A 55,063-nucleotide genomic window follows, 5' to 3' on the forward strand; every position below is an offset into this window, starting at 1 on the left:
GAAGGGCAAACATCAACAACGAAATCCATATCGTGTTCAGACATAAAAAAATCCGGAATCAGAGGGCTGAATCCGGATTGTCTCTTACTGAGTGGATCGTTCAAGTGTTCTTAAACGATCGGCATTACTGCATAGCAGGGGCTTTGTATCGTGTTACCGCGCAAAGGCGGCGTAGAACGCCGCTAACCGGCAGTATCGACAGGCATTATCGCCTGCAGGTTGTAGAGCGCGATCAGCGTTTTCAGGCGCTCGGTGGCACCGAAAATTTTTAGCGTTACGCCGCGTTGGCGCTGCTCTTCCTGCAGATGCAGCAACAGCGCCAGCCCGGAGGAATCCACGCGCTGCAGTTGCGCCACGTCGATCGCGGTTTTATCCGCCATCAGCGCGTCGCGCTGCCGCCACAGCGGCTGCAGCGTTTCCCGGTCCAGTTCACCGCGCAGGATCAACGTCTGCTGCTCTGATTCGAAGCTGAGCGCTGCCGACATCAGTTTTTCTTGTCCAGGGTGATCGGCTGCGCGGCGGCGGCCTGCAGCTGTTTGGTCAGGCCGTCGATGCCCTGGGTACGCAACGTAGACGCCCACTCGTTCTGCTTGGTGGTGATCATACTGACGCCTTCGGCAATCATGTCATACGCCTGCCAGTAGCCGGTTTTGCTGTTCTTGCGCCATTGGAAGTCCAGACGCACCGGCGGGCGGCCGCCGTTGTCGATGATGGTGACGCGAATGGCCACGATGTCGGCGTTGCCCAGCGGCTGTTCAGGCGCGATCTGGTAAGTCTGGCCGTGATACATCGCCAGCGCCTGGCCGTAAGCCTGCTCCAGATAGGCCTGGAAGGCGGTGAAGTAAGCTTCGCGCTGCGCAGGCGTCGCGTCTTTATAGTAACGCCCCAGCACCAGGGCGCCGGCATATTTCACCTGTACGAACGGCATCAGTTCCTGATGCACGATGGCACGCAGGTAGTTCGGATCCTGCTTGATCTTCGGCTGCTCGTCCTTCAAACGGCTGAAGGTCTTCTGCGCCGCTTCTTGCATCATGCTGTAAGGATTGGTTTGGTCGGCGGCGCTCGCCAGCGGCGCAACCACCAGCAGGGCCACCATCAGTAAACGTTTAAACATGCAGGTTTCCTCTCTTAATGATTTGGAGCAGCGGGTTGCGGTGCGGTGCCGGCAGCCGGCGCAGCGGCCGCATCTCCCGGTTTGTCGCTGTCCTGACCGCCGCTTTTATACAGGAACTGACCGATCAGATCTTCCAGAACCATGGCTGATTTGGTGTCCTGGATGGTGCCACCGTCTTTCAGAATGGCAGTCCCCATATCAGGATCTTCGAAGCCCACGTTAAGCGCCAGGTATTGCTCGCCCAGCAGGCCGGAGGTGCGGATCGCCAGCGAGCTGGTATCCGGGATTTGGTCGTACTTTTTCTGAATATCCAGCGCCACGCGCGGCGTATAGGTTTTCGGGTCAAGTTCGATGTCCGCCACGCGGCCGATGACTACGCCGCCGATCTTCACCGGCGAACGCGGCTTCAGGCCGCCGATGTTGTCGAACGTCGCGTAAATGCGGTAGGTCGGCTCGCTGCCGACAGATTTAAGGTTCGCCACCTGCAGGCAGATAAACACGATGGCGCACAACGCGATCAGCATAAATGCCCCAACCCAGATTTCACTCTTCTTCGTTTGCATCGAATCAATTCCCAAACATCAGTGCTGTCAGCACGAAATCCAATCCCAACACCGCCAGTGACGAATGCACCACGGTACGCGTCGTCGCCCGGCTAATCCCTTCAGAGGTAGGCACCGCGTCGTAACCGTTGAAAATGGCAATCCAGGTGACGGTAATAGCGAATACCACGCTTTTGATCAGGCAGTTGAGCAGATCTTTTTTCCACTCCACGGCGCCCTGCATCGCCGACCAGAAGAAGCCGCTGTCGATGCCCTTCCAGTCCACGCCAACCACCGAGCCGCCCCAAATGCCGATCGCCACGAAAATGATGGTCAACAGCGGCATGCTGATCAGCCCCGCCCAGAAACGCGGCGCCACGATGCGCCGCAGCGGATCGACCGCCATCATTTCCAGGCTGGAGATCTGTTCCGTCGCCTTCATCAGGCCGATTTCCGCCGTGAGCGCGGAACCGGCGCGGCCGGCGAACAGCAGCGCGGTCACCACCGGCCCCAGTTCGCGCAGCAGCGACAGCGCCACCATCATGCCGAGGCTGGCCTCGGCGCTGTAGGTGGTGAGCACGATATAGCCCTGCAGGCCCAGCACCATGCCGATGAACAGCCCGGAAACCATAATGATCAGCAGCGACTGCACGCCGACGCTGTAGAGCTGTTTCATCAACAGCGGCCACTGCTTGCCGGGTTCCGGCCGGCCAATCAACGCGTTGAACAGCATCAACCCGGCGCGGCCGAAGCTGGCGCTGGTGTTGATGCCACTGCGCCCCAAGGACGCTAACGCTCTTAATAACATGAGCTTATTTACTCCCTAAGCCTAGCAGTTCGGTCTGATAATCCCCGGCCGGATAGCGGAACGGCACCGGTCCATCCGCTATACCATCCAGGAACTGGCGCACGCGCGCATCAGGATTGTTCTGCAATTGCTGCGTGCTGCCTTCGGCGATCACCCGGTGATCGGCTACGATGTAGGCGTAGTCGGCGATGCTCAGCACCTCCGGCACGTCGTGCGACACCACGATGCAGGTAATGCCCAGCGCATGGTTAAGCTCATCGATCAGCTTGACCAGCACCCCCATGGTGATCGGATCCTGACCGACGAAGGGTTCGTCGAACATGATAAGTTCGGGATCCAGTGCGATCGCGCGCGCCAACGCCGCCCGGCGCGCCATGCCGCCGGAAAGCTCATTGGGCATCAGCTGAGCCGCGCCGCGCAGCCCTACCGCTTCCAGCTTCATCAGCACCGTGCTGCGCAGCAGCGGCTCCGGCAGCTTGCTGTGTTCGCGCAGCGGATAGGCCACGTTTTCGAATACGGTCAAATCGGTGAACAGCGCGCCCGACTGAAACAGCATGCTCATCTTTTTGCGCGCGTCGTATAACTGACGGCGGGACAACGCGGGAATGTTGTCGCCGTCGAACCAAATTTCCCCGCTGTCCGGCGTCAGCTGGCCGCCGATCAGGCGCAGCAGCGTGGTTTTGCCGATGCCCGATGGCCCCATGATCGCCGTGACCTTACCGCGAGGCACCGTCAGGTTGATGTCTTCAAATATCCGCCGATCGCCGCGCGAGAAGCTCATGTCGCGCACTTCGACCAAATTATCTGCCTTATGGAGCATGTTAATGGACCCTTTACGACTCATCTTTTGCTGAATCTACCCGTGATGTTAAAGCAATGGGCGCAATCCGTCTCATCTTTACAAAAACTTACTGCCATTTCGCGACCAATGGTGCCATTGGTTTTACTTTTCCGCGCCACCCGGTCAAAATTGGCGCCATAACGAAAAAAAACGAAACTGTTCAACTATTAGCCGGGAAAACCGTTGCCGTGGCTCTAACGTACGCAACGGAGGGCAAGCAATACCGCCGCTATTGACGGCTTTAACCAACGAACCGGGATAATACCCGACAAAGGACCCTGCATGTTTCTCGCGATAGCATTATTAATCGTTGGTTTATTTCTACTGGTGTATGGTGCAGACCGCTTAGTTTATGGTGCTGCCGTGATTTCCCGCTCGCTCGGCGTACCGCCGTTGATCATCGGCATGACCATCGTCGGTATCGGCACGTCATTGCCGGAGCTGATCGTGTCGACCACCGCCGCGCTGAACGGGCAGATAGATATGGCCGTTGGGAACGTATTAGGTTCCAACATTACCAACATTTTATTGATCCTGGGCGTGGCGGCGCTGATTCACCCGCTGGCCGCCCGCTCCGAAATACTGCGGCGCGAACTGCCGCTGATGTTAGCGGTCACAGTATTGTGCGGCTTCGTGCTGATGGACGGCACCCTGAGCAGGCTGGACGGCGTGCTGTTGCTGGCCGCCGCCGCCGGCTTCATCCTGCTGATGCTGAAAATCGCCCGGTTGGCGCAGCGCGAGGGCAGCGACAGCCTGACCATGGAACAGCTAGCCGAGCTGCCGCAGGACAGCAGCAGCACCGTGGCGGTGCTGTGGCTGGTGCTGGCGTTTATCATACTGCCGCTCTCCTCCAGAATGGTGGTCGATAACGCGACGGTGATCGCGCACTATTTCGGCCTGAGCGAACTGGTGGTCGGCTTGACCATTATCGCCATCGGTACCAGCCTGCCCGAACTGGCTACCTCCATCGCCGGGGCATTAAAGGGCGAAGATGATATGGCGATTGGCAATATCATCGGCTCCAATATTTTCAACACGGTGATCGTGCTGGGCGTGCCCGCCCTGCTGTCGCCGGGCAGCGTGGACGCCGCCGCCTTCCAGCGCGATTACTGGGTGATGCTGGCGGCCAGCGTGCTGCTGAGCGTGCTGTGCATCGGCCGCAAGCATCGCATCGGCCACCTGGCGGGCGCGCTGTTATTATGCGGCTTTATTGCGTATCTTGCGGTGCTGTTCTTTAACCCTTTCAGTACTTTCGGCTAAACCGACGGGAATGAGTATGTCGAACATTGAGTTGCAACCGGGCTTCGATTTTCAACAGGCCGGCAAAGAAGTGCTTCAGGTAGAGCGTGACGGGCTGGCTCAGCTCGACAGCTACATCAACGCAGACTTCACCCGCGCCTGCGAAACGATCGCTGCCTGCGGCGGCAAAGTAGTGGTGATGGGCATGGGCAAATCCGGCCACATCGGCTGCAAGATCGCCGCGACCTTCGCCAGCACCGGTACGCCTTCATTCTTCGTTCACCCGGCGGAGGCCAGCCATGGCGATTTGGGCATGGTCACCCCGCAGGACATCGTGCTCGCCATCTCCAACTCCGGCGAGTCCAGCGAGATCCTGGCGCTGATCCCGGTATTGAAACGCCAGCAGATCACCCTCATCTGTATGACTAACAATCCGGAAAGCTCGATGGGCAAGGCGGCGGATATCCACCTGTGTATCAAGGTGCCGCAGGAAGCCTGCCCGCTGGGGCTGGCGCCGACCACCAGCACCACCGCCACGCTGGTGATGGGCGATGCGCTGGCCGTCGCGCTGCTGAAGGCGCGCGGTTTCACGCCGGAAGATTTCGCGTTGTCGCATCCGGGCGGCGCACTTGGCCGCAAACTGCTGCTGCGGGTTAGCGATATCATGCACAGCGGCGACGAGATCCCCCGCGTCAGCGCCGACGCCTCGTTGCGCGACGCGCTGCTGGAAATCACCCGCAAAAACCTGGGCCTGACGGTGATTTGCGACGATCTGATGAAAATCGCCGGCATCTTCACCGACGGCGACCTGCGCCGGGTCTTCGACATGGGCATCAACCTGCACGAAGCGAAGATCGCCGACGTCATGACGCCGGGCGGCGTGCGGGTGCGCCCCAATATCCTGGCGGTCGATGCATTGAACCTGATGCAACAACGCCACATCACCGCGCTGCTGGTTGCCGATGGCGACCAGTTGCTGGGTGTGGTACATATGCATGACATGCTGCGCGCCGGCGTCGTTTAATTAAGGAATAGAACGGAATGGGTATGGTAGAAACCTGCTACGGGCCGGTAGAACAAGAGGTTATGGCGCGTGCCGGGAACATCCGCCTGTTGATTTGCGACGTTGACGGCGTGCTGTCGGACGGCCTGATCTTCATGGGCAACAACGGTGAAGAGTTGAAGGCGTTCAACGTGCGCGACGGTTACGGCATCCGCTGTTTGAAAACCTCGGACATCGAGGTGGCGATCATCACCGGCCGCTCCGCCAGGCTGCTGGAAGACCGCGCGCAGACACTCGGCATCACCCATCTGTATCAGGGGCAATCCGATAAGCTTTTGGCCTTCCGCGAACTGTTGGATAAACTGTCGCTAACGGCGGATCAGGTCGCCTATATCGGCGATGACCTGATCGACTGGCCGGTGATGGCGCAGGTCGGCCTGGCGGTCGCGGTGGCAGACGCACACCCGCTGCTGACGCCGCGCGCCCACTACGTCACCCGCATTGCCGGCGGCCGCGGTGCGGTGCGCGAACTGTGCGACATCATTCTTTTGGCTCAAAATAAGCTGGAGGACGCCAAAGGGCTGTCGATATGAGTAAAACCAAACTGTGGATCACCATCCTGTTGACGGTGATCGTTCTGGCGCTGATCGGCTGGAACATGACGGACTTCAGCGACGAAACGGCCCCTGGCCCGGTCAACGATCAGGATCCGACCTACCAGAGCCAGCACACGGTTACCGTGGTGTACAACCCGGCCGGCAAGCTGAATTACAAACTGGTGGCGGAAGAGGCGAAGTATTACACCGCCGGCGAGCTGAGCTGGTTCACCCAGCCGGTGATGACGCTGTTCGATGAGAATGCGGTGGCCACCTGGTCAGTTCGCGCCGATCGCGCCAAACTGACTAAGGACCGAATGCTGTATTTGTATGGTCACGTTGAGGTAAACAGCCTGACTACCACCTCGCAGCTGGAAAAGATTAAGACAGACAACGCTCAGGTAAACCTGGTCACCCAGGACGTCTCCTCCGATGACGAAGTCACGCTTTACGGGACCAATTTTACCTCTAACGGCATGAAAATGCGTGGGAACCTGCGGACCAAAACCGCTGAGCTGATTGATAAGGTTAAGACCAACTATGAAATCCAGAACCAAAAACCAACTCCGTAACCTGTTGCTCGGCAGCCTGGTTTTGGCCGCCAGCGCCCCTGCTCTGGCGCTGAAATCCGACTCCAGCCAGCCGGTGAGCATCGACTCGCTCAAGCAGTCGTTGGACATGCAAAGCAACGTCAGCACCTTCACCGACAACGTGGTGATCAAACAGGGCACCATCGATATCCGCGCCGACAAGGTGGTGGTCACCCGCCCGGGCGGAGATCAGAATAAGACCTATATTGAAGCGTTCGGCAACCCGGTAACCTTCTACCAGATGCAGGACAGCGGCAAGCCGGTCAAAGGCCACGCGCAGAAAGTGCGTTACGACGTGGCGACCCAGCTGGTGACCCTGACGGGCAACGCCTATCTGGAGCAGCTCGACAGCAACGTGAAAGGCGATCGCATCACCTATCTGGTGCAACAGCAGCAAATGCAGGCGTTCAGCGATAAAGGCAAACGCGTGACAACGGTTCTGGTACCGTCGCAGTTGCAAGACAAAAACGGGCAAAAAAAGAGTAACTAATCACTTATGGCAACACTCATCGCAGAAAACCTGGCGAAAGCCTACAAGGGCCGTAAAGTTGTCGAAGACGTCAGCCTGAAAGTGAAATCCGGCGAGATCGTCGGCCTGCTCGGGCCGAACGGCGCCGGTAAAACCACCACCTTCTACATGGTGGTCGGCATCGTGCCGCGCGACGCCGGGCGCATCGTGATCGACGAAGAAGACATCAGCCTGCTGCCGCTGCACGCCCGCGCGCGCCGCGGCATCGGTTACCTGCCGCAGGAAGCGTCGATTTTCCGCCGCCTGAGCGTGTACGACAACCTGATGGCAGTGCTGGAGATTCGCCCCGACCTCACCAGCGAACAGCGCGAGGATCGCGCCAAAGAGCTGATGGAAGAGTTCCATATCTCCCATCTGCGCGACAGCCTCGGCCAGGCGCTGTCCGGCGGTGAACGCCGCCGCGTCGAAATCGCCCGCGCGCTGGCGGCCAACCCGAAATTCATTCTGCTGGACGAACCCTTCGCCGGGGTGGATCCGATTTCCGTTATCGATATCAAGAAAATCATCGAGCACCTGCGTGACAGCGGCCTGGGCGTGCTGATCACCGACCACAACGTGCGCGAGACGCTGGACGTGTGTGAACGCGCCTATATCGTCAGCCAGGGCAAACTGATTGCCCACGGCACGCCGGATGCTATTCTGGCCGATGAGCAGGTAAAACGCGTTTATCTGGGCGAAGAGTTCCGCCTCTGAGCGCCGGCGCGCCCTGCAGGGCGACACCGTTAACGGAAGTAGACAGAAGACTATGAAGCAAGGTTTGCAACTCAGGCTCAGCCAACAGCTGGCCATGACTCCTCAGCTCCAGCAGGCGATCCGCCTGCTGCAGTTGTCCACGCTTGAGCTTCAGCAAGAGATCCAGCTGGCGCTGGAGAGCAATCCGCTGCTTGAACAGACCGATTTGCACGACGAAATCGACGCCAAAGAACCCCAGGAGACCGAGGGGCTCGATACCCGCGAGGCGCTGGAACAGAAAGACATGCCGGAAGAGCTGCCGCTGGACGCCACCTGGGATGAGATCTACACCGCCGGCACGCCGTCCGGCACCGGCACCGACTACAGCGACGACGAGCTGCCGGTCTATCAGGGCGAGACCACCCAGACGCTGCAGGATTACCTGATGTGGCAGGTGGATCTGACGCCGTTCTCCGATACCGACGCCGCCATCGCCACCTCCATCGTCGACGCGGTGGACGACACCGGTTATCTCACCGTGCCGCTGGAAGACATTCTGGAAAGCCTGGGCGACGAGAACGTGACCCTCGAGGAAGTCGAGGCGGTATTGAAGCGCGTGCAGCGTTTCGATCCGATCGGCGTCGCCGCGCGCGATCTGCGCGATTGCCTGCTGGTGCAGCTCTCCCAATACGCCAAAGACACCCCCTATCTGGCCGAAGCGCGGCTGATCATCAGCGAGCACCTGGATCTGTTGGCCAACCATGACTTTCGCAGCCTGATGCGATCAACCCGGCTAAAAGAAGATACACTGAAAGAAGCGATGCTGCTGATCCAGTCGCTCGATCCGCGCCCTGGGCAGTCGATCAATACCGGCGAATCGGAATACGTGATCCCGGACGTGCTGGTGCGCAAGACGCAGAACACGTGGACGGTCGAACTCAACGCCGACAGCGTGCCGCGTTTGAAGATCAATCAGCAGTATGCCGCGCTGGGCAACAGCGCCCGCAGCGAAGCCGACGGCCAGTTTATCCGCAGCAACCTGCAGGAAGCCAAGTGGCTGATTAAAAGCCTGGAAAGCCGCAACGAAACCCTGCTGAAGGTCTCCCGCTGCATCGTCAGCCAGCAGCAGGCGTTCTTCGAGCAAGGCGAAGAGTTTATGAAGCCCATGGTGCTGGCGGATATCGCTCAGGCCGTGGAGATGCATGAATCGACGATTTCGCGCGTCACCACGCAGAAGTTTCTGCACAGCCCGCGCGGCATTTTCGAATTGAAATATTTCTTCTCCAGCCACGTGAACACCGACAGCGGCGGCGAAGCCTCCTCGACGGCGATCCGCGCGTTGGTGAAGAAATTGATTGCGGCGGAAAACCCCGCCAAACCACTCAGCGACAGCAAGCTGGCCACCCTGCTCTCCGATCAGGGGATCATCGTGGCACGGCGCACCGTCGCCAAGTACCGAGAGTCTTTGTCCATCCCGCCGTCGAACCAGCGTAAACAGTTGGTTTGACCTCTATTGAGAAGGAAGACACTATGCAGCTCAACATTACCGGACACCACATCGAAATCACCGATCCGTTGCGCGAGTTCGTGAACAACAAGTTCGCCAAACTCGAACAGTATTTTGATCGCATCAATCAGGTGTATGTTGTATTAAGTGTGGAAAAAGTGCAGCAAATTGCGGAAGCAACGGTGCACGTGAATGGAGGCGAGTTGCACGCCACCTCGGAAGACGAGAATATGTATGCCGCAATTGATACGCTGATCGACAAATTGGCACGTCAATTGAACAAACATAAAGACAAATTGAAGCAACACTGACACCCTAACCCATTCCATGAGGTTGCCTCCGTCGCAGCCTCGCCCTTCGGCGCGTGCCCCCATGGGTGACGCGCCGAACGGTAATCAGGGTTAAAACCGACGAAAAACCGCCTTGCCGGGTGCGCCCGGCGGCGCGGTTTTAAGTGAAGATGAAATGAACAACGAATATATGCAATTAAGCTCGGTGTTAAACATCGAGTGCACCAAAAGCTCGGTACACTGCACCAGCAAGAAGCGGGCTTTGGAAATTATCAGCGAACTGGCCGCCAAACAGCTCAATCTGCCTTCGCAGGTGGTGTTTGACGCGGTTCTCACCCGGGAGCGCATGGGCAGCACCGGTATCGGCAACGGTATCGCCATTCCCCACGGCAAACTGGAAGAGGACACACTGCGGGCCGTTGGCGTGTTTATCCGTCTCGACCAACCCATCGCTTTCGACGCTATCGACAACCAGCCGGTCGATCTGCTGTTCGCGCTGCTGGTGCCTGCCGATCAGTGCAAAACCCATTTGCATACCCTGTCGCTGGTCGCCAAACGCCTGGCCGACAAAACCGTCTGCCGCCGCCTGCGCGCCGCGCAGAGCGATGAAGAACTTTACCAAATCATCACCGAGTGATGCCCGGCCGGCGTGACTTCCAGCCCAGATAACGTTACTGTTTCTCGATGATGGATCCGGCTGTGGCCGGAATAACACAGTTTCCAACGGTGGCGATGAACGCCGCCGCGATGCCAGGGGAGTTGCCACATGGTGCTGATGATTGTCAGCGGCCGTTCCGGTTCCGGAAAATCCGTCGCCTTGCGGGCGCTGGAAGACATGGGTTTTTACTGCGTTGACAACCTGCCGGTGGTTCTGCTGCCGCAGCTCGCCAATACGCTGGCGGAGCGCAATATCTCCGCGGCGGTCAGCATCGACGTGCGCAACATGCCGGAATCGCCGGAAGTGTTCGAATACGCGATGACTCAGCTGCCGGACAGCTTCTCGCCGCAGCTGCTGTTCCTCGACGCCGATCGCAACACGCTGATTCGCCGCTACAGCGACACCCGCCGCCTGCACCCGCTCTCCAGCAAAAACCTGTCGCTGGAAAGCGCCATCGACGAAGAGAGCGATCTGCTCGAACCGCTGCGTTCACGGGCTGACCTGATTATCGACACCTCGGAAATGTCGGTACACGAACTGGCCGAAATGCTACGCACCCGCCTGCTGGGCAAGCGCGAGCGCGAACTGACCATGGTGTTCGAATCCTTCGGCTTCAAACACGGCATCCCGATCGACGCCGACTACGTATTCGACGTGCGCTTCCTGCCGAACCCGCACTGGGATCCGAAGCTGCGGCCGATGACCGGTCTGGACAAGCCGGTAGCGTCGTTCCTCGATCGTCATACCGAAGTGCACAACTTCATCTACCAGACCCGCAGCTACCTGGAACAATGGCTGCCGATGCTGGAAACCAACAACCGCAGCTACCTGACGGTCGCCATCGGCTGTACCGGCGGTAAACACCGCTCGGTGTATGTGGCGGAGCAGCTGGCCGATTACTTCCGCTCGCGCGGCAAGAATGTGCAGTCGCGCCACCGCACGCTGGAAAAGCGTAAACAATGACGGTCAAACAGACGGTTGAAATCAAAAACAAGCTGGGCATGCACGCGCGCCCGGCGATGAAACTGTTCGAGCTGGTACAAAGCTTCGACGCCGAAGTGATGCTGCGCAACGAAAGCGGCACCGAGGCTGAAGCCAGCAGCGTTATCGCGCTGCTGATGCTGGACTCCGCCCAGGGCCGGCATATCGAAGTCGAGGCAACCGGCCCCGACGAAGTCAACGCGCTGGCGGCGGTGGTCGAGCTGTTCAACTCCGGGTTTGATGAAGATTAGCCGCTGAAGCCCTCTCGTGAATGCGTCGTACCGGCGCGTTCGTTCCCTTTGCTTCTTCTCCCTGACACAACCTCCCGCTTTTCACTTTGCGTACCCGCTTCCAAAATCAGCAGTAACTGCCTGTAAATGCGAGGTATGGATTTACCCGCACGGCGCTAACCGCAATAGTGTGCAACGACAAAAACGGGCTGCAACCGGGTATTTCCCTCTCACTGCGAGCGAGGATGATAAGTTTACAATTTGTGAACACCTAAGGCAGCCGCTATAATGTTCACCAGGCAGGAATCGAGGGAACGATGCATATCATTTCCAGGGAACCGTTCAATAACGCAACGAAGCAATACCCTAATGAAGCCGCTGCTCTCGAGGCCATTTATAAAACGTTGCGACGCGGCGAGTTCCGCACGCCGGACGAGTTAAAAGCGCTTTTTCCTTCGCTCGATCGTATGAAATACAAAGAGAAATGGTGGGTCATTGACGTAGGCGGCAACCACCTGCGAATTTTGTTCTTTGCCAGCTTTGAGACACAGAAAGTATTCATAAAGCACATTGTTAGCCACGCCGAGTACGACAAGCTGATGCAGCACTATCGAAGGAGTTCATCATGATTACAGATGCCATTAAGGCCGCCGATGCGCTGCTGCGCGCCGTGCCCTTGTTGCAGGGCAACGGCTCTCAGCAAGACTACCGGGAAGCGCTCGAATTGGTGGAATATCTGCTGGAAAACGATGAACACCATCCGCTGATTGACATGCTGGCAAAAAAGATCGCCGAATATGAAGATAACAGCGCCGAGTTTACCGCATTCAACCAGCGTATCGCCCAACTCCCGCAGGGGGTGGCCGCGCTTCGCGTATTGATGGAACAGCGCCAACTCAGCCAAAGTGATTTTGAACATGAGATCGGCAAAAAGTCGTTGGTCAACCAAATCCTGAGCGGCAAAAGATCGCTGACCATTCCGCACATTATGGCGCTGGCCAAACGCTTCAATCTGCCCCCGGCCCTCTTTCTGCCGGAAGCAGATTAGCCCCTTAACTCCGGCTCAGGCAGTCCAACGCCACCGCTTTAAAACTGTCGAAGCTGTCGCTGCCCAACAGGCGGCTCATTGAGCGTTCACGCACGAAGGTGACGAACAGCTCGTAGATCGCCATCGCCTCTTCATAGTCGCTCTTGCTGATCGCCAGCAGGAAAATCACGTGCGCGACCTCGCCTTCGCCCCAGGCGACGCCCTGCGGCGCCAGCAGCGTCACCACCACGGTCTTTTTGGCCAGCAGCCCCAGCGAGTGCGGCAGCGCGATGCCTTCGCCCAGCAGCGTGGAGACGATCGCCTCGCGTTCGACCAGCGACGGATAAAAGTCCGCGCCGACATACCCCTCTCGCTCCAGCTGGCCGCACACCCGGCTGAACAGCTCCGCCTGCGTCAGCGGCTCGTTGAGCACCATGAAATGTTCGGCATCGAAGAACTTCTCCAGCATGTACGGTCGGGTGCGATCCACCAGCACCAGCTTGCCCAGTTGCTCCAGCTGATAATCGGTCGGGAACGGCGACATCACCACCACCGGCTTGTTCTTTTCACCGATGCGGGCGTTGGAAATCACGAAGTCTTCGTCGATATGCGCAAGCATCTCGTAATCGCGCAGCGAGACGATGCGCGTCATCACCAGCTGTGGATACTTGCGCGCAATCTGCGCCTGGATCATGCGCACCGTCGAGTTGCCGGTATCGCACACCAGCATCACCTGCGGGTGGCGTTCATAACCGATGTTGTAATGCCGCTCCAGCCCTACGCCGATGTGCAGCACCAGATAGCCGATCTCGTTCTCACTCAGGGTATAGGGGGTGTACTTGCCCCAACTGGAGACTGCCGCCAGCGTCACGTCGTAAGCCATCGGATAGTGCTGCTTGATGTTGGCCAACAGCGGATTGGGGATATTGATCTGGTATTTCACCCGCGTAATCATGGTTTTGATATGGGTGAGCAGATCGGCCCGCAGCTGCTCGTCGCCCTGCAGGTTGTAGTTATAGTGCGCGTTGATGTAGGACAGGATGTAGTCCACCAGCGCTTCTTCGTCGTCGGCGTTGATTTCGGTCGGCTGTACCTCCTGCACGCGCCGTGCGGCGATGTTGACCCGCAGATAGGCCTCTTCGGCCATCGAGATCTCTTTGCCGGAGGCCGAGCGCAGCTCCGCCGCCAGGCGGGTCGACACCTGGCGCACCGCCTCGTCGCCGTCCTCCACCTCGAAGTCCGGCAGCGGATAGCCGTCGTTGATGCGCCGCAGCGCCACCGCGCAGTAGAAGATCAGGTACTGCTCGCCCTCGTCGGTCAGGCGAATGGCATAGTGCGACAACAGCGGGTGCAGCACCCCGGCGAACGCCGCCACCTGCGGCTGCAGCAGGATCTCGTTGTTGAGCAGCGGGTTCTCGGCATCGGCCAGTTGCAGCTGGAACAGCAGGTCGGTCAGGCAGGCGCGGATCGCCATCTCGGCGCCGAACAGCTTCATGCCGTAGCGCGGCTTGGTTTCGATCGTCAATTGATAGTGCGCCAGACGCTCTCTCACCTCAGCCATGTCGTTTTGCAACGTACCGCGGCTGACGAACCACTCGTCGGCCAAATCTTCCAGTTTGAGGGAGAAGGCTGAGGTCAAAAAACGCACCAGCAGATAATGCACCCGCTCCTGCGCGCTGCGCGGGGTGGCGTGCTTGCGCCGCTCCTGATGCTGCAGGGCGCTGAACAGCGCGGCGTTATCGACCTGCAGGCGATAACCGGCCCCGCGGTTATGCACGAAACGCGCGCCGTATTTGTCCAGAATCTCGTTCAGCGCGGTGATGTCCGCCCGCACCGTGCGGGTGGACACGGCGAAACGCTTCGCCAGCTCATCCTGCGGCAACGTTTCGGTTTGCAAAGCATCGAACAAGTAAGCCAAACGCGGGTAAGGAAATCGCACCATTCTGTGTCCGTCAATCAGGTAACCCGCCCGGTGAACCGGGCGGGCCACGGGTTACTTCGGCGGCGGCAGGAACGCCATTTGCGAGGGGCTGCCGATCGGCAGATAGCCGCCCACAAAGCTGAGTTTGCCGTCCGTCGCGTTTACGCTGAAGCGGGTGACGTTATCGCTGCGCTGGTTCAACGCATACAGATAGCGGCCATCCGGGCTCAGCGCCAGCGAACGCGGGTAATCGCCACGCGTCCAGGTTTCCGCCACCGGCCTCAACTCACCGCCGGCGCCCACGCTGAACTGGGCAATGCTGTTATGCAGCCGGTTGGCGACGTACAGCGTGTCGCCGTTCTTGCTGAGCGCCAGCCCCGAAGCGAAGCTGGTGCCCTGATAGTCGGCGGGCAGCGCGGAAACCGCATGCAGTTGTTTCAGAGTACCTTTTTGGCGATCAAAACGGTAGCTGGTCAACGTCGAGGCCTCTTCGTTCACCAGCAGCACGGTTTCGCCGTCCGGATGAAACACAAAGTGGCGCGGACCCGCGCCGGCGGACGAGGCGGCGATCCACGGCGGATCGTTCGGCGTCAGCCCGCCGCTCGCAGCGTCAAAGCGCCATTGGTAGATGCGATCCAACCCCAGATCGGTGGAGAACACGAACTTGCCGCTCGGATCGCTGGCGATCATATGGGCGTGCGGGCCGTTATGGTCGCTGACGGCGAAGCTGCCGTTCACCGCCGCCGCCGGTTTGGCCGCGCCCGCCGGGCCCTGCTGTTGCTGCACCGAGCTGGCGGCACCCAGGCTACCGTCCGCTTCAATGGGGAACACCGCCACGCTGCCGCTGACGTAGTTGGCCACCAGCAGATGCCGCCCGTCCGGCGTCGATGAGAGATACACCGGCCCCGCTCCCTGCGAATCCACCTGGTTGAGCTGCGTCAGGCCACCGTCGGCCGGATTGACCCGGTAAGCGGTGATGCCGCCGTGTTTGCCGCCGTTGAAATCGGCCACTTCGCTGGCGACGTACAGCGTCTTGCCATCAGCGGCCAACGTCAGCTGCGCCGGATTCGGCACTTTGCTGACCAGCGTAGCGTGGCTCAGCGCACCGCTGGCCGGATCGACCTGCACCCGGTAAACGCCTTCGCCATTGGGATTGTAGGTGCCGATATAGGCGAAATGAGATGACGTGGAATTCATTGCATCCTCAGCATGCAGCGCCGGGCCGGTCACGGCCAGCAGCGCCAGGAACAACGCGGTGCGTCGGGTTGGAGCCTGCCAGTTTCGCATAGTAATCCTCAGTATATATCCGTCATCTTTCAAGCCGCAGCGTTGTTGGCTGCCCGCACTCACCCCAGTCACTTACTTAAGTAAGCTCCTGGGGCTCCTGCGCTTGCCGCCGGGAAGCAACTCCAATTATTTAGGGCATACCTCATCCCATTGCGCGTTCAGCCCACCAGCTTTTTGGTCATCGCCAGCAGGGTTTTCACGTCCTGCGGACGCGTGTCGCCGCTGGCGGCGTCGATGATCGAGCTGTAGATATGCGGGATCACGCGTTTCACGCCGGCCGCCAGCGCGATCTCGACGATCGGCTCGTAGTTCTCCAGATCGATGCCGCCGGTCGGCTCCAGCATAAAGTCATGCTCGGCGCAGGCCTTGGCTACGTACTGGTACTCGTCCTTGCACTTCAGGCCACCCATCGGGAAATACTTGATCGAGCTGCCGCCCATGTCCTTCAGCAAAGCGATGGCGGTTTCCACCGGCACGATGCCGTCAGGCGCTGCGGCACTCAAGGGGCCGGTAGAGATCTTCACCCAGCCGACGCGGCCGGTCGGCGACACCAGGCCGTTGACCACGCTGTCGTTCTGGCCCAGCAGCGCGCGGCTGGCGCCGACGCCGGTAAACACCTGGTTAACGTGCTGCGGCTGCACCTGCTGAGCGATCAGGCTGACCATCGCCGACTGTTTCGGATCGCCGGCACCCAGGCCGACCGAGAGCGCGTTTTCAATCAGGCGCGCATAGCGCAGCATGTCGGTCACCGCGCTGTCGACGTCCGGGTAGTTCTTGGAGAGCACGCCCACCAGCACATGGCCTTCCGCCGCGGCGTAGATGTCCTGCGCGTTGGCTTTGGAGCCGGCCAGCACGTTCAGGCAGACGCGGTCGCGATAGTAGTTAGGCTGCAGCTTCATGCTTGTTTCTCCGTAAACAGGTTTTTGATACAGCTAAAGACGGTCATCAGCTGTTGCTCGTCGACGCTGCGCACGTCGACCTCAATCTTGCCCTCGTTGGCCTTGTAGCCGCGGAAGTAGATGGCAATATCGCCGGTTTTCAGCGCCTGGACGATGTCATAGGTCGACCGCCCCAGCACCGCCTCGTCGAAGGCGATCTCGGCGCGGGCGATATCGCGGCCGGCGCTGTCCCAGACGGTCTTGGCGCTGACGCCGGTCAGGGTATTGAGGCTGTCGAGGAACGGCGTCATCCGCGCCACCATCTGTTGTCCGGTAGTTTTCTCAAGCCGCAGATAGCTTTCAATCGCCTGCGTCAGGCCGAGGATGCCCTCTTTGCCGACCTTCATCGCCCGGCCAATGCCGCCGGATTGCAGCTTCACCCACTCGACGTACTGTTTTTTGCCGATCACGAGACCGCTGGTCGGCCCCTCGATGGCTTTGGCACCGCTGTAGATCACCAGATCGGCCCCCATCTGGTAGTAACACATCAGATCTTCTTCCGCCGCAGCGTCGACGATCAGCGGCAGGTTATGCTTGCGCGCCACTACCGCCGCCTGTTCGACGGACAAAATGCTTTTCTGCACGCAGTGGTGCGATTTGACGTACAGGATCGCCGCCGTCTGCGGCGTGATGCAGGCTTCAATCTGCTCCGGCGAACATTCGTTGGCGTAGCCCGCCTCCACCACCTTGCCGCCGCCCAGCGCCACCATGGTGTCCACCGGCGCGCCGAAGTTGACGTTGTGACCGCGCGGCAACACGATCTCGCGCGGCACGGCGATCGGCGCCGAGTGCAGGTTCACCAGCAGATTGGCGTTATCTTTGACGATCGCTGCCGCCACCGACTGGGCGATGCCCGCCGAGGCGCAGGAAACGATCACCGCGTCCTCCACGTTGAGCAGGTCGGCGATGTAGGCGCCGGTCTTGTTGACCAGATCCTTGATTTCGAAATAGTGATTCAGGCCGTAGTCAACGGCGTCGATCACGTCCTGGCGCGGCGTGGAAACGCCGAGAATGGTCATGCGGCCGGAGGTGTTGATCACCTGCTTCAAACCGTATTTTTCATAAATCGAAGACATGGGCTGCCTCCCCTTGTTCGGTTAATAGGATTTCCCCGGCCACCACCGCGGCCAGCGGCACCAACAGCTGTTCGCCCTCGGCGGTTTGCCCTTCGGCGTCGGCGAACACTTGCGGTTCGCGGCGCAGTTCAAACAGCGTGAAATCAGCGTCATAACCCGGCTCCAGCCGCCCTTTGCCGCTGAGCTGCAGCGCCGACGCGGCGTTCTCCGTCACGCAGGCGATCACCTGCGGCAGTGTCAGGCCGACGCTGAAGAATTTGGACATCACCGCCGCCAGGCTGTGCACCGGCCCGTTCATGCGGTTGCGGCAGTAAATATCGGAGCTGATGGTATGCGGCAAAATGCCCAGCGTGATCGCCTGGCGCGCCACCTCGAAGCTGAAGCTGGCGGTGCCGTGCCCCACGTCGAGCAACACGCCGCGCCGCAGCGCGCGCTGGATCGACTCGCGCAGCGTGCCCGCCGGCGTCAGAATGCGGTTCGGTTTACCGTTGTAGCAGTGGGTGATGATGTCGCCACGGGTCAGCAGATCGGCGATCTCGTCCAGATTCGGCGGATTGTTGCCGATATGCACCATCAGCGGCAGCTGGCGGTTTTCCCGCTGGATCTCTTTGGCCAACACCAGCGGCCGGGTGCCGTTCTTGCCCACCACGCTGCTGCTCATGCGCGCCTTGATGCCGATGATAAAGCCGGGATGGTTGGCGATGGCCTCGCCGGCCTCGCGCTTGTCGATGTCCGCCAACTCCGCCAGCTCGTTCTGCCGCAGCAGGCCGATGCGCGAAATGTTGAGGAAGGCGAAAACATGGGTTTTGGCGCTGCGCGTCAGCTGATAAAAGGCGTCGATATCGTCGGCGCCGGTGCTGCCGGCATCGACCACGCTGGTGACGCCGCCGGCGACGCCGACCCGATCCGGCTCGTCATGGTAAATCGGCGAGTCGGGATAACAGTGCACGTGCGCATCGATCCAACCGGCGCTCAGGCGGCAGTTGCCCGCCAGATCCAGTTGGCGAACGGCGCTGACGTCCGCCGCCAACCGCCCGACCGAGGCTATTTTGCCGTCTTTCACCGCCAGATCGATCAGCGTGTCGTCTGCCAGTCTGGCGCCTCTGATTACTAAGTCATACATACCGCATTGCTCCTGTTAGCCCGGGCGCCGCCGCATTGGGTGGCGCCTGGCGCAGGCCTCTCAAGAAATGGCTACCGGGAAGATCGCCCCCAGGATCATCGCGCCGAGGATCGCTCCGCCGGTGATCGGTTTACCCCAGATATAGAACAGCAGCGCGCCGAGCAGCGAACCGATGCCGATCGGGATCGAGGCGGTCATCGCCGACAGGATGATCAACGGCCCGAGGAAGCGGCCCGACGAGTTGCCCGCGCCCATCATCACATCCGCCCCGTAGGTGGAGTTGCTCTGATTGATGGTGAATTTGCGCGCCAGGATGATCACGTAACCGATCGCCAGGCCGATGACGAGGCCGGTGGCCAGCGAAGCGGCGAAGTTGGCGACCGGGAACACGATGCCGGCCCCCAAAAGCAGCGCCGGTACGCCCAGCCCGACGCCGGTCTGGATCGCGCCGCCGATATCCAGGATGCCCACCAGCGAGCCTTCGATGATGCGCGCGAACAGGAAGCTGGCGCCGAACGCCGCCACTGCGCCGTACACGCCGGTATCCATCCCCGCCCGCAGCATGGAGACGAACGCGACTTCGTTAAAGGCGCCGATGCCGTACAGGTAGTACATGTGCGTCCCGGCGAACACGCCGGAGGACAGCAGGCCAACAAAAATCGGGAATGACCAGTCGGCGTACCAGAAGCCTTTTTGGGTTTGCTCTTCCATCATCCCGCTCCTTATTTACCGCTCAGGGTATTGTGAATGGCGTCCAGCCAGCCCGGCACGCCGAGGCTGAAGGACTCGAGAACTTTCATGTCGAAGCCGCGGAAGAAGCCGCTCAGCACGAACAGCAGCACGATCACCGCCATCATGATCTTGGTGATCTTGTTCCAGCCGCTCTCTTCCACGCCTTTGCCGATCAGAATGCCCAGCACCAGGCCCGGCACGGCGTTACCCATGATCAGCTGCGCCAGGCCGCCGAAGATGGTGCCCCAGAAGCCGGAACGGCGCCCGGCGTCGATCGCCGCCAGCCAGAAGATCACCGGCATCACGGTGTTCACCAGCAGGTTGGCCGCCGGCACCAGCACCTTGATCGCGGTGACCTGCAGCGCGGCAGGCACGGCGGAGGCGGTGGTATTGAGGAACGCCACTACCAGCATGCCGATGATGCCGCAGGCGATGGCCATTTTTTTCGGATCGTGCAGCGTTTGCGCCAGATTGCGGTTCTTGACCATCAGGGCCGCCGCGCCCCAGTGCGGGATGATGCGGTGGTCGACGTCCTGCGTGAAGGATCCCGCCGCCACGGAAGACGCCCAGGCGTTGAAGAAGAAGCCCAGACCGAATGAGAAGTGAGAAGCCGGATCGCCCTCGCAGGAATTCAGCTCGCCCAGGGTGCGAAACGCCCCCATACCCTGTGTTGTCGGTGCGTGGAACATGCGCGCGGCGCCGGCCCCTACGCCGACCCCCACCAGCCCACCGATAATAATCGATTTAAATAAGATGATTAAAAACATCAGTATACCCTTTCATTTATGCTAACGTTTTTATTTCGTGACGAAGACAACCTTCTCGGTATTGATAATGGTTACGTTCACGGTTATTTCCAGAGAAACGGCATAGCGCTTTCTTTCACGCGGCAAAAAGAAGAAAAGAAATTTCTCTTTAGTTATTTTCTCTTCCGCTTTCACTACGCTGACGTCCTGCGGCTCGATACGCAGCAGAATATTATTGGTGGACTTTAATACCGCGCCCTGCACATTAGCCAAGGCGGAAGCAAAAGCTTTCGCTTTGCTGTCGCCTTTACCCTCCACCTTTACCGATGTGGTATATTGCTCTTTCATTATGGATTGCCATGTTTTTTGACGTAGGCTTCCACCAGTTTCTGGCCCAGCTCTTCTTTATCCATAAAGCCGAAACCCAGCACGTTGTAGCCTTCGTTAATTGCCGTCACGCCCTCTTCTACCGAACGCATGCCGTATTTTGCCTTGTAGCCGTGTTTGGTTTGCGCGGTAATCGCGCCGGCGCCGCCGCTGCCGCAAAAAGAGATGCCCAGCTGCGCGTTTTCCGCTTTCATGACGTCGCCCAGCTTCATATCCGCCGCAACGCCGGGGATGACCACCGCTTTTCCACCTGCGCTTTCAACACCTTGGCCAACTTTCTGCCCTTTGCCCAAACGATCGCCGATCACTACGGTAATTTGACCCATGGTATATTCTCCTGATTGAAATCGATGCGTTAACCGCTATGCGTTATTATCTTTCGCCACTTCGAAGTGCACTGACAGCAAATAGGCCTCTTCGATAGGCAATGTGCCAAACTGATTTACCACGCGCTCCGCCATTTGCATGGATTCGGCAGAGATTTCGTCGAACAACGATTTATCCACCTCGGGCAACGGCTCACCGGTTATTGAACGCAGCACCATGGCGCGAATATGCGATTCCAGCATCTGTTGCTGCACCGCATTGGTATAAATATTTTCAGCATTCAGCATCGCGGTAATATCCGCCAACACCCGAGCGGCGATCGCCCCGGCTGCGCTGACATCGGATTGTTCAATTTCTTTTATCGAAGCAGATCCATCATTCACTTTTCAGTACCCCTAGATCCCACATTAATCAGTAAGCCGTAAAGCGCATCACCTGAATAACCCGCTTTCTGTAATGTCTTTACCCTACCCTCGGTAGGATTTTCTGTGTAGACCGGTTTTTTCCAGTTCGAAGTGGAAATCGAGTGACGCCCGGGGATCCATTTCGCAAAACGACGCTGCGGTGAAAAAGTGGAAGAGATAACAAATACATAACCCGGCTAACGATTTCTTTTGCCGCGATTGACGATAAAAGCCTTCGTGATCGGGATCTCTTTCTTTTCTTGCCCCAACCGCCTACTATCAATGGGACAAATCGACATTACCCACACCCCCGCTCCTCTGGCGCGGGGGTGTTGCTTTGTGTTGTTTTTCCGAATTTATGGGCGCGCAGACTGGCGCCTTTTGATTTGACTGGAGAGTGGAATGACCAAACCCATCATTACTATTAATGAGCTGGATGCGGAACGCCTGGATGCGCTATTGGAACAACCGGCCTTTGCCAACACCGACGTCGCCGCCGCGCTGAACGACGAGTTGGATCGCGCGGAAATCCTGCCGCCGGAGAAAATGCCGGCCAACGTGGTGACCATGAACAGCCGCGTACGTTTTCGCGATCTGCACACCGATGAAGAGCACGTGCGCACGCTGGTTTACCCGGCATCGCTGAAAGACAGCCACGATCAGCTGTCGGTGATGGCGCCGCTGGGCGCAGCGCTGCTCGGCATGCACGTCGGCAAGCAGATCTCCTGGCAATTGCCGAACGGTGAAGAAGCGCGGATTGAAGTGCTGGAGTTGCTGTACCAGCCGGAAGCGGCGGGCGAATACCACCGTTAAGCGGTTCTCAGGGCGGCATCCGGCCGCCCTTTCTGTCTCAGAGGCAGATAGCAATCAGCACGCCGATCAGCAGCAGCACGTAGATTTTGGCATGCAGCGCATCGCTCACCTTAGGCAAGCAGCGCCTGGCAAACACGATCCCCGCAATCCCCGCCACCACCAGCAGCCCCAGAATGTTCAGATTGACGTAGCCCAGATACTGCGGCCCGCTCATCTCACGCCACCCCAACACGATATACATCAGCGCCCCGATCACCGCCACCGGGATCGACAGCGGGTTGGCGGCGCTGACGCAATACTTCATGTCGTAGCCATGGCGGCGCAGCAGCGGCACGGTCATCACGCTGCCCCCCACCCCCAGCAGCGTGGCGATACCGCCGATCAGCGGCCCGCCCCCCCACAGCGTGACGGGAGACAGTTCGGCGCGCGCCGGTTTGATCAAAAAACCCCGGCGGAACAGGCAGTCGGCGATGGTCACTGCCATATAGACCACGAACAGCCCGCGGATCACGCCGTCCGCCAGCAGCGAGGAGGCGAACGCGCCCAGCGCCGCGCCGATGCCGATGAAAAAGATCAGCGGCACGATGGTTTCACGCAGCAGGTTGCCGCTGCGCCAGTTGGTCAGCGTGGCGTAACTCGCGTTGAGGATCATCACCGCCGTCGAGGTCGCCACTGCGATATGCATCGCCTGGCCGGGCTGCTCGCCCGATGCGGAGATCAAGTGATAGACGAAAGGCACCACCACAAAGCCGCCGCCGAAGCCGAACAGAATGGTGGTGATGCCGGTCAGAAAACCGGCACCCAGAACGATTAACGTTTCAATCATGACCGTGCGCCCGCACGAAGTCGTCGAACCCGGCGCAGAACTGCCCCGCCAGCGGGTGGAAGCGATCGCCGACGAACAGCCCCAGATACTGCTCGCGCACGGCATCATGGTCCACCAGTTCAATCCCCTCCTGTTCCGCCCGCGCCAGCGTCTGTGCATCCGGGAACCCCCAATAGCGCGAGTCGCCCTGCTTTTCCGCCGTTATCGCTTCGCTGCTCTCCGCCTGCATCAGCTGACGCGCCAGGAAAATGCCGCTCTGCACGCCCAACAGCATCATGTTTTCCAGGAACGACAGATCGTGACGCAGCTCGGCGGGCAGACGAGCGATCACCGGGCCGGCGTCCCAGTGCTCATCCATTTCATGCAGCGTTACCGCACAGCCCCTGTCACCGTTCATCAGCGCGCGGAACAGCGTCATCACCCCGCGATAACGCGGCAAATCCCCCGGGTGCAGGTTCCACAGCAGCTTGCCGCGTCGGCTGAAGGCGCGCACATAGTCGGCGGAGAATTTCTGATAGCAGCGCAGGGAGATCACCGCGTCCATCTGCCCCAGGCTGCTGATAAACGCGGCATCATTGATGTCGAGGACGCGATGTGCTTTTACTCCGGCGGCGGCCAGGAACAGGGCCGGCGGCTGATAGGCGCCCTCGCAGGCGGCAGCGTTGCGGCCCACGAACGGGAACACGAAATCGTTCAGCACTTCGCGCTCATACAACCCCAGGCGGCGAACCGCCGGCTCCTGCGTGCGCCCGGCGCTTTTCGCCAGGGGGAAATATACCGTAAAGGCACACTCGTCCTTCAGGGCGGCGATCAAATCCTGGCACACCAGCCAGGAGAAAATGTCGTTGCCGACAAAAAGCGCGACGTTTTTCATACTTCAGCCTTCCTTGCGTTGAAAATAGGGTTGTTGAACACGATTTTGCTGATATCCCGCGTGATGGATTCCATCGCCGAGGTGTAAAAGAGATCGCCCTTGGCGGGCGCGCCGAGCGAGTAAAGGTGCTGCTCACGGCCGCGTCGGTCGGCGATTTTCAGCGTATGCGGGTTGCATTTCACGCCGCCGAACAGGTTCTCCTGCACCACCCCATCTTGCAGCAGCTGATGGCTCAGGCGGTTGGGCGGCAGTTGATAGGAAGGCGTGGTGCAGTTGAACAGATACTGCGCGTGCACCCGCGTCTCATGGCAACGAAGGGTAAACCCGTCCGTTCCCTTGCTGATATCCGCCAGGCCGCCACAGACGCGCAGGCGTTGGCTCTCCAGCGCCGCCACGATCTTGTGGGCGTTCTTGATCGGCATGGCGTGCCGATTGCGCATCCAGGAGGAGTTGTAAAAGCGCATGAAGACCTGCCGGTTGTTGGCATCCATTTTGACCCAGGCGGCGCACACCACCGGGTGGATCGCCGCCAGATAGTTGCAGATATGCTCCCGGGCAAAACGCGCGCGATCGAGGCTGTCCGCCAAATCGCGGTAGCAATCGCGCCTTTCCCCCAGCGCCGAGAGCACCGTCAATCGCTCCGGCCCCGGATAGTGCCGCGCCAGCGCGGCGTTGATCGCATGCACCAGATGATGGGCGTCAATAAAATCGCTGCCGGCGACAAAGCGCCGCACCCCCTCCACAAATGCCTCCGGCGGCGGGCGCATCAGCGCCGGCTGCACGCTGGGGAACAGGCCCGAGCGCGACAGGGCACAGATGTCGGTTGCCCCCAGGCGTTCCATCAGCTCGACGATGGCGTCGATCGCCGTCAGGCTGCAGCCGATCACGCCGATGGTCGAGTAAGGGTTGATTGGCGGCAGCTCCCGGTGGGCCTGATAAGCGATCACCCCGTCCACCGGGTAGAGGCATTCCGGCGGGTTGTGCCCCGAACACAGTACCAGCGCATTCATCTGCTCGGCGGCGCCGCAGGCGGTGGTCAGCCGATAGCCGGCCTCGTGCGGCGCGATGGCATTCACTTCCGCGGTCACGAAATTCAGCGTCACGTTACTGTCCGCCGCCATATAAATCGCCATGTCGCGAATAAAATCGAGATATTCCCGATACAGCCAGCGCGGCGGATAGCGATCCTGGCAAAACTGCGGGAAATGCATGGCGATCCAATCGACAAAGTGCGCATCGTCGAAAATATCCGCCGACATATTTTCCGGCGTCATATTTAATATATGGCTGTCAAAATCGCTGCTGTATGCCATACCGCCCTTGAAGCCCTGCTTGTCGAAAACCTTCAGGGAAAGCGGCCTTTTGCAATGATTAACCGACTTATTTTTTATAAAGTTATACGCAAAAGAGATCCCGGCGGCTCCGCCGCCAATCACACCGAACTTATACATGAAATATCACCTTATAGTCATTGAACTGCGCTAAGAACTATTGCTTCAGGTGTTGGAATAAAAGGGTGCTTTATTCCTTATTAACTTCTTGTATTGCGAGAACGAGAACGTTCGTCCCACCCCGGTGTGAAAACTTGCACGGGCTGCCTGGCCGATAAAATAGCGGCGCCCCGAACAAGCATTATTTTTCTGCCCCGATAGTAGGGCGACGGCCGTTGGCTTGCTTTATATGAAGGGCCAACTATCATTGCGTTTCGGCCATTCTGCCCGCCAAAGGGGACATATGCGCAACGTCCGTATTGATGACATCGATCATGTAGCGCGTGCGGTGATCGCCATCGGCACCGACTACCCGCCGGGGCATCTGCTGCCGATGCACAGCCACCGGCGCGCGCAGTTGCTGTACGGCGCCACCGGCGTCATGCACGTTTTTACGCAGCAAGGCAATTGGGTCGTTCCGCCGCAGCACGCGGTGTGGCTGCCGCCGCAGATGCCGCACGCGGTGAGGATGGTCGGCGTCACCACTCGCAGCCTGTACCTCGAACCCGGCGCGTTGCCCGCCGAACGGCCACAGCTGTGCCAGGTGGTCAGCGTCACCCCGCTGATGCGCCAGCTGTTGCTGGCGGCGGTGGATATGCCGCTGGAGTATGAGCGAGAGGGGCGAGACGGAGCGTTGGCGACGCTGCTGCTGCACGAGCTGGCCCGGCTGCAACCTTTACCGTTGCACATTCCGCTGCCCGCCGATCCTCGGCTGGGCGAACTGTGCCGCGCCTTTTTGCAACACCCCGACGCTCATGACTCCGCGCAGCAATGGGCCCCTCGTCTGTACATGAGCATTCGCACCTTCAGCCGCTTCTTTCGCGCGCAGACCGGCCTGCCGTTTTCACAATGGCGCCAACGCGCCTGCGTGGTGCTGGCGCTGGCGCTGCTGGCCGAAGGGCGCAGCGTGACCCAGGTAGCGATGGAGATGGGCTATGACAGCAGCGCGGCGTTTTCAACCATGTTTCGCCGCGTGCTGGGTCAGGCACCCTCCTCCTATCTGGCAGAAGACGGGCGCGACGGTTGACGGGTTAGCGGAATTTCTTGTGGTTGGCGTCGCGGGTCTGCTTGAAACCCTGCGCCAGCTGCTTCGCTTCGGCGACTTTGCCCTGGTTGGCCAGCGCCAGCGCCTGATCGATCTGGCCGATCAGGGTATCCAGCCCGTGGCGGAAATCTTTCATTTCCGGGCTGTCGGCGGCTTTATCCTCCAGCTTCGGCGGAGTACCCTGTTTGGCGTCCTGCGCGGCGGCGCGCATGTTTTGCAGGCTCTGTTTAAGGGTAGCGGCGGAATCGGTATTCAGCACCGTTTTGTAGTTTTCCGCCAGGGTGTCCATATCGTCGCCCAGATCGGCGGCGGCCGCCAGCGAACTGACCGCCAGCAGCGTCAACGCCGCCAGCGCTTTCAGGGTATTCTGCATGTTTGCTCACCTTCCCGTTATTGTTTTAATTAACCCACCGTTACCATAGGCAAGGCCGGGCAAAACCGAAACCGGAGATTTGTAAGCAAGGTTGAGACGGGATAATGCGCAGCCGGCGGGCGCCGGCCGCGCAGAGGATCATTGACCGGCGATCTTCATTTCCGGCAGCAGCACCGAACCGCACTGGATATTGCTGCGGGTTTCGATATCACTGCCGACGCTGACGATGTTGCGCAGCATGTCTTTCAGGTTGCCGGCGATGGTGATCTCGCTGACCGGGTATTGGATCTCGCCGTTTTCGACCCAGAAACCGGCGGCGCCGCGCGAGTAATCGCCGGTAACGCCGCTGACGCCCTGGCCCATCAGCTCGGTCACCACCAGGCCGGTGCCAAGCTGCTTCAGCATGCCGGCGAAGTCCGCGCCCTGCCCGGCAATGCGCCAGTTATGGATGCCGCCGGCATGGCCGGTGCTGTGCAGGCCCAGCTTGCGCGCCGAGTAGCTGGTCATCAGCCAGGTTTGCAGCACGCCGTCCTTGACGATATCGCGCCGCTGGGTGCGCACGCCCTCGCTGTCGAACGGCGTCGACGCCAGCCCTTTCAGCAGATGCGGATGCTCCTCGACGGTCAGCCACGCCGGCAGGATCTGTTTGCCCAGCGAGTCCAGCAGGAAGGTCGATTTGCGGTAGACGCTGCTGCCGCTGATGGCACCCACCAGATGGCCGAACAGCCCGGTGGCCACCTCAGAGGCGAACAGCACCGGCGCCTTCATGGTCGACAGTTTGCGCGGCGCGAGGCGCGCCAGCGTGCGGCGGGCACACTCCTGCCCCACCCACTCGGGGCTATGCAGATCGCTCATCGCACGGCCGATGGTGTAAGCGTAATCTCGTTCCATATCGCCGTCCTGCTCCGCAATGACGCAGCTGGACAGCGAATGGCGGCTGGAACAGTAGCTTTGCAGCATGCCGTGGCTGTTGCCGAACACCTTGATGCCGTAGTGGCTGTTGAAGCTGCCGCCTTCGGTATTGGTGATGCGCTTGTCCGCCGCCAGCGAAGCCTGCTCGGCGCGCGCTGCCAGCTCGATGCAGCGCTCGGCATCCAGCTCGATCGGGTGGAACAGATCGAGATCCGGCGCCTCGAACGCCAGCAGATCTTTCTCCGCCGGGCCGGCGCAAGGATCTTCAGAGGTGTAGCGCGCGATATCCAACGCCGCCTGCACGGTGCGGGCGATGGCGTCCGGGCTGAGATCGGTGGAAGAGGCGCTGCCTTTGCGCTGGCGGTGATAGACGGTGATGCCCAGCGCGCCATCGCTGTTGAACTCGACGTTTTCCACCTCGCCGAAGCGGGTGCTGACGCTGATGCCGGTCGATTTGGTGACCGCGACTTCCGCCGCGTCGGAACCGGCGCGGGCCAGCTCCAGCGCCTGAGAAACGGCCTGTTCCAGCGCCTTGCGCTGTTCTGCAACTTGAGTGACTACTTTCATCAATCTGCCATAATTAATCAGAAAATCGTTGAGAAAAGTGCCGGAGTGGCGTAGTTGTGCACGCGGGGCGGCGCGCAAAAATCCTGAGATCTCTGCCGTTGAGTCTAACAGGAACCGCGTTGAATTTCGCATAAAGCCGAACGGCAAAGCCGGGATAACATGCAAAACTCACGCATCACTCGACGATCAGTTTTACCGACTTGCCGATATTTGCCATCATGTTGACCAACGCATCCAGCGTAAATTTCTCGGTTTTCTGATTCACCACGTCGGACACGCGCGGCCGGGAAGTGTGCAGATAGCGCGCCGCCTCCTCCTGGCGATAACCCTCTTCTTCAATCCACGCGCTGATCTCACCCATCAGCTGTTTTTTCAGTGCGATAAGCTGCGCAATTTCCGCATTGGACTGTGCTTGCAATTGCCGAGCCTCGTCGGCGGAAAATCCCAGATCCGCAAACACATTGCCGCCTGCAGGCGTAACGTGGCTTGAACCGGTATCAATCGGCTTGGTCATGACCTTTACTCCGCTCATTAATGACCGCGTCATAACGCGCTTTGATTATCTGAATATCGTGGCGGCTGGTTTTCTCCGTCTTCTTCTGAAAGCTGTGCAAGACGTAGATCGCTTCGCTGAACTTTGCCACATAGACCACCCTAAATGCCCCGCCGATGGCATATAAACGGATTTCGATAACGCCGCTTCCGCAGCCGGCCATCGGTTTCCAATTACCAGGGTCCAAACCTCTTTGCACTTTACTCAGTTCAAATCCTGCCGCTTTTCGCGCATCGATTGGAAAGGCCAGCAAATCCGCTAACGATGAACCACGCCAATCAATGGCTTTCTCGATGCCATCATCCATGAACACCCCCTCCTTTTGTATAAAATTTTATACAAAAAAGGTGACAAAAACAACAGCACAAATTCGCAGGACGCGCTGCAAGGCGCGATAATGCCCCAACGTGGCAGCTATACTCAGTTTGCTCAGGGCACGCAATTGGCGGGTTGCCGGACAACCTGTTAGGATTAGCCTCTTTTTAACGGAGCCTACCATGAACAAACAGCCTGAAGACTGGCTCGACGATGTCCCGGAGAATGAAAACGAGGACGATGACGAGATTATCTGGGTCAGTAAAAGTGAGATTAAACGTGATGCCGAAGCGCTGAAAGACCTGGGGGCCGAAATGGTCGATCTGGGCAAAAACGCGCTGGACCGCATTCCGTTGGACGAAGATCTGCGTGCCGCCATCGAGCTGGCGCAGAAGATCAAGAAAGAGGGCCGTCGCCGTCAGCTGCAGCTGATCGGCAAGATGCTGCGCGCCCGCGATATCGAGCCGATCCAGACCGCGCTCGACAAGCTGAAAAACCGCCACAACCAGCAGGTTTCACTGTTCCACAAGCTGGAAGCGCTGCGCGACCGCCTGGTGGAAGAAGGCGATGACGTCATTCCGTCTATCCTGGATCTGTATCCGGCCGCCGATCGCCAACAGCTGCGTTCACTGGTGCGCAACGCGCAGAAAGAGAAGGCCGCCAACAAGCCGCCTAAGGCTTACCGCCAGATCTTCCAATACCTGCGCGAGCTGGCCGAAGCGGCCGACTAAGCGCCGCCGCCATCCCGGGATGAACCCGTTTCATCCCCGGTGATGGGCCGGTTCGCCGCTGCTTTCGCGAATATTGAAACGCAGGCTGCCTTCCAGCTCTTCTTCCGCCTCTTCAAACAGCAGAATGATCGCGCCGAAACGACGCTTGCTGCGGGCATTCAGGTGAGTGAACTCGATTTCCACCGGCAGGCCGATATCGCCGGTCACCACGTCCCACAGCGCATCGAGGTTGGCGCCAAACCCCTCGTCCAGCGCAAACTTGTGCGCGAAATCGCGGTAGAAGGCCGGCACATCCTGGATCTGTTCAAAATCAAACTCTACTTTTGCCATCAAACTCACTCCACACGAATGAAGTTTTTGTAATGGTCGCGCGTGACGAAGATCAGACCGTCGCTCGAATACAGCAGGCGATCGGCGCCGCGCCGGCCACACTGATAATTGATGTCCGCTTCGCGCCAGACCCGGCCGCCGGCGGTCGGCAGTTGCCCTTCACGGTTAGAGAATCGATCGCCGCCAATCGCCTTGCCCGGCAATACCGCACAGAGGTTGCCTGAACGCGGATCCCAGCCCTGCTCGCGTGCCTGCTTCTTGGTGACGTAATAGTCCGGCAGCCGCTGATGCTGCTGCAGGTAACTCACCACCGTTTGCTGCTGCGTGAGCCGATCGATGCTCTGCGGCTGCCCCGCCGGGGCCTGGACCACCGCCGGGTTGCCGCCGATCGCACGGTGCTCGTTGCTGCGCAGCGCGCTGAAGACGGCGATGACCACGGCGATAACAATCGCCAACAGAATCCGCTTGTTCATGACATTCCCTGAAATTATGCCGCCGGAGGCGCCGCAGCCCCCCCAGGCTAGTTAGGTATATAGTCGACCTGGATGAAACTAAGATGACCGGCGCGTCACATTTTCGCGGCGGCGAGGGTCTCATCCATTCATGACAATGATGCCACTTTCCAGCCGTTCTGGCACTCGGAGTCTCTCTGAAAACGGGCCGACTCTCACGAGACGGCCCGCCGTACCAGGCACTGGTTTCAGTATAGTCAGGGAAGGCGCCGCGCAACGCGGCGCAACAGGCGGGAACGCATCAATCGATCAAGGCGTGGCGATAGCGATGCAGCATGTCGGCCAGGCGTTTCACCGGCCCGGTGACGCTGAGCGGCGTCTGATTGTCCACCAATTTTTGCTGGTATTCGTTCATTTCACTCAGCAAGCGATCGTAGTAATAGGCGCGCTTGACGTCGTTCTTGGCCGAAACGACCCGATCGGCGGTGCTGCGGATCCGGCGGTGGAAGGCCGACAGTTCTTCGCTGACCGGAATTTCCGCCCGCTGCATGCGCTGGTGGGCGATGATCAGGTTCAGCGCCAGACGGTACTTGGCGATGTCGTTCGGGAACATCATCAGCAGTTGGTTAAGCTGCTGATACAGCGCCGGCAGGTGGTTCTGCCGACGGCGCGCCGCCTTGGTGGTCAGCGCCGACACCGCGCTGCTGACGAACTGGTTGAGCAAGGTGCGGCCGGTACGCTCGCGCGAATTGTCGCGGATCAGCAGCAGCACCATCAGCCCGACGCAGCTGCCGAGGAACTGGCCGAGCGCCCCGTCGAGAAACTGGGTGACGTTGAACTCCATCGGGTTGCTCAGCACCAGAATGTTGATGGTCCCCGCCAGCAGCCCCAGCGAGCCGAGCCGCCGCTTCTGCACCTCGATACCGATGAAAAACGCCAGCAGGCCGAGGCTGAGACACAGCAGCAAAATGCTCTGCTGCGTCGCCGGCAGGATCACCATGAAGAACAGGGAACCGACCGGGATCGCCGCCAGCATGCCCAGCACGAAATCCATCGCCACCATGCGCGGCGCCGGGGTGCGCATCGCCAGCGAAGTGATCACCGCGATGATCACCATAAAACCGCTGCCGGACGTCCAGCCGGTCCACAGCCACAGCAGGCTGCCGAAGGCCGTGGCCACAAAGGTGCGCAGGCCGTTGATCATCGCGTGATGCCCCTCCGCCGAGGTCGGCTTGACCACGGCTTCATTGCTCAACACGCCCTCTTCCACCGCGCTGATGCTGCCGTTGGTGTGTACGCCCTTCGACAGCAGCAGGTAGCGCGTCGCCGCGCCGACCCAGCCGGTGAGGGTTGGCAGCGTTTCATCGGAGCGATGCGTGGTCAGCACCTGGCGCAACAGCTTCATGCGCTTGTGGATCGCCTGTGGGGTTTCCGCCGGCACCATCAGCTGCTCCCGCAGGCTCGCTTGCAGCGCGTCCGGGTGATTCAGCAGGATCAGGTAGGTTTCGCAGGCCTGGGTAATCAGCGTCAGCGACAGGGTATGCAGCGCCTTCACCCGGCGGTTGATCTTCTGCCAGCGCGAGGACTCCATCATCAGGTTGTTGCGCATGCCGTCCAGCGCCGTGGTGCTCTTCACCAGATTGCTCCAGGCGCGGTCGATGTCTTCTTTGTCGGCATTGCTGATGCACATCTGCATCAGGCGGTATTGATCCACCAGCAGTTGATCCACCGCCCGATCGATGTCCTGCTTGATCGAACGCGGCGAGAACAGCAGATCCGCCAATACGGCGCTGACGATCCCAAGCACGATCTCGCTGCAACGCTCGATGGCGAACTGCGGCGCTTCCAGCAGATGGGCCTCGCTGGTGGCGACCGTCACGATGATGATCAGCGCGGTATAGCCGGCCAGCCCCCAGGCGTAGGAGTTCTCGACCTTGATCAGCGAAGAGATCCAGGTGCAGAAACCGGCCCAGATGCAGCACAGCAACAGCATCACCACCGGCGCGCGGGCGGTGGTGACGATAATGATCAGGCCGACGAAGCAGCCGATAAAGGTGCCGATGATACGCAGCCAGCCACGGTGGCGAATGGCGCCGGAGAAAGGTTCACCGCCGGCGGCAAAGGCCGGGCCGGCGGCGACGATGGCGGCGGTCATCGCCGACCAGCGCGGGGTTTCCAGGTTGAGATGGAAGCCGACGAACAGCGCAAACACAATCGCGAAGCTGAGCTTGAAGGCAAATCTCAGCCGGATAAAGGTTGGGCTGTTCATTAGCCGAACTCACGCAGCCGGTGCATCAGACGCACAAATGGCGAGCCGCTGTCGGCATTGCGATCGCTCTTGCCGACGATCACCACGGTGGCGGTGGTACCGGCCGGATACGGATGCTGTTGGTCCTTGGCGTCCAGCAGGATCTTCACCGGCACGCGCTGCGCCAGGCGCACCCACTCCAGGTTGCTGTCGATCGAGGCCAGCCCTTTGCTGTTGACCGTGCTGCTGCTGTTGTTCACCGCCGCCGCCACGCTGTCGACGGTGCCATGCATGATGCGGTTGCTGCCGAGCGGGGTGATCTCCGCGCGGTCGCCCTTATTCAGGCCGTTCAGCTTGGTCTCTTCCAGATACGCCAGGATGTAGAACGAGTCTTTTTTCACCAGCGCCACCGCCACCGATCCGCGGGTGATGTATTCACCGGCGTGGACGTTGAGATTGGTGACCCAGCCGTCGGCCGGCGCGCGCACCGTGGTGCGATCCAGATCCAGCTGCGCCAGCTCGCGCGCCGCCACGGCCTTCGCCAGCTGGTGTTGCACGGTCTGCAACGAGTTGTTCGACTGGTCGATTTCTTCCTGCGACATCGCCTGCACGCCCAACTTCACGCGGCGGCCGGCCTCGCGCCGTTTTTCCGCCGCCAGCGCCTGATAGTAGGCGACGTCGGCGCCGGCTTCCGCCAGCGCCTGCTCATAGCGTGGCCGATCGACCACGAACAGCACCTGCCCTTTCTTCACCAGCTGGTTGTCCACCACCGGCACCTCGGTCAGCAGGCCGCTGACGTCCGGGGCGATCGCCACCACGTCGGCGGTGAACTTGGCGTCACGCGTCCACGGCGACTCGGTGTAGAACACCCAGGCCTTGAATACCGCGGCGATGCCCAGCAGTACAAGAATCAAAGTGATCGCGATTCGGGTTATTTTTATCGAAAAATTTTTCACAGCGACCTCAAACAAAAAGACATGAAATCAGATAAAACAAGCAGCAATACAGCGCGGTGTTAAACAGCGCCGGATGCCAAACAAAATCGTAAATCCCCGTCGGCTGCAGCAGGCGGCGCAAGAGAAAAAACAGCGCCAGCGACACCAGCAGCTCGAAAAACACCGGCGGAAACGACAGTCCGAAGATGACCATAACCGGAAGCAAACTCATCACTTTTTCCTTATTGTTCACTACGCCGGGGAAAAACACATCTCGCCATTCACATTCTCTTTACATTTTAGCGTGCGCGCGCCACAAATCTTGACCGGACAGCTTGTCCAGGTCACGAACCCGAAAAAAGGTTAAACTTTGGGGCAGACATCCACGACAGGGATTGCGAGGGTGCCGGAGGAGCGGCAGGATTGCGTCGCCGCTCGCTCTCGCACGTTGGTAAGGTCTATTCACCCGACCACGTTATATTAGCCTGCTTACTATCAAGGCATCAACAATCTGTGATCTAAATCACTTTTAAGCCAGAGTGAATAATGGAAAGATTAAAACGGATGTCGGTATTCGCCAAAGTGGTTGAGTTCGGGTCGTTTACCGCGGCCGCGCGCCAACTCGACATGAGCGTTTCATCGATCAGCCAAACCGTCTCGAAACTGGAAAATGAGCTGCAGGTCAAGCTGTTGAACCGCAGCACGCGCAGCATCGGCCTGACCGAGGCCGGCAAAATCTACTATCAGGGCTGCCGGCGCATGCTGCAGGAAGTCAGCGAAGTGCATGAGCAACTGTACGCATTTAACAATACGCCCGCCGGCACGCTGCGTATCGGCAGCTCATCCACTATGGCGCAAAACGTGCTGGCGAACATGACCGCCGAGATGATGAAAGAGTACCCGGGCCTGACGGTCAACCTGGTGACCGGCATTCCGGCGCCGGATCTGATCACCGACGGATTGGATCTGGTGATCCGCACCGGCGCGCTGCAGGACTCCAGCCTGTTCTCCCGCCGCCTGGGGCAAATGCCGATGGTGGTGTGCGCCGCCAAAAGCTACCTCAGCCAGCACGGCACGCCGCAAAAGCCAAGCGACATGGTCAACTTCTCCTGGCTGGAATACAGCGTGCGGCCCGACAGCGAATTTGAACTGATATCGCCGGAAGGCATCACCACGCGCATTTCACCGCAGGGGCGCTTCGTCACCAACGACTCCTCCACCATGATCCGTTGGCTGAAAAACGGCGCCGGCATCGCCTACGCCCCGCTGATGTGGGTGATCGAAGAGATCAAGCGCGGCGAGATCGAGATCCTGTTCAAAAGCTACCATTCGGATCCGCGGCCGATCTACGCGCTCTATACCGAGAAGGACAAACTGCCGCTGAAGGTGCAGGTATGCATCAACTACTTAACCGACTATTTCGACCGCGTGGCGGCGGTCTATCAGGGTTATCGCTGAGCGGCGCTCAAATAACGGTGCGCCAGCGCGCCCAACAGCAGCAGCGCCAACATGCCGAGGCCCCACAGCAGCCAGACGGCATAGCCCGCCCAGTTCAGCAGCAGAGGAAAATAGCTCGCCAGCCCGCTGCCCAGCTGTTTCAGCCACGGCAGCCAGGCGTCCAGCACCGTCTGCGGCACCAGACTCAGCGCACCGTTCACCGGCAGCGATGCGCCGCCGGCCGCCTCCGCCAACGCCGGGAGCCAGGCCAGTACGCCGGCCACGCCCCAGGCCAGCAGCGTCCACAGCGCCATGGCGCCCAGCAGCAGCGCGGCTGTCCAACCGCCCCGGTTCACGGCACACCGCCGCCGCACTGCGGACAAAAGCGGCTGCCCGGCGGCAGCGGCGCGGCGCACTGGCCGCAGGTGGCGCTCACCACGGCAAACGGCTGGCCGCAGCGATGGCAATAACGCGCACCCGGTTTATTCACCGCCTGGCACTCCGGGCACTGCGACCCCGTCTCGCCATGCTGGTTATAGCGGTTGCCATGATGCCCGCCGCGGTAACCCGCACGCTGATGACCACCGTTAATACCACCTTGCCCCAACAACCTTTTCAGTAAGCTCATCCCGCCTCTCCTCTGTGCATTAGCGCTGAAGCTCACTGTAAACCCTGGAGTAAACTCTAGGGTAAAGCCCGGCGCGCAGGATTTACGTTTCATTACATCGTAAAAGTAGCAAGGCTTTGATGCCGCTAACAAAAGCAGCATCGGCATTATCCCACGCCGCCGCGCTGCGTTATGCTGCGAGAACCTCTCCCTGCATCAGGAATAACCATGAAAAAAATCATACTGGACTGTGACCCGGGGCATGACGACGCCATCGCCCTGCTGCTGGCCTGGGGCAATCCGCAGATCGACCTGCTGGCGGTCACCACCGTGGTGGGTAACCAGACGCTGGACAAAGTGACGCGCAACGCGCTGGCGGTGGCGCGCATCGCCAATATCACCGGCGTGCCCTTCGCCGCCGGCTGCCCGCGCCCGCTGGTGCGCAATATCGAAGTGGCGCCCGACATTCACGGCGATTCCGGTCTCGATGGCCCGGTGCTGCCGGAACCCCACCTGCAGCTGGACTCGCGCCACGCGGTGGATCTGATCATCGATACCGTGATGGCCCATCCGCCCGGCAGCGTGACGCTGGTGCCGACCGGCGGCCTGACCAATATCGCCATGGCGGTGCGTAAAGAGCCGCGTATTGCCGAGCGGGTCAAGGAAGTGGTGCTGATGGGCGGCGGCTATCATGTGGGCAACTGGAGCGCGGTGGCGGAGTTCAATATCAAAATCGATCCCGAGGCGGCGCACATCGTGTTTAACGAAAAATGGCCGCTGACCATGGTCGGCCTGGATCTCACCCACCAGGCGTTGGCCACGCCGGCAGTCTGCGAACGCATCGCCGCCCTCGGCACCCGGCCGGCCGCCTTCGTCGGCGAACTGCTGGCCTTCTTTGGCCATATGTACCGGCAGGCGCAGGGCTTCAGCGCCCCGCCAGTACACGATCCTTGCGCCGTCGCCTACGTGATCGATCCGAGCGTGATGACGGTGCGCAAAGCACCGGTGGATATCGAACTCACCGGCACCCTGACGCTGGGCATGACGGTGGCGGACTTCCGCGCGCCGCCGCCGCCGGACTGCCACACCCAGGTCGCGGTCAAACTGGATCAGGATAAATTCTGGGATCTGGTGGTGGATGCACTGGAACGGATTGGCGAAGTGGAGTGAGGCCTGTGAAGCGTGGATTAACGCGTTTTTGCAGGCGCGTTAGCCCGCCTTTCGTCACGGCAACAGGGATAGGCCGTTATTTCCACAGGAACAGAAAAATCTTAAAAATATTTAATTTAAAAAAATTAAAAAAAAACCATAAGAGCAAGAACAGTCTTAATAAAAATAAAAACGGGCGTGATAAATAAAGTGTGAAATAAAATAATGAACAGCGATAAATAAAACCACGCCCGCCGCACCGCCATTGGCAACAACGATTTAACAAGAAAATGCTTATCTCATTGGCTCCATCACCTGCTGGCCCAGACGCTCATTGCCGCTCACACGGCGTTTCATTACACACAAGATAATCACAATCAATTGATTTAAATGCAAAAATAAAACAATAGATTAAAAATTGACTGGAGCGAGATAAGTTTGAGAAAATGACAACTCTGTTTTTAAAACAAAGAAAACAATTTTTTCAGGCAACTGAATATGGCTTCCCCATTTTTATATAAGCCGTCCCGCGCTCACAGGGGGAAATTATTTATCACTTCGATATGAAGTCTTTTCAATTCCCATAAAGCATTTCAGGCATTGACGCTTCAGCGAATTTAAACATCAGGATAAGGATAGGGAATCCTCAAAACATGCATTCAATAATCGATATCGCGACATGGCGGGTTAACCATGACCGATAAAACCACCATTAACGCACCGATTCTCGCCGTGCTGCCCCTGCTGCTGATCTGGATGGCGGTGATCCTGCCGGTTTATCACCCCAACATGGGCGGCGGTGGCCTGGCGCTGCCGCAAAACATTCTGGCTTGGGGCGCCATGGCACTCACCACGCTGATAGTGACCGCCACCGTTTGCCTTGGCCGTGCCCGTCTTTCGCTTACACCTACCGCTCGCCTGTTGCTGCTCGGCATCGCCGTGTTGGCGCTGCCGCTGCTGTATACCCGCCCCGAGTGGCGCGAAGACGCCCTGTGGCGCTGCGCCGGTTTGCTCGGCGGCTGGCTGTTCTATGTCGCCTGCCTGCAGCTGCGTCTAACCGCCCGGCAGCGCGACCTGTTGCTGTACGGCCTGCTGTTCGCCGTCGGCGTGCAGGCGCTACTGGCGGCTCTGCAGCTGTTCGCCCCTACGCTGGCCTGGGTGATCCCCAACGGTGGCCGGGTCTACGGCGTCTTTCAGCAACCGAACGTACTGGGCAGTTTTATCGCCACCGGGCTGGCTTTGGCGCTCTGGCTGCTGCTTGCCCCCCTCTGCGCGCCGACGCGGCGGCAACTCCCGCTGCTCGCGCTGCTGGCCATTTTCTCCGCCCTGCTGGTGCTGATCCAATCACGCGCCGCCTGGCTGGGCGGCGCCTTGGCGGCGGCGCTGCTGCTGTGGCGTTTTGCCCGCCGGCACCCGGCCACAAGCCGCTGGGCCGTGGGGGCGCTGCTGCTGGGTGTGGCGATCGGTCTCACTGTGTTGTTCACCGGCTCCGGCCTCGATGGCCGCGCGGGCCTGATCGGTCGGGAGCTTTCCAACAGCGCGCGCCTGACCATGCTGCATGATGTCGGCGCCATGATCCTGGCCAAACCGCTGCTGGGCTGGGGCTACGGCGGCTTTGAATACAGTTTCGCCCACTTCCGTTTGCAGACAATGCCCTGGCGAGACGTGCTGGAAGTCGCCGGCCATCCGCACAATGAAATCCTGCTGTGGTGGGTCGAGGGCGGCCTGCCGGCGCTGGCGGGGATCGTTATCATCCTCGTCGCCGGCGCGCTGCTGCTGAAACGCGCCTGGCAACGGGATCGTGAACAGCCGGCCGGTGCGCGCGTCGGCCTGTTCCTGGTGCTGCTGCCAATGCTGGTGCACACCCAGTTGGAATACCCCTTCTATCTGTCTGCGCCGCATTGGCTGGCGTTTCTGCTGCTGCTGGCGCTGCTGGACGGCCAAACCGGCGAACCCCGCCCGCTGCCGTTCGCCAGGCTCCTGAGCCTGCCGGTGGCAATGGCCGCGATCGGCGTGTTGGTGATGGCAGTCTTCGCCTGGCAAGGGCGTATGGCGCTCACCCAATCGGAGCGCACCCTGCTGGCCACCATCGACAGCATCGAGCAAATGCCGCCGCCCGCCGCCTGGATCTACCGGGAGCGCAAAACCTTCGACGAGCAATCTCACGCGCTGCTGGTCTATAACCAAACGCGTGATGATGCCCTGTTGACCGGCTATCGGCAGTGGGCCAACGCCTATCTGCAGCGCCGCATCGACGCCAACGTCTATGCCACGCTGATCATGATCCTGCGTTATCAGGGCGCTCAGGCGGAAGCCGACGCTCGCCTGCGGGAGGCCACTTTCCTGTTCGCGCGGGATGCGCGGTTCAGGTAGGTAAACGCGGCAAAATCGCGCACGTTTTATCCAGCAGCGATTCTACCGAGGCGCGGTTGCCAACGTCCCAGCCGCGTTTCGAGGCCAGCAAGATAAACCCTTGCCGGCCGGCAAACGTGGTCGGGACGACGACCACGCCATATTCCGCCAGCTGCTGCGGCGACAAATGGAAATATTGCGCGACGTCCTTAATCGGGTAGATACCCATCGCGGTCGGTTGCATCACGCGGCGGGCATAGTAGGTGTGGCGCAACAGCTTATCCGGCAAAGGCCGCCATTGTTCCTGAATATAGGGGCGTTCCGCCTGCAATTGACGCCGCACATCTTCGCGCAGACAGGTCAGGTGAATATGCAATTGGTTCTGACTGCGGCCGTAAGCGGAGTTGATCGCCATGCCCAACATATCGTCCGGCACCGGCCCGCCATACTCGGCGGCCAGCCGGTAACGCATCAGCCATGCATAGCCAAAATAGTCCGTCCGTTCCCCCTCCAGCAGCTGCGGGCTTTCGATGCCGGCAAGCGGCGCCGTCGGCACCAGAATGAAGTGATAGGGATAACGCGGATTTTGCAGCACGCTAAAGCCCTGCGCTTTCCCCTGCGGCATATAAATCTGCTCACACGGGGCCGGATCGCGCTTTTGCTGATAGTTGGCCATGCAGAGCTTATCGACCACGCCCCACAGGGCATCGGAACGGGCGCAGCCCGTCAGGGACAGAACGCCCAGCAACAGCAGCCAACGCCGGGTAGACACACCAAAGCACGCCATCATCATCTTTCTCGGTATCATCGCCGCACAGCTCTTCTTGTGCGGGCGAGAAAAAACGCAAAATGGGGAATGATTAAGGGGCCAATGCATGGCCCCTTGAGGAAAGATTACGCCGTGCCGCCGACGGTCAGCGTATCCAGTTTCAACGTCGGTTGGCCGACGCCCACCGGCACGCTCTGCCCTTCCTTGCCGCACACGCCCACGCCTTTATCGAGCGCCAGATCGTTGCCGACCATCGAGATCTGCTGCATCGCCTCGATGCCGGAGCCGATCAGCGTCGCCCCCTTCACCGGCTTGGTGATGCGGCCCTTCTCGATCAGGTAGGCTTCGGTGGTGGAGAACACGAACTTGCCGGAGGTGATGTCCACCTGGCCGCCGCCAAAGTTCGGTGCGTACAGGCCATACTCGACGCTGGCGATGATCTCTTCCGGCGTCGATTGGCCCGCCAGCATGTAAGTGTTGGTCATGCGCGGCATCGGCAGGTGCGCGTAGGACTCGCGGCGGCCGTTGCCAGTTGGTGCGACGCCCATCAGCCGCGCGTTGAGCTTGTCCTGCATGTAGCCTTTCAACACGCCGTTTTCGATCAGCACGTTGTACTGGCCCGGTACGCCTTCGTCGTCGATCGCCAGCGAACCGCGCCGCCCTTGCAGGGTGCCGTCATCCACCACGGTGCACAGTTCCGAAGCCACCCGCTCGCCCATATGGCCGCTGAACACCGAGGTGCCGCGCCGGTTGAAGTCGCCTTCCAGACCGTGGCCCACCGCCTCGTGCAGCAGCACGCCCGGCCAGCCGGCCCCCAGCACCACCGGCATATTGCCGGCCGGCGCGGCCACTGCGCCAAGATTGACCAGCGCCATGCGTACCGCTTCTTTGGCGTAGGCATCGGCGCGCACGTCGCCGTCGACGGTTTCCAGGAAGTAGTCATAGCCGAAACGGCCGCCGCCGCCGCTGGAGCCGCGCTCACGCTTGCCGTCCTGCTCCACCAGCACGCTGACGGAGAGGCGCACCAGCGGGCGAACGTCCGCCGCCAGCGTGCCGTCGGTGGCGGCCACCAACACCTGCTCGTAAACGCCGGTGATGCTGGCGTTCACTTCCTGCACCCGCGCATCGGCGGCGCGCGCCACCTTGTCGACCCGGTGCAGCAGGGCGATTTTCTCTTCGCGCGGCAGGCTTTGCAGCGGATCGAGCAGCGGGTACAGCGCCCGATAGCCGATCTCGCCCAGGGTATGCGCTCGCCCGTCGCCCTGCTCGCGCACGATGCTGCGCGCTGCCTGGGCGCTCTGCTGCAGCGCATTCAGGGTGATCTGATCGGCATAGGCGAAGCCGGTTTTCTCACCGCTGACGGCGCGCACGCCGACGCCCTGGTCGATATTGTAAGAGCCATCCTTGATGATGCCGTCCTCGATCACCCAGGCTTCATGATAGCTGGACTGGAAATAGAGATCGGCGTAATCGATACGGCGTTCTGCCAGTTGACCCAGTACCTTGTACAGGTCTTGATGACTCAGCTTGTTGGTAGCGAGTAACTGCTCACTGACAAACGTCAGGCTCATAATGGTTTCACTCTTGATTGGAGGATAACTTGTCAGACGGCGCCGTCAGCGACGTCTGGAATCGGTTGTGCTGCAATACCGGCATCTGTTGCCGCAACGTTTGCAGGCTAGCGGTGTCCACGCGCACCTTCAGCGCCGCCACGGCGTCCGGGTTCTCGGCCAGCACCTTGCCCCAGCCGTCGACAGCCAGCGAGTGGCCCCAGGTGCGGCGGGTCGGCCCGTGGCGCCCCACCTGCGCCGGCGCCAGGATCATGCACTGGTTCTCGATCGCCCGGGCGCGCAGCAGAATTTCCCAATGCGCCTCGCCGGTGACCCGGGTAAAGGCCGCCGGCACCGAAATCAGTTCGGCGCCCTGTGCCCGCAGCGCCTGGAACAGCGCGGGGAAGCGCAGATCGTAGCATATGGTCATGCCCAAACGCCCGACCGGCGTATCCACCACCGTCAGGTGCTGCCCGTGCTGGTAGGTATCCGACTCGCGGTAGTGGCCGTGCGCGTCGTTGATGTCCACATCGAACATATGCAGCTTGTCGTAACGGGCGCGGAGCTCGCCCTGCTCGTCGAACAACAGGCTGCTGGTGGTGATAAGCTCCGGGTTTTCACGGCTGATCAGGGGCATCGAGCCCACCAGCAACCACACGCCATAGCGGCGCGCCAGTTCGCGCACTGCGTTTTGCAGCGGACCGTCGCCCTGTTTTTCCGCCTGTTGGCGGTAGGCCGCGGAGTTGGCGAACAGCAGCGCGTTCTCCGGCGTCATGACCAGTTTTACCCCGGCATTGAGCTGTTTGATCTGCTGTTCAATCTGGGCCAGGTTATCGCGCACCTGATCGCCACTGCACAACTGCAACAACGCAACGTTAGCATTCCTCATGACGCCTTATCCTCCTTTGGCTTACGCAGTACCTCGTTGATCTTCGGCTGATCGAGATCGCCGCCGATATGGTAGCGAATCAGCGAAATCTTGCTCCACAGCGGCCCCAACACCTGCGAGGCGGCAAATACCGCCGCGCCGACGATCGGGTTGACGACAAACGCCGTGGCCACGCCGACCGTCGCCGAAATCGCCGGCGCCACCACCGCCTCCATATCGATGCGGCGGCGCGCCAGATCGATCTGGCCGCTCATGGCGATGTCCGCCGCCAGGCCGTCGATCAATAGATTATCTGTATGCATTATGCCATCTTTCAGCCAGGCGGTACTGCGGATGGAATCAAAGTAGAAGCCTTTGCCGAAGGTATCGCTGAAATCGAACTGCAGCTTGCGCAGCAGGGCGTCGAAGCTGACCAGTCGCAGTAACTGACCGGCGCGGCCACCGCCCATGCTCTCGATTTCGCCCTTGCCCATCTTGACCTGCAGCGCGCCGCTCAGCGTATCGACCCGTGGCTGCCACGGCGTGCCATGCCAGTACAGATCGAAATCCACGTCGTAAGGCGCGCCTTTCAGCGGAATGGTGATGCCAAAGAAGGCCGCGGTCTCATCGATCTTGCCGCCGAGCAGTTTGCCTTTCAGCGAACTGCGTTCTTCCTGCGCGTTCTGTTTCCACAGACCGGTGGCGCTCATGCGCCCCTTGCCGGTGTCGACCAGGCCGTGATCCAGCGTCAGGGTATCCCCCCGATTGCTCAGATCCGCCTCGACTTTGCCGAAGTTCTGCCCCAGCACCCAGCACGATTTGCAGCGCAGCATCAGCGAAGGCCAGTCGCGGAAAGACACTTTCTCCGTTGGCGGCGGCGCCGTACCCGCCGCACTTTTCGTCTCAGGGAATTGCGGGTTGTAATACAGGTAATTGATGTCGGCACGCCACGGCCCGCGATCGGCCACCCGCAGGCTGCCGACCAGCTCGTCGCTTTTGGCGCTCACCACGGTGGCGCCAAGCTGTTGTTCGGCCGACAGCGTCAGCTTATGCCAGGCCTGGCCGCCCAACAGCAGCTGCGGCGTGGTCAGCGCCACGGTGGTGGGGAAGCTAAAGCCGCCCACCTGACCGCTGGCGCCGCCCTGTTTCAGCGCCGGTGCCAGCAGCGCCAGCCACTTCTCGCCGTCCAGCGCCGGCAGGGTCAGCGTCATCGACTTGCCGGCCGGCAAAGGCGGCGTACCGCCACCGTTGGTTTGCCAGGCGGCGCGCGCCAGGTTCACCCGTTGCTTGTCGAAGCGCCATTCGCTGTTGAAACGATTCTGTTTGCCCGCGCTGCCGGTCAGCATGAAGCCGTTGAGGCCGCCTTTGACCTTGACGTTCACCGGCAGCGCCTCGCCCGGCGCTTTGTCCAGCGGCGGAGGTAAGTGACTGCTTACTTTCCTCAGATCCGCGTCGATGCCGATATCGTAGCTGGCCGACCCCTGATGCGGCAGCGTGATCGCCACCTGGCTCTGCCAGGGCGCGCTGCCGCTGAGCGCGTCGGTGGCCTCTTTCGGCAGGCCGGGGAACTTGCCCGGCTGCCAGTCCCCCTTCAGGCCGACGTTGATCTTGTAGTCGCGCTCGCCTTCCTGAGTGGTGAAGTTGACCGCCACCGGTTGCCCAAACCAGTTGGCCGACAGCGGGTCGCTTTGCAGGTTGCCGTTGTCGAAGCGGAACTTGCCGCTGAGCTTTTGCAGTTCGCTATCCAGCGGCTTGATCAGCAACGAGTTATTGTTCAGCGCCACTTCACCGGTCGCTCTGACCTGCTCGCCGTCCAGGGGAATCTCGAGATGTAAGCGCCCACTGACATCACCGCCAATCTGCAGCTGATCCAGCGCTGCCCCCAGCGAATCGTGCAGCGGCGTTTGCATGAAGTAGTCGTGCACGTCGCTGCCCGCGCCCGCCACCTCGGCGTCGATCAGCAGCCGCTCTTTCAGGTAATCCGGGATCACCGCGCTGATATTTTTGCCCGCCACCTTGCCCAACCGGGTTTGTGGCGCATGCATCCACAGCCCCTCGTTGGCGAAGTCGAGGTCGATCGCCAAATCGGTCAGCGCCGGCCAGCCCGGTTGGAACTGGAAGGTGGCGTGGCGCAGCGGCACGAAGACTTCAAACTGCCCTTCGTTTTTACGGTACGGGAAGTGCTGCGGATCGCCGGAATAAATCAGCGTGGCGTTATCCACCTGGCCGCCCTGAATAGCGCCGCTCAGATAGTCCACCAGATGCTTGCCCATCAGCGGTTCCGGGAAATAGCGCCAGGCGTCGGCGCCGTCATACAGGCGGATGCCCGCCAGAATGTTCAGCCACGGCTCGCCCTTGGCCGGCTGCTGATAGCGGAAATCGCCGTTGACCCACAGCGACTTCGCCTTGACGTCCAACCCCTGGCTCGCCAGCTCCCAACCCCGATCGTTATAACGCCAGGTCAGCGCGCCGCGCGCGCTGCTGACTTCAAGCGGCGCACGGAACATGTCGCCGTAAGGCAAGGTGCTGCCTGCCAGCCCCAGCGTCAGGCGGCCGTTCTCCACACCGCCGCTCAACGCCCCGGAGAAGTGGTTGACGCCCGGCAGCAGTTCCCAACGCTGCCAGCTGACATCGCGCCACAGCGCCTGGAAACGGCTCTTTTCCGGCTGGTTCAACGGAATGTCGAGCGCCAAGGCCTCCATCGTCCCCTGCGGCTGCAGATCGTTCCAGCGATCGAGCACGTCCGGACTGAGGAACGAGAAGGTCGGCAGCAGCGCCGACAGGCGCTCCAGCTGAAGGTTAGTCGCGCGCACCCGCAGCTCTTCATTCTGCGCCGGCCCCATGAACTCGGTGTTTTCCGGCAGCCATAGCGCGGAAAGTGTGCCCTGCGGCCAGGCCTGGCCGTCGGTGCTCAACCGCAGCTGCGGCACGTCGAGCTGCCAACCGGTGCCCTGGCGGCGCAGCGACAGCGCCAGATGGTCTACGTCCAGCCGGTGCTGCGCGGCGCCGGTATCCCAGTTGGCCGTCCCCTGTTTAAGCAACGCCTGGCCGCCGGCGATCTCGCCGTTCTGCACCTGCAGCCAGGCCGCCAGGCTGAAGTCGGCGCTTTCCAGCCCGGTGTTGGCGCGCAGCCAGCGGGTAAACCAGGGTTTCATGTCGATGTTATCGGCCTGCAGGTAGACCGTGCCGGTGTCCAGCAGGCCCTGATTATCGCGCAGGTCCATGCGCAGCTGCACCACGCCGTGCTGGCCGTTCAGCGTCGACAGGCTGATCTGCCCCTCGGCGCGGTGGCGATCGCGGCCGTTGAGCCAGGTCAGCTGAGGAATGTCGAACTCGGCGCGCGCGCCGGCGGGCGTCAGGAATGAAATGCGGCTGTCGCGCAGATCGAAATGATCGAGCTGGCGCAGCATCAGATCGCTGATTTTGCCCGGCTCAAGGCCTTCGCCCTGCCGGTTGCCACTCAGCGTAGCGTTCAGATCGAGCCGGAATTGATAGAAGGTCAGATCGCGGAACTGCCAGCGCCAGTGCAGCAGCGACTGCCATACGTCCAGCGCCAGCGTCACGCGTTCGATATGCACATCGCTTTTGGGCAGCGTGGCGCTCAGGTTGCGTATTTCAAGCTGTGGGCCGAACGTTTCCCAACTGCCCTGCAGGAAATCCATCTGCACGGGCACGCCGGACAGCTTCTCCAGCTGCACCAGCAGCTGGGGACGGTAGTCGTTCAGCTTCGGCAGCATCAGGCGCAGCCCGCTGATCAGCAGCGCCACAATCACGATTAGGGTGGCGCCTGTTGCTAACAGAATCCCAGGCAGTCGCCTCACGCAGTTCTCCTTGCTCCGCTGCCTGGCAACGGGAATATCTATGCACTGACGGGCCCGGCGTGCCGGGCCCTTACGATGTCGGACGGGCTACATCATGACGACGTCGAACTGCTCCTGGCTGTACAACGGTTCGATCTGCACCTTCACCTGTTTGCCGACGAAGATCTCTACTTCGGCCAGCGCATGCGACTCTTCGCTCTTCAGCGCTTCGCCGACCGCCGCCGAAGCGTACACCAGGAAGCGATCGGAATCGTAAGCATGGTGCACGCGCACAATCTCGCGCAGGATCTCGTAGCACACGGTTTCCACCGTTTTCACGGTGCCGCGCCCATTGCAAGTAGGACAATCGTGACAGAGCACATGTTCAATGCTTTCACGCGTTCGTTTACGCGTCATTTCAACTAAGCCTAGCTGAGAGAAGCCGTTGATCGTGGTTTTTACCCGATCTTTACTCAACGCCTGCTCCAGCGAGTGCAGCACCCGGCGGCGATGCTCTTCGTTGTTCATATCGATAAAGTCGATGATGATGATGCCGCCCAGGTTGCGCAGCCGCAGCTGGCGCGCGATGGCCTGCGTCGCCTCGATGTTGGTATTGAAAATGGTTTCGTCGAGGTTGCGGTGGCCGACGAAGGCACCGGTGTTGATGTCAACCGTGGTCATCGCCTCGGTCTGATCGATGATCAGATAGCCGCCGGACTTCAGCTCCACCTTGCGCTCCAGCGCACGCTGGATCTCGTTTTCCACATCATACAGATCGAAAATCGGCTGGCTGCCGGTATAGAGCTCGAGCTTGTTGGTGATGTCCGGGATGTACTCGCCGGTAAACTCCACCAGCAGATCGTGCGTCAGCCGCGAATCGACGCGGATGCGATCCAGCGCCGCGCCGGCGAAATCGCGCAAGATGCGCTGCGCCAGCGCCAGCTCGCCGTACAGCTTGTATTTGGTCTGGTTGCGCTTTTTGCGCTCCATCACCTTGGTCCACAGGCGCTTGAGGAACGCGGCGTCCTGCGCCAGCTCTTCCTCGCCGATGCCTTCCGCCGCGGTGCGGATGATAAAACCGCCCAGTTCATCGCAGTGCGGCGCGACGATGGATTTCAGGCGTTCGCGCTCGGCTTCGCTTTCAATGCGCTGCGAAACGCCGACGTGCGCCGCGCCCGGCATGAAGACCAGATAGCGCGAAGGCAGCGTGATATCGGTGGTCAGGCGCGCGCCCTTGGTGCCGAGCGGATCTTTCACCACCTGCACCATCAGGTCTTGCCCCTGGCGCACCAGCTCGGCGATGTCGCGCACGTGGAAGTTTTTCCGCTCATCGCCGGCGACGCATTCGGTATGCGGCATGATGTCGGAGGCGTGCAGGAAGGCGGCCTTGTCCAGGCCGATGTCGACGAACGCCGCCTGCATCCCCGGCAGAACGCGGCTGACGCGCCCTTTATAGATATTGCCGACGATGCCGCGTTTGGCTTCGCGTTCGATATGGATCTCTTGCAGAATGCCGCCGTCGATATAGGCGACCCGCGTTTCAGACGGTGTGATATTAACCAGTAGCTCAGCTGTCATGCCTTCTCCTCAGAGCCGGTCGATAATGGCAGCGCCCATCAACCGGTTCTTACATCACGTAATGCGACAAAATTACTGAGCAGCTCATGTGTTTCGACCAGCGGCAGACCGACCACCGCGTGATAACTCCCGGTTATCGTTCTGACGAAACAACCACCCTTTCCTTGAATGCCATAGGCGCCCGCCTTGTCCATCGGTTCGCCCGTAGCAATATAGTCGCGGATATCCTGTTGTGACAGGCTGCGGAACGTTACCTCGGTCACCACCAGTTGGCAGCGCACGTCGTGGCGATCGGCGATTGCCACCGCCGTCATCACCTGATGCTGTTTGCCGGACAGGGCCGCCAGCATTTCCGCCGCATGGTCTTCGTCGCGCGGCTTCTCCAGCACCCGGCCGTTGAGCACCACGATGGTGTCGGCGCCCAGCACCGGCCGGTCTTCCTGCGCCAGCGCCACGCCCGCTTTGGCCTTGTCCTGCGCCAGGCGGCGCACATAGGCTTCTGCGGCTTCGCCTTCCCGGCGCTGCTCTTCGGTATGCGTCAGCAGAATGTCGAACGATACGCCCAGCAGGCTCAGCAGTTCACGTCGACGCGGGGAGCCGGAGGCCAGATAAAGCGAAGTCATTGATATATCCTTACTGTACGGCGAACTGACGGCGGATTTTGCGCATCAACAGGAATAACCACGGCCACAAAATGCCGTTTACCACACTACTCCAGAACACCTCCGGGCGGAAAGAGACGTTGATCACTAAAAACTCAGCCCAGAACACCACCACGTCCATCGACAGCGACAGCAGCACGACGATCAGCGCCTGTTGCCACAGCGCCATATTGCGGAACAGTTGGAATTTGAACGCCACCAGATAGGCGATGATACCCAGCGCCAGCGCGCGCACGCCCAGCGTGGAGCCGAGGATCAGATCCATGATCAGCCCCAGCACGAAGCCGGTGCCGACGTTGACCCGGTGCGGCAAGGCCATCACCCAGTAGATCAGGATCAGCACCAGCCAGGAAGGCCGGAACATGTAGATCTGCTCCGGCCACGGCATGATTTGCAGCACCAGCGCCACCAGAAACGACAGCCAGATTATCCAGCGCCCGTGGCTGCGGTAGCTGTTCATTGCACCACTCCCGCCGCGGCAGGCTGAGGTTGGGCTGATGCCGGAGCGGCGGGTTGCGGCGCCACGCCGGTAGCCGGGGCCGGCAGCTGCGGCCCAACAGAACCGGCAGGCGGCAGCACCTGCGGCATCATCTGCATCAGGCGTTCATTGGCCACGCGGTGCACTTCGTCCGGCGGCAGCGGCATGTCGCCGTTGCGATCGGCGCCCCACAGCAGCAGCAGGTAGCGCAAGCGCTGCAGACCAGCGGTCGGCCGCGCCTGAATCACGGTGTAAGCGCGCTGGTTGTCGACCTTGACCGAGGAGACCACCGCCACCGGATAGCCTTCCGGGAAGCGGCCGCCGAGGCCGGAGGTGACCAGCACGTCGCCCACGCGGATATCGGTGTTGTTCGGCAGGTGCTCCAGCTGCAGATCGTCGGCGCAGCCGCTGCCCGCGGCGATCACCCGAATATCGTTGCGCAGCACCTGGATCGGCAGCGCGTGCGAGGCATCGCAGATCAGCAGCACGCGGCTGGTGACTTTCGCCACCGCCACCACCTGGCCGACCACGCCCTTATCGCTGATCACCGGCTGGCCTTCATAGACGCCGTTATCCGACCCTTTGTCGATCACCACCTGATCGCTATACGGATCGGAACCGGTGGAAATCACCTGGGTGACCATCTTGTGTTCGTCCTGGCGCAGCGGCGAACCCAGCAGCTCGCGCAAGCGGGCGTTTTCCTGCTTGAATTGGCCAAGAAGAAGAATATCGCTGTTTTTCAGCAGCAGTTCCTGCCGCAGAGCTCGGTTTTCCAGCTCCAGCTGTTGGCGGGTGGCCAGCGTTTCTGACACGCTGTCCAAAACTTTACGCGGCCCGTTGGCCAGAAAATAGAAAGGGCTGACTGCGGTGTCCATGTAGTTGCGTATCTTCACGAACGTGCCGAGCCGGCTGTCGGCAACGATCAGGCCAATGGCCGCAATCACCGCCAAAAAAAGTCGCAGTTGCAGGGAAGGCCCCCTGCTAAAGATCGGCTTCATAAATTATGCGAGTTCCTCGACAACAGAAAGAGGAACCGTACCCGATTCTCGCTGTGCGCATTCATCCGATACGATTCCTCCCTCCAGGGGCTGACTATTCTTCGCTGAACAAATCGCCGCCGTGCATGTCGATCATTTCCAACGCCTTGCCGCCGCCGCGCGCTACGCAGGTCAGCGGATCTTCCGCCACCACGACCGGGATGCCGGTCTCTTCCATCAGCAGGCGATCGAGGTTGCGCAGCAGCGCACCGCCGCCGGTCAAGACCATGCCGCGTTCGGAAATGTCGGAGGCCAATTCTGGCGGGCACTGCTCCAGCGCCACCATCACCGCGCTGACGATGCCGGTCAGCGGCTCTTGCAGGGCTTCGAGGATTTCATTGGAGTTCAGGGTAAAGCCGCGCGGTACGCCTTCGGCCAGGTTACGGCCGCGGACTTCGATTTCGCGCACTTCGTCGCCCGGGTAGGCAGAACCGATTTCGTGCTTGATGCGCTCGGCGGTGGCTTCGCCGATCAGCGAGCCGTAGTTGCGGCGCACATAATTGATGATGGCTTCATCGAAGCGATCGCCACCGATGCGCACGGAAGAGGAGTACACCACGCCGTTCAGCGAGATCACCGCCACTTCGGTGGTACCGCCACCGATATCCACCACCATGGAACCGGTCGCTTCGGAGACCGGCAGACCTGCGCCGATCGCCGCCGCCATCGGCTCTTCAATCAGGAACACTTCACGCGCGCCGGCCCCTTGGGCGGACTCGCGGATAGCGCGGCGCTCAACCTGAGTCGCGCCGACCGGCACACAGACCAGCACGCGCGGGCTTGGGCGCATAAAGCTGTTGCTGTGAACCTGTTTGATAAAGTGCTGCAGCATTTTTTCGGTCACGAAGAAATCGGCGATCACGCCGTCTTTCATCGGGCGAATAGCCGCGATGTTGCCGGGGGTGCGGCCCAGCATCTGTTTGGCGTCATGACCGACGGCCGCTACGCTCTTTGGGGAGCCGGCACGATCCTGGCGAATGGCAACCACCGAAGGTTCATTCAGTACGATGCCTTGCCCTTTAACATAAATCAGGGTATTGGCGGTACCCAAGTCGATGGACAAGTCGTTGGAAAACATGCCACGAAATTTCTTAAACATAACGAAAGGATAATCCTGCAAGCTGGGGGCGGAAAATAAAATCCGCCTACTTTACCAACCACACGAAGCAGCGACAAGGCGCAAAAACGTTCTACTTCGGTGAAAAATAGTCTGTATTGTTTCTGCTCGAATGCACGGAAATTGGATGAGGCCTGAATTCCCTGAACAAAGGCTCAGTTTACCACCCTGTCAACGCACGAAACGGCGTAACACAGCTCATAAAATCTAACATATTCCCTGATTGTCGCCGATGGTAAGCACCCACCAACGCCAACCAGATAAAAGCTGACAAGAGCCTATCTCAAATAGGCGTCGTTGTCGCAGGCAGATTGGAGAAAACTCCAAAATGACGGGTGACATGGCCCAGATGGAGCCGGTGCTCATTCTACGTCAATTTTTGTCCGGCAATCAGCTTAAACACGATAACGACGTGAATATTTTTTACGCCCCACGTCGATCGGTTCCGGCGACGCGAAAAAGTCGCCCTGCCCGCCGTGGATCCCACGCTCTTTCAACGTCTGCCACTCGCTGCGCGTGCGTACGCTGGCGGCGAACACCTGCGCGCGCGTGCCCGCGCAGGCGCCGGTCAGGCTCTGCACGAACAGCTGGTTTTCATCCCGCTTGTCGATACTCCGCACCAACCCCGGGTGGAGCTTGACGATCTCCACCTGCAACGACTTGATATAGGACGTACTGACCACGGTTAACCCCGCTTTGGACACCGCAAGGCGGCAACCCAGCCCTGACAACAACCTCAGCACCGGACGCAAACGGTCGATATGTTGACACACATCTGCCTCCGCAAGTTCAATCAGAATTCGCCGACGCTGATTTTTTTCGCACTGTAACAGCGTATCGCGCAGCCAGCGCTGAAAAGAACGCTGCAAAATCGAGTCCACGCACAGCGGGAACGCCAGGGTTTCCTCAGGCCACTGCGCCAGCAAGGGGATGACGCGGCTCACCAGTTGGCGATCGTAACTCTCCGCCAGCCCCAGCTGCTGCACCAACGGCATATACTCCGACGGCAGCAATTCCTGGGAGCCGTCATAGATCCGGCTCATGATCTCGCGATGATGCACTTCACCTTCCACGGTCACCGCCGGTTTCTGATACAGGCGCGGGCCGCCGCGCGCCAACACCTGTTCCAGCAGCGTGCGCCACTTGACGCTGCCGCGCCCCCTTTCAGGCACCTGACTGTCGTACACGTACCAGCCGTTTTCGCCCTGCAGCGTGGCGTGGCGCGTCGCCTGTTCCGCGAAGTCGATCACCTGCTCCGTGGTTTGGCCGCTGCGATACGCCACGATGCCGATATGCAGGAAGGCCTCGCGATCGATCAGCGCCGTGGAAGGCAAGGCGTCGATGGCGTTGACCAGCTGTGAAGCGATGCCGTCGGCCTCCTTCAGCGTACGATGCGGCAACAGCACGGTAAAATCGCTGTGAAAATAGCGCGCCAGCAGCGCTGACGGGTAGCGCATCACGAAGGTGGACAGCAGATTGACCAGCGAATACATCAGCTCTTGTACCGCTACGCTGCCATGCGTGTCGCGCAGGGTATCGAAATCGGGCAGCCGCACCATCATCACGATGCCGTGCGAACCTTCATCTTCCAGCTGAGTGGTCAATTGGTTGTCGAAGAACAGGCGATTGTTCAGCCCGGTTTTGGCGTCCTGCGCGGCGAAGGCGCGGATCAGCGTGTCGACCCGGCTGCGCTCTTCCCGCGCTTCCGCCAGATCCGCCAACAGGCGGTCGAGCGCGCCGCTGACGTTGGCCGGCCATTCGCGCACGTCGCCCTGCATGACGTTTTCACGCTCGCCGTTCAGAATGCGCCGGGCGCGGCGTTCCAGGCGATCTTCGCCGTCGGCCTGTTCGCGCAGCCAGCGCAGGCTGAACAGCAAAATCACCACCATCACGACGATCGACAGCGTGACGGCGGCGGTGGATTGCAGCGTGCGCACGTCGCTGGCGAAGGGATCGAGATACGTCATGTGCAGCATGCTGCCCGGGTGCTGCAACAGCGGCCGCGAAACCTGACGATAGCCGTTCAGCGCATCCCAGGGCTCTTTTTTCAGCGTCGGCAATTTATAGTCGAGGAGCTTACTGGAGCCGGCCTCTACGCTGATCGACACGATGCCCAGCGGACGCATGACGAGCGGCAGCCATTTTTCCTGATCGCGCGGCGATTCGCGCAACATGGCTTGATCGAGAGAGGTGACCAGCGAATCAAAGCGGCGCTCCTGGCGATCCTGGGTAACGTAAAAGAAGCTGTATGAGCATCCCATCAGCATCAGAAACATCGCCAGCGCGACCAACAGAGTGATCAATGCAGAGAGTTTGGTGGTAAATCGCATCCCTGTGCCTTGTCCGCTATGGTTAAGTGAGTGTTCACCCCTTAACGAAAAGGGGTTGGTCAACCCTAACAAGCCTTGCCGAGGAAAAAAACCTGCAAGCGCCATTTTTGTCCTTTATCAGGACTTGGGCCGCTTATTATGCATATAGTCAAATAAATATGATTCAGCCATTGAATAGAAAAGTGTAAACGAGAGGAAGAGTGACATGCGTGCACTGTTATTGGAACAACAAGACGACCAAACTCTGGCTCATATCAAAGATATCGGCAGCGATCGGTTGCCGGAAGGCGATGTCACCGTCGACATCAACTGGTCCAGCCTGAACTATAAGGATGCGCTGGCGATCACCGGCAAAGGCAAGATCGTGCGCAACTTCCCGATGGTGCCGGGCATCGACTTCGCCGGCACCGTGCGCCACAGCCGCGACGATCGCTTCAAAGAGGGGCAAAGCGTGGTGCTCACCGGCTGGGGCGTGGGGGAACACCACTGGGGCGGATTGGCCGAACAGGCGCGCGTCTCGGGCGAATGGCTGGTGCCGCTGCCGAACGGCCTGGATGAGCGCAAGGCGATGATCATCGGCACCGCCGGCTTTACCGCCATGCTGTGCGTCATGGCGCTGGAGGAAGGCGGCGTACACCCGGACGACGGCGATATCCTGGTCACCGGCGCCAGCGGCGGCGTGGGCAGCACCGCCATCGCCCTGCTGGCGGCGCTGGGTTACCGGGTGACCGCCATCAGCGGCCGCGACAGCAATACCGAGTACCTGAAAGCGCTCGGCGCCAAAGAGGTGATGTCGCGCGATGGCTATATCGACACGCCGCGTCCGCTGGAGAAGCAGCTGTGGGCCGGCGCGGTGGATACCGTCGGCGACAAACTGCTGGCGCGGGTGCTGGCGCAGATGAACTATAACGGTACCGTCGCCGCCTGCGGCCTGGCGGGCGGTTATCAGCTGCCGACCACCGTGATGCCGTTCATTCTGCGCAACGTGCGCCTGCAGGGTGTGGATTCGGTGCATACGCCGCTGTATCGCCGCCAAACCGCCTGGGAACGGCTGGCCGGCATTCTGCCGGACAGCTTCTATCAGCAGGCCACGCACGAAATCCCCCTCGAACAGGCGCCGGCCACCGCCGCCGCGCTGCTGAACAACCAAATCACCGGCCGCACCCTGGTGAAAATCCGCTGACCGTCTCCCCCCGGCAACGGGGGGTTTGCTCGCTTCTGCGAAATTTCATATTTTCCCGCGTTCCCTCGCTTCCTGTCGGCTTTAGCGCCATGCTTATTGCATAGAGACCCGTTA

At 60.3% G+C, this 55,063-nt stretch carries 59 protein-coding genes; 20 read left to right on the forward strand and 39 right to left on the reverse strand.

The window, feature by feature from the left end:
- Positions 1 to 182: 182 nt before the first annotated feature.
- Genes mlaB through mlaF form a run of 5 tightly spaced genes read right to left on the reverse strand, consistent with a single transcriptional unit; the run spans position 183 to position 3,284 of the window.
- Positions 183 to 485: a lipid asymmetry maintenance protein MlaB gene (mlaB, locus tag M6G53_RS18510; protein ID WP_253333624.1), complete on the reverse strand. Its 303-nt coding sequence runs from the start codon at positions 483 to 485 to the stop codon at positions 183 to 185.
- On the reverse strand, positions 485 to 1,114 hold the full coding sequence (mlaC, locus tag M6G53_RS18515; RefSeq protein WP_253333626.1) for a phospholipid-binding protein MlaC: 630 nt from the start codon (positions 1,112 to 1,114) through the stop codon (positions 485 to 487). The genes mlaB and mlaC overlap by 1 nt, the downstream gene beginning before the upstream one ends.
- A 14-nt stretch (positions 1,115 to 1,128) precedes the next feature.
- Complete coding sequence (gene mlaD, locus M6G53_RS18520; RefSeq protein WP_253333627.1) at positions 1,129 to 1,677, reverse strand: outer membrane lipid asymmetry maintenance protein MlaD; 549 nt, start codon at positions 1,675 to 1,677, stop codon at positions 1,129 to 1,131.
- 4 nt (positions 1,678 to 1,681) lie between these two features.
- A complete protein-coding gene (gene mlaE, locus M6G53_RS18525; protein WP_253333629.1) occupies positions 1,682 to 2,464 on the reverse strand; it encodes a lipid asymmetry maintenance ABC transporter permease subunit MlaE in 783 nt (260 codons plus the stop codon).
- A 4-nt stretch (positions 2,465 to 2,468) separates the two neighbouring features.
- Positions 2,469 to 3,284 (reverse strand): phospholipid ABC transporter ATP-binding protein MlaF, encoded by an 816-nt coding sequence (gene mlaF / locus M6G53_RS18530; RefSeq protein ID WP_253333631.1) that lies wholly within the window; start codon positions 3,282 to 3,284, stop codon positions 2,469 to 2,471.
- A 303-nt stretch (positions 3,285 to 3,587) separates the two neighbouring features.
- On the opposite strand from mlaF, the gene M6G53_RS18535 reads away from it, so the two are divergent.
- The 13 genes from M6G53_RS18535 to M6G53_RS18595 all read left to right on the forward strand — a co-directional run bounded on the left by M6G53_RS18535 (position 3,588) and on the right by M6G53_RS18595 (position 12,648).
- On the forward strand, positions 3,588 to 4,565 hold the full coding sequence (locus tag M6G53_RS18535) for a calcium/sodium antiporter (RefSeq protein ID WP_253333633.1): 978 nt from the start codon (positions 3,588 to 3,590) through the stop codon (positions 4,563 to 4,565).
- Positions 4,566 to 4,581: 16 nt separating this feature from the next.
- Positions 4,582 to 5,568 carry an arabinose-5-phosphate isomerase KdsD gene (kdsD, locus tag M6G53_RS18540; protein ID WP_253333634.1) on the forward strand — a complete coding sequence of 329 codons (987 nt, stop codon included), beginning with the start codon at positions 4,582 to 4,584 and terminating at the stop codon, positions 5,566 to 5,568.
- Between the two features lie 17 nt (positions 5,569 to 5,585).
- Positions 5,586 to 6,140 (forward strand): 3-deoxy-manno-octulosonate-8-phosphatase KdsC, encoded by a 555-nt coding sequence (gene kdsC, locus M6G53_RS18545; protein WP_004937049.1) that lies wholly within the window; start codon positions 5,586 to 5,588, stop codon positions 6,138 to 6,140.
- Positions 6,137 to 6,715 (forward strand): LPS export ABC transporter periplasmic protein LptC, encoded by a 579-nt coding sequence (gene lptC, locus M6G53_RS18550; RefSeq protein ID WP_253333636.1) that lies wholly within the window; start codon positions 6,137 to 6,139, stop codon positions 6,713 to 6,715. Before kdsC ends, lptC begins: the two co-directional genes overlap by 4 nt.
- Positions 6,684 to 7,223 carry a lipopolysaccharide ABC transporter substrate-binding protein LptA gene (lptA, locus tag M6G53_RS18555; protein WP_049198527.1) on the forward strand — a complete coding sequence of 180 codons (540 nt, stop codon included), beginning with the start codon at positions 6,684 to 6,686 and terminating at the stop codon, positions 7,221 to 7,223. Before lptC ends, lptA begins: the two co-directional genes overlap by 32 nt.
- A gap of 6 nt (positions 7,224 to 7,229) precedes the next feature.
- Complete coding sequence (lptB, locus tag M6G53_RS18560; RefSeq protein WP_004937040.1) at positions 7,230 to 7,955, forward strand: LPS export ABC transporter ATP-binding protein; 726 nt, start codon at positions 7,230 to 7,232, stop codon at positions 7,953 to 7,955.
- Between the two features lie 52 nt (positions 7,956 to 8,007).
- A complete protein-coding gene (gene rpoN, locus M6G53_RS18565) occupies positions 8,008 to 9,441 on the forward strand; it encodes an RNA polymerase factor sigma-54 (protein ID WP_253333638.1) in 1,434 nt (477 codons plus the stop codon).
- A gap of 23 nt (positions 9,442 to 9,464) precedes the next feature.
- Positions 9,465 to 9,752, forward strand: coding sequence for a ribosome hibernation promoting factor (hpf, locus tag M6G53_RS18570; protein WP_004937038.1), 288 nt, complete (start codon positions 9,465 to 9,467; stop codon positions 9,750 to 9,752).
- Positions 9,753 to 9,906: 154 nt separating this feature from the next.
- The gene (ptsN, locus tag M6G53_RS18575; RefSeq protein ID WP_016930212.1) at positions 9,907 to 10,368 is read left to right on the forward strand and encodes a PTS IIA-like nitrogen regulatory protein PtsN; all 462 of its coding nucleotides are present in this window, start codon (positions 9,907 to 9,909) and stop codon (positions 10,366 to 10,368) included.
- Positions 10,369 to 10,497: 129 nt separating this feature from the next.
- Positions 10,498 to 11,352: an RNase adapter RapZ gene (gene rapZ, locus M6G53_RS18580; RefSeq protein ID WP_015379177.1), complete on the forward strand. Its 855-nt coding sequence runs from the start codon at positions 10,498 to 10,500 to the stop codon at positions 11,350 to 11,352.
- Positions 11,349 to 11,621, forward strand: coding sequence for a PTS phosphocarrier protein NPr (gene npr / locus M6G53_RS18585; protein ID WP_004937034.1), 273 nt, complete (start codon positions 11,349 to 11,351; stop codon positions 11,619 to 11,621). The genes rapZ and npr overlap by 4 nt, the downstream gene beginning before the upstream one ends.
- Before the next feature lie 296 nt (positions 11,622 to 11,917).
- Positions 11,918 to 12,229: a type II toxin-antitoxin system HigB family toxin gene (locus M6G53_RS18590; protein ID WP_060424659.1), complete on the forward strand. Its 312-nt coding sequence runs from the start codon at positions 11,918 to 11,920 to the stop codon at positions 12,227 to 12,229.
- Complete coding sequence (locus tag M6G53_RS18595; RefSeq protein WP_253333640.1) at positions 12,226 to 12,648, forward strand: helix-turn-helix domain-containing protein; 423 nt, start codon at positions 12,226 to 12,228, stop codon at positions 12,646 to 12,648. Before M6G53_RS18590 ends, M6G53_RS18595 begins: the two co-directional genes overlap by 4 nt.
- A gap of 4 nt (positions 12,649 to 12,652) precedes the next feature.
- On the opposite strand, the gene M6G53_RS18600 is transcribed toward M6G53_RS18595, so the two are convergent.
- The 10 genes from M6G53_RS18600 to M6G53_RS18645 form a co-directional block, all read right to left on the reverse strand.
- Complete coding sequence (locus tag M6G53_RS18600; protein ID WP_253333642.1) at positions 12,653 to 14,569, reverse strand: BglG family transcription antiterminator; 1,917 nt, start codon at positions 14,567 to 14,569, stop codon at positions 12,653 to 12,655.
- Positions 14,570 to 14,620: 51 nt separating this feature from the next.
- Positions 14,621 to 15,835: a lactonase family protein gene (locus tag M6G53_RS18605; protein WP_253333644.1), complete on the reverse strand. Its 1,215-nt coding sequence runs from the start codon at positions 15,833 to 15,835 to the stop codon at positions 14,621 to 14,623.
- Positions 15,836 to 15,993: 158 nt separating this feature from the next.
- Positions 15,994 to 16,734 carry a 2-dehydro-3-deoxy-phosphogluconate aldolase gene (gene dagF, locus M6G53_RS18610; RefSeq protein WP_033648993.1) on the reverse strand — a complete coding sequence of 247 codons (741 nt, stop codon included), beginning with the start codon at positions 16,732 to 16,734 and terminating at the stop codon, positions 15,994 to 15,996.
- Positions 16,731 to 17,849 (reverse strand): DgaE family pyridoxal phosphate-dependent ammonia lyase, encoded by a 1,119-nt coding sequence (locus M6G53_RS18615; protein WP_253333646.1) that lies wholly within the window; start codon positions 17,847 to 17,849, stop codon positions 16,731 to 16,733. Before M6G53_RS18615 ends, dagF begins: the two co-directional genes overlap by 4 nt.
- Complete coding sequence (locus M6G53_RS18620; RefSeq protein ID WP_253333647.1) at positions 17,833 to 18,972, reverse strand: amidohydrolase/deacetylase family metallohydrolase; 1,140 nt, start codon at positions 18,970 to 18,972, stop codon at positions 17,833 to 17,835. The genes M6G53_RS18615 and M6G53_RS18620 overlap by 17 nt, the downstream gene beginning before the upstream one ends.
- Positions 18,973 to 19,032: 60 nt before the next feature.
- Positions 19,033 to 19,683 carry a DUF4310 family protein gene (locus M6G53_RS18625; RefSeq protein ID WP_048234891.1) on the reverse strand — a complete coding sequence of 217 codons (651 nt, stop codon included), beginning with the start codon at positions 19,681 to 19,683 and terminating at the stop codon, positions 19,033 to 19,035.
- An 11-nt stretch (positions 19,684 to 19,694) separates the two neighbouring features.
- Positions 19,695 to 20,471: a DUF4311 domain-containing protein gene (locus M6G53_RS18630; RefSeq protein WP_004937006.1), complete on the reverse strand. Its 777-nt coding sequence runs from the start codon at positions 20,469 to 20,471 to the stop codon at positions 19,695 to 19,697.
- A gap of 30 nt (positions 20,472 to 20,501) precedes the next feature.
- The gene (locus tag M6G53_RS18635) at positions 20,502 to 20,798 is read right to left on the reverse strand and encodes a DUF4312 family protein (protein WP_047729783.1); all 297 of its coding nucleotides are present in this window, start codon (positions 20,796 to 20,798) and stop codon (positions 20,502 to 20,504) included.
- Complete coding sequence (locus M6G53_RS18640; RefSeq protein ID WP_019453148.1) at positions 20,798 to 21,163, reverse strand: glycine-rich SFCGS family protein; 366 nt, start codon at positions 21,161 to 21,163, stop codon at positions 20,798 to 20,800. Before M6G53_RS18640 ends, M6G53_RS18635 begins: the two co-directional genes overlap by 1 nt.
- Before the next feature lie 36 nt (positions 21,164 to 21,199).
- Positions 21,200 to 21,526 carry a glycine dehydrogenase gene (locus M6G53_RS18645; protein WP_436286534.1) on the reverse strand — a complete coding sequence of 109 codons (327 nt, stop codon included), beginning with the start codon at positions 21,524 to 21,526 and terminating at the stop codon, positions 21,200 to 21,202.
- Positions 21,527 to 21,970: 444 nt separating this feature from the next.
- On the opposite strand from M6G53_RS18645, the gene rnk reads away from it, so the two are divergent.
- Complete coding sequence (gene rnk, locus M6G53_RS18650; RefSeq protein WP_004936993.1) at positions 21,971 to 22,381, forward strand: nucleoside diphosphate kinase regulator; 411 nt, start codon at positions 21,971 to 21,973, stop codon at positions 22,379 to 22,381.
- Between the two features lie 37 nt (positions 22,382 to 22,418).
- On the opposite strand, the gene M6G53_RS18655 is transcribed toward rnk, so the two are convergent.
- The 3 genes from M6G53_RS18655 to M6G53_RS18665 are packed head-to-tail and all read right to left on the reverse strand — an operon-like array spanning position 22,419 to position 25,532.
- Complete coding sequence (locus M6G53_RS18655; protein WP_253333651.1) at positions 22,419 to 23,207, reverse strand: sulfite exporter TauE/SafE family protein; 789 nt, start codon at positions 23,205 to 23,207, stop codon at positions 22,419 to 22,421.
- The gene (locus M6G53_RS18660) at positions 23,200 to 24,081 is read right to left on the reverse strand and encodes a formyltransferase family protein (protein ID WP_253333653.1); all 882 of its coding nucleotides are present in this window, start codon (positions 24,079 to 24,081) and stop codon (positions 23,200 to 23,202) included. Before M6G53_RS18660 ends, M6G53_RS18655 begins: the two co-directional genes overlap by 8 nt.
- Positions 24,078 to 25,532: an FAD/NAD(P)-binding protein gene (locus M6G53_RS18665; RefSeq protein ID WP_253333655.1), complete on the reverse strand. Its 1,455-nt coding sequence runs from the start codon at positions 25,530 to 25,532 to the stop codon at positions 24,078 to 24,080. Before M6G53_RS18665 ends, M6G53_RS18660 begins: the two co-directional genes overlap by 4 nt.
- Positions 25,533 to 25,815: 283 nt before the next feature.
- Between M6G53_RS18665 and M6G53_RS18670 the strand changes: the two genes are divergently transcribed.
- Positions 25,816 to 26,598, forward strand: coding sequence for an AraC family transcriptional regulator (locus M6G53_RS18670; protein WP_253333657.1), 783 nt, complete (start codon positions 25,816 to 25,818; stop codon positions 26,596 to 26,598).
- Positions 26,599 to 26,602: 4 nt separating this feature from the next.
- On the opposite strand, the gene cybC is transcribed toward M6G53_RS18670, so the two are convergent.
- From cybC to M6G53_RS18690, 4 genes are all read right to left on the reverse strand, one after another.
- Positions 26,603 to 26,989: a cytochrome b562 gene (cybC, locus tag M6G53_RS18675; RefSeq protein WP_253333659.1), complete on the reverse strand. Its 387-nt coding sequence runs from the start codon at positions 26,987 to 26,989 to the stop codon at positions 26,603 to 26,605.
- 138 nt (positions 26,990 to 27,127) lie between these two features.
- Positions 27,128 to 28,468 carry a metalloprotease PmbA gene (pmbA, locus tag M6G53_RS18680; RefSeq protein WP_253333661.1) on the reverse strand — a complete coding sequence of 447 codons (1,341 nt, stop codon included), beginning with the start codon at positions 28,466 to 28,468 and terminating at the stop codon, positions 27,128 to 27,130.
- Between the two features lie 175 nt (positions 28,469 to 28,643).
- Positions 28,644 to 28,982 (reverse strand): helix-turn-helix domain-containing protein, encoded by a 339-nt coding sequence (locus M6G53_RS18685; RefSeq protein WP_253333663.1) that lies wholly within the window; start codon positions 28,980 to 28,982, stop codon positions 28,644 to 28,646.
- Complete coding sequence (locus M6G53_RS18690) at positions 28,966 to 29,328, reverse strand: type II toxin-antitoxin system RelE/ParE family toxin (RefSeq protein WP_253333665.1); 363 nt, start codon at positions 29,326 to 29,328, stop codon at positions 28,966 to 28,968. The genes M6G53_RS18685 and M6G53_RS18690 overlap by 17 nt, the downstream gene beginning before the upstream one ends.
- Before the next feature lie 190 nt (positions 29,329 to 29,518).
- Here M6G53_RS18690 and yjgA point away from each other — a divergent pair, with 190 nt between their 5' ends.
- On the forward strand, positions 29,519 to 30,067 hold the full coding sequence (gene yjgA / locus M6G53_RS18695; protein ID WP_004936968.1) for a ribosome biogenesis factor YjgA: 549 nt from the start codon (positions 29,519 to 29,521) through the stop codon (positions 30,065 to 30,067).
- Between the two features lie 30 nt (positions 30,068 to 30,097).
- Here the strand turns inward: yjgA and M6G53_RS18700 are convergent, their stop codons facing one another.
- The 5 genes from M6G53_RS18700 to aaeX form a co-directional block, all read right to left on the reverse strand.
- Positions 30,098 to 30,397 (reverse strand): barstar family protein, encoded by a 300-nt coding sequence (locus tag M6G53_RS18700; protein WP_033644909.1) that lies wholly within the window; start codon positions 30,395 to 30,397, stop codon positions 30,098 to 30,100.
- A gap of 5 nt (positions 30,398 to 30,402) precedes the next feature.
- Positions 30,403 to 30,870 (reverse strand): ribonuclease, encoded by a 468-nt coding sequence (locus tag M6G53_RS18705; protein ID WP_253333667.1) that lies wholly within the window; start codon positions 30,868 to 30,870, stop codon positions 30,403 to 30,405.
- Positions 30,871 to 31,150: 280 nt separating this feature from the next.
- A complete protein-coding gene (aaeB, locus tag M6G53_RS18710; protein ID WP_253333669.1) occupies positions 31,151 to 33,118 on the reverse strand; it encodes a p-hydroxybenzoic acid efflux pump subunit AaeB in 1,968 nt (655 codons plus the stop codon).
- Positions 33,118 to 34,053: a p-hydroxybenzoic acid efflux pump subunit AaeA gene (gene aaeA / locus M6G53_RS18715; protein WP_253333671.1), complete on the reverse strand. Its 936-nt coding sequence runs from the start codon at positions 34,051 to 34,053 to the stop codon at positions 33,118 to 33,120. The genes aaeB and aaeA overlap by 1 nt, the downstream gene beginning before the upstream one ends.
- 7 nt (positions 34,054 to 34,060) lie before the next feature.
- A complete protein-coding gene (gene aaeX / locus M6G53_RS18720; RefSeq protein ID WP_004936952.1) occupies positions 34,061 to 34,264 on the reverse strand; it encodes a p-hydroxybenzoic acid efflux pump operon protein AaeX in 204 nt (67 codons plus the stop codon).
- A gap of 314 nt (positions 34,265 to 34,578) precedes the next feature.
- Here aaeX and aaeR point away from each other — a divergent pair, with 314 nt between their 5' ends.
- A complete protein-coding gene (gene aaeR / locus M6G53_RS18725) occupies positions 34,579 to 35,490 on the forward strand; it encodes an HTH-type transcriptional activator AaeR (RefSeq protein ID WP_253333672.1) in 912 nt (303 codons plus the stop codon).
- Here aaeR and M6G53_RS18730 read toward each other — a convergent pair.
- Together M6G53_RS18730 and M6G53_RS18735 are read right to left on the reverse strand one after the other, a co-directional pair.
- A complete protein-coding gene (locus M6G53_RS18730) occupies positions 35,481 to 35,825 on the reverse strand; it encodes a hypothetical protein (protein WP_253333674.1) in 345 nt (114 codons plus the stop codon). The genes aaeR and M6G53_RS18730 overlap by 10 nt on opposite strands.
- The gene (locus M6G53_RS18735; RefSeq protein ID WP_253333676.1) at positions 35,822 to 36,097 is read right to left on the reverse strand and encodes a zinc ribbon domain-containing protein; all 276 of its coding nucleotides are present in this window, start codon (positions 36,095 to 36,097) and stop codon (positions 35,822 to 35,824) included. Before M6G53_RS18735 ends, M6G53_RS18730 begins: the two co-directional genes overlap by 4 nt.
- A 207-nt stretch (positions 36,098 to 36,304) precedes the next feature.
- On the opposite strand from M6G53_RS18735, the gene uriH reads away from it, so the two are divergent.
- Both uriH and M6G53_RS18745 read left to right on the forward strand, forming a co-directional pair.
- Positions 36,305 to 37,246, forward strand: a complete 942-nt coding sequence (uriH, locus tag M6G53_RS18740; protein WP_060424624.1) for a uridine-preferring nucleoside hydrolase UriH — start codon at positions 36,305 to 36,307, stop codon at positions 37,244 to 37,246.
- Between the two features lie 672 nt (positions 37,247 to 37,918).
- Positions 37,919 to 39,598 carry a PglL family O-oligosaccharyltransferase gene (locus M6G53_RS18745; RefSeq protein ID WP_253333678.1) on the forward strand — a complete coding sequence of 560 codons (1,680 nt, stop codon included), beginning with the start codon at positions 37,919 to 37,921 and terminating at the stop codon, positions 39,596 to 39,598.
- Here M6G53_RS18745 and M6G53_RS18750 read toward each other — a convergent pair.
- The 10 genes from M6G53_RS18750 to csrD form a co-directional block, all read right to left on the reverse strand.
- The gene (locus M6G53_RS18750) at positions 39,591 to 40,364 is read right to left on the reverse strand and encodes a CDP-diacylglycerol diphosphatase (protein WP_436286535.1); all 774 of its coding nucleotides are present in this window, start codon (positions 40,362 to 40,364) and stop codon (positions 39,591 to 39,593) included. The genes M6G53_RS18745 and M6G53_RS18750 overlap by 8 nt on opposite strands.
- Before the next feature lie 107 nt (positions 40,365 to 40,471).
- The gene (tldD, locus tag M6G53_RS18755) at positions 40,472 to 41,917 is read right to left on the reverse strand and encodes a metalloprotease TldD (protein WP_253333682.1); all 1,446 of its coding nucleotides are present in this window, start codon (positions 41,915 to 41,917) and stop codon (positions 40,472 to 40,474) included.
- Positions 41,918 to 41,924: 7 nt separating this feature from the next.
- Complete coding sequence (gene nit1, locus M6G53_RS18760; protein ID WP_253333684.1) at positions 41,925 to 42,785, reverse strand: deaminated glutathione amidase; 861 nt, start codon at positions 42,783 to 42,785, stop codon at positions 41,925 to 41,927.
- Positions 42,782 to 46,585, reverse strand: coding sequence for an AsmA2 domain-containing protein YhdP (gene yhdP, locus M6G53_RS18765; protein WP_253333686.1), 3,804 nt, complete (start codon positions 46,583 to 46,585; stop codon positions 42,782 to 42,784). Before yhdP ends, nit1 begins: the two co-directional genes overlap by 4 nt.
- Before the next feature lie 87 nt (positions 46,586 to 46,672).
- Positions 46,673 to 48,142 carry a ribonuclease G gene (gene rng / locus M6G53_RS18770; RefSeq protein WP_253333688.1) on the reverse strand — a complete coding sequence of 490 codons (1,470 nt, stop codon included), beginning with the start codon at positions 48,140 to 48,142 and terminating at the stop codon, positions 46,673 to 46,675.
- Between the two features lie 38 nt (positions 48,143 to 48,180).
- On the reverse strand, positions 48,181 to 48,765 hold the full coding sequence (locus tag M6G53_RS18775; RefSeq protein WP_253333689.1) for a Maf family protein: 585 nt from the start codon (positions 48,763 to 48,765) through the stop codon (positions 48,181 to 48,183).
- A gap of 10 nt (positions 48,766 to 48,775) precedes the next feature.
- Positions 48,776 to 49,264, reverse strand: a complete 489-nt coding sequence (gene mreD, locus M6G53_RS18780; protein WP_004936918.1) for a rod shape-determining protein MreD — start codon at positions 49,262 to 49,264, stop codon at positions 48,776 to 48,778.
- The gene (mreC, locus tag M6G53_RS18785; protein ID WP_253333691.1) at positions 49,261 to 50,280 is read right to left on the reverse strand and encodes a rod shape-determining protein MreC; all 1,020 of its coding nucleotides are present in this window, start codon (positions 50,278 to 50,280) and stop codon (positions 49,261 to 49,263) included. Before mreC ends, mreD begins: the two co-directional genes overlap by 4 nt.
- Positions 50,281 to 50,374: 94 nt before the next feature.
- Positions 50,375 to 51,418 (reverse strand): rod shape-determining protein MreB, encoded by a 1,044-nt coding sequence (mreB, locus tag M6G53_RS18790; protein ID WP_003855260.1) that lies wholly within the window; start codon positions 51,416 to 51,418, stop codon positions 50,375 to 50,377.
- 413 nt (positions 51,419 to 51,831) lie between these two features.
- Entirely contained in the window at positions 51,832 to 53,766 is a 1,935-nt protein-coding gene (gene csrD / locus M6G53_RS18795; protein WP_253333693.1) for an RNase E specificity factor CsrD, read from the reverse strand.
- A 205-nt stretch (positions 53,767 to 53,971) separates the two neighbouring features.
- On the opposite strand from csrD, the gene acuI reads away from it, so the two are divergent.
- Complete coding sequence (acuI, locus tag M6G53_RS18800; RefSeq protein WP_253333695.1) at positions 53,972 to 54,949, forward strand: acrylyl-CoA reductase (NADPH); 978 nt, start codon at positions 53,972 to 53,974, stop codon at positions 54,947 to 54,949.
- Positions 54,950 to 55,063: the final 114 nt, after the last annotated feature.

This window comes from Serratia nevei, assembly GCF_024160145.1.
Classification (GTDB): domain Bacteria; phylum Pseudomonadota; class Gammaproteobacteria; order Enterobacterales; family Enterobacteriaceae; genus Serratia; species Serratia nevei_A.

Bases quoted from the DNA above. Each gene is read 5' to 3' on its own strand.
- M6G53_RS18660 (WP_253333653.1), bottom strand. From the start codon at position 24,081: ATGAAAAACGTCGCGCTTTTTGTCGGCAACGACATTTTCTCCTGGCTG.
- kdsD (WP_253333634.1), top strand. From the start codon at position 4,582: ATGTCGAACATTGAGTTGCAACCGGGCTTCGATTTTCAACAGGCCGGC.
- M6G53_RS18670 (WP_253333657.1), top strand. From the start codon at position 25,816: ATGCGCAACGTCCGTATTGATGACATCGATCATGTAGCGCGTGCGGTG.
- M6G53_RS18775 (WP_253333689.1), bottom strand. From the start codon at position 48,765: ATGACTTCGCTTTATCTGGCCTCCGGCTCCCCGCGTCGACGTGAACTG.
- M6G53_RS18615 (WP_253333646.1), bottom strand. From the start codon at position 17,849: ATGTCTTCGATTTATGAAAAATACGGTTTGAAGCAGGTGATCAACACC.
- M6G53_RS18590 (WP_060424659.1), top strand. From the start codon at position 11,918: ATGCATATCATTTCCAGGGAACCGTTCAATAACGCAACGAAGCAATAC.
- dagF (WP_033648993.1), bottom strand. From the start codon at position 16,734: ATGAAGCTGCAGCCTAACTACTATCGCGACCGCGTCTGCCTGAACGTG.
- yjgA (WP_004936968.1), top strand. From the start codon at position 29,519: ATGAACAAACAGCCTGAAGACTGGCTCGACGATGTCCCGGAGAATGAA.
- M6G53_RS18635 (WP_047729783.1), bottom strand. From the start codon at position 20,798: ATGAAAGAGCAATATACCACATCGGTAAAGGTGGAGGGTAAAGGCGAC.
- M6G53_RS18735 (WP_253333676.1), bottom strand. From the start codon at position 36,097: ATGAGCTTACTGAAAAGGTTGTTGGGGCAAGGTGGTATTAACGGTGGT.
- aaeR (WP_253333672.1), top strand. From the start codon at position 34,579: ATGGAAAGATTAAAACGGATGTCGGTATTCGCCAAAGTGGTTGAGTTC.
- cybC (WP_253333659.1), bottom strand. From the start codon at position 26,989: ATGCAGAATACCCTGAAAGCGCTGGCGGCGTTGACGCTGCTGGCGGTC.
- mlaC (WP_253333626.1), bottom strand. From the start codon at position 1,114: ATGTTTAAACGTTTACTGATGGTGGCCCTGCTGGTGGTTGCGCCGCTG.
- aaeB (WP_253333669.1), bottom strand. From the start codon at position 33,118: ATGAACAGCCCAACCTTTATCCGGCTGAGATTTGCCTTCAAGCTCAGC.
- mlaF (WP_253333631.1), bottom strand. From the start codon at position 3,284: ATGCTCCATAAGGCAGATAATTTGGTCGAAGTGCGCGACATGAGCTTC.
- rapZ (WP_015379177.1), top strand. From the start codon at position 10,498: ATGGTGCTGATGATTGTCAGCGGCCGTTCCGGTTCCGGAAAATCCGTC.
- M6G53_RS18700 (WP_033644909.1), bottom strand. From the start codon at position 30,397: ATGGCAAAAGTAGAGTTTGATTTTGAACAGATCCAGGATGTGCCGGCC.
- lptB (WP_004937040.1), top strand. From the start codon at position 7,230: ATGGCAACACTCATCGCAGAAAACCTGGCGAAAGCCTACAAGGGCCGT.
- lptC (WP_253333636.1), top strand. From the start codon at position 6,137: ATGAGTAAAACCAAACTGTGGATCACCATCCTGTTGACGGTGATCGTT.
- aaeX (WP_004936952.1), bottom strand. From the start codon at position 34,264: ATGAGTTTGCTTCCGGTTATGGTCATCTTCGGACTGTCGTTTCCGCCG.
- M6G53_RS18705 (WP_253333667.1), bottom strand. From the start codon at position 30,870: ATGAACAAGCGGATTCTGTTGGCGATTGTTATCGCCGTGGTCATCGCC.
- M6G53_RS18535 (WP_253333633.1), top strand. From the start codon at position 3,588: ATGTTTCTCGCGATAGCATTATTAATCGTTGGTTTATTTCTACTGGTG.
- M6G53_RS18655 (WP_253333651.1), bottom strand. From the start codon at position 23,207: ATGATTGAAACGTTAATCGTTCTGGGTGCCGGTTTTCTGACCGGCATC.
- mreD (WP_004936918.1), bottom strand. From the start codon at position 49,264: ATGAACAGCTACCGCAGCCACGGGCGCTGGATAATCTGGCTGTCGTTT.
- acuI (WP_253333695.1), top strand. From the start codon at position 53,972: ATGCGTGCACTGTTATTGGAACAACAAGACGACCAAACTCTGGCTCAT.
- hpf (WP_004937038.1), top strand. From the start codon at position 9,465: ATGCAGCTCAACATTACCGGACACCACATCGAAATCACCGATCCGTTG.
- M6G53_RS18625 (WP_048234891.1), bottom strand. From the start codon at position 19,683: ATGGAAGAGCAAACCCAAAAAGGCTTCTGGTACGCCGACTGGTCATTC.
- csrD (WP_253333693.1), bottom strand. From the start codon at position 53,766: ATGCGATTTACCACCAAACTCTCTGCATTGATCACTCTGTTGGTCGCG.
- ptsN (WP_016930212.1), top strand. From the start codon at position 9,907: ATGAACAACGAATATATGCAATTAAGCTCGGTGTTAAACATCGAGTGC.
- npr (WP_004937034.1), top strand. From the start codon at position 11,349: ATGACGGTCAAACAGACGGTTGAAATCAAAAACAAGCTGGGCATGCAC.
- mreC (WP_253333691.1), bottom strand. From the start codon at position 50,280: ATGAAGCCGATCTTTAGCAGGGGGCCTTCCCTGCAACTGCGACTTTTT.
- mlaB (WP_253333624.1), bottom strand. From the start codon at position 485: ATGTCGGCAGCGCTCAGCTTCGAATCAGAGCAGCAGACGTTGATCCTG.
- rpoN (WP_253333638.1), top strand. From the start codon at position 8,008: ATGAAGCAAGGTTTGCAACTCAGGCTCAGCCAACAGCTGGCCATGACT.
- uriH (WP_060424624.1), top strand. From the start codon at position 36,305: ATGAAAAAAATCATACTGGACTGTGACCCGGGGCATGACGACGCCATC.
- M6G53_RS18685 (WP_253333663.1), bottom strand. From the start codon at position 28,982: ATGACCAAGCCGATTGATACCGGTTCAAGCCACGTTACGCCTGCAGGC.
- M6G53_RS18640 (WP_019453148.1), bottom strand. From the start codon at position 21,163: ATGGGTCAAATTACCGTAGTGATCGGCGATCGTTTGGGCAAAGGGCAG.
- M6G53_RS18600 (WP_253333642.1), bottom strand. From the start codon at position 14,569: ATGGTGCGATTTCCTTACCCGCGTTTGGCTTACTTGTTCGATGCTTTG.
- kdsC (WP_004937049.1), top strand. From the start codon at position 5,586: ATGGGTATGGTAGAAACCTGCTACGGGCCGGTAGAACAAGAGGTTATG.
- nit1 (WP_253333684.1), bottom strand. From the start codon at position 42,785: ATGAGGAATGCTAACGTTGCGTTGTTGCAGTTGTGCAGTGGCGATCAG.
- mreB (WP_003855260.1), bottom strand. From the start codon at position 51,418: ATGTTTAAGAAATTTCGTGGCATGTTTTCCAACGACTTGTCCATCGAC.
- tldD (WP_253333682.1), bottom strand. From the start codon at position 41,917: ATGAGCCTGACGTTTGTCAGTGAGCAGTTACTCGCTACCAACAAGCTG.
- M6G53_RS18605 (WP_253333644.1), bottom strand. From the start codon at position 15,835: ATGCGAAACTGGCAGGCTCCAACCCGACGCACCGCGTTGTTCCTGGCG.
- mlaE (WP_253333629.1), bottom strand. From the start codon at position 2,464: ATGTTATTAAGAGCGTTAGCGTCCTTGGGGCGCAGTGGCATCAACACC.
- M6G53_RS18595 (WP_253333640.1), top strand. From the start codon at position 12,226: ATGATTACAGATGCCATTAAGGCCGCCGATGCGCTGCTGCGCGCCGTG.
- rnk (WP_004936993.1), top strand. From the start codon at position 21,971: ATGACCAAACCCATCATTACTATTAATGAGCTGGATGCGGAACGCCTG.
- M6G53_RS18690 (WP_253333665.1), bottom strand. From the start codon at position 29,328: ATGGATGATGGCATCGAGAAAGCCATTGATTGGCGTGGTTCATCGTTA.
- pmbA (WP_253333661.1), bottom strand. From the start codon at position 28,468: ATGAAAGTAGTCACTCAAGTTGCAGAACAGCGCAAGGCGCTGGAACAG.
- M6G53_RS18750 (WP_436286535.1), bottom strand. From the start codon at position 40,364: ATGGCGTGCTTTGGTGTGTCTACCCGGCGTTGGCTGCTGTTGCTGGGC.
- rng (WP_253333688.1), bottom strand. From the start codon at position 48,142: ATGACAGCTGAGCTACTGGTTAATATCACACCGTCTGAAACGCGGGTC.
- M6G53_RS18620 (WP_253333647.1), bottom strand. From the start codon at position 18,972: ATGTATGACTTAGTAATCAGAGGCGCCAGACTGGCAGACGACACGCTG.
- M6G53_RS18630 (WP_004937006.1), bottom strand. From the start codon at position 20,471: ATGTTTTTAATCATCTTATTTAAATCGATTATTATCGGTGGGCTGGTG.
- mlaD (WP_253333627.1), bottom strand. From the start codon at position 1,677: ATGCAAACGAAGAAGAGTGAAATCTGGGTTGGGGCATTTATGCTGATC.
- M6G53_RS18745 (WP_253333678.1), top strand. From the start codon at position 37,919: ATGACCGATAAAACCACCATTAACGCACCGATTCTCGCCGTGCTGCCC.
- M6G53_RS18665 (WP_253333655.1), bottom strand. From the start codon at position 25,532: ATGTATAAGTTCGGTGTGATTGGCGGCGGAGCCGCCGGGATCTCTTTT.
- lptA (WP_049198527.1), top strand. From the start codon at position 6,684: ATGAAATCCAGAACCAAAAACCAACTCCGTAACCTGTTGCTCGGCAGC.